The following is a 57671-nucleotide window of genomic DNA, read 5'->3' as shown; positions in this document are numbered from 1 at the left end:
TAATTTAAACTACTTTCCAAGTCATCTCTTCGTTTGCCTTGATAGGTACAACAACATCATTACCAAAAACTAATGTTTCAGGTACTGTCCAAGATTGTTTTTCTAAAGTAACAGTATCTGTGTTACGTGGTAATTCATAAAAATCAGGACCATTAAAGCTAGCAAAACCTTCTAATTTATCTAATGCGTTTTCTGCTTCAAAGACTTCTGCATATAATTCTAATGCTGCGAAGGCAGTATATGAGCCAGCACAACCACAAGCTGATTCTTTTGCACCAATTGAATGAGGTGCAGAGTCAGTCCCTAAAAAGAATTTTTTACTTCCGCTTGTTACCGCTTTTACTAATGCTGCTTGGTGAGTATTTCGTTTTAGAATTGGTAAGCAATAAAAGTGAGGTTTAATACCACCTACTAGCATGTGATTACGGTTAAACATTAGGTGATGGGCTGTAATGGTTGCACCCACGTTATCACTTGCTTTATTTACAAAATCTACTGCATTTGCAGTAGTTATATGCTCAAGTACGATTTTAAGGTTTGGGTAATCAGCCACAATCGGTGCTAGTACTTCTTTCAAGAAAACTTCTTCACGGTCAAAGATATCGACATCATGTGAGGTCACTTCACCATGTACTAGTAATGGCATATTCACTTCTTGCATTGCTTGTAATGCCGCTTTGATATTATCTGCGTTTGTTACACCTGAATCTGAATTGGTCGTTGCACCAGCAGGGTAAAGTTTTGCTGCATAAACGTGGCCAGATGCCTTGGCTTTTTTGATCTCTTCCGCACTTGTATTATCAGTTAAGTAGATAACCATTAATGGCGTAAATGTGGCTGTTGGCTTTTCTGCCAAAATACGTTCACGGTATGCTAATGCGCTTTCAGTTGTCATGACTGGAGGCACTAAATTCGGCATTACAATAGCTCTACCCATATAACGGCTGGTATCACGTACGGTATCTTTCAATACTTCGCCATCGCGTAAATGTACATGCCAATCGTCTGGACGGGTAATCGTTAGTTTGCTGCTCATAAAGTGCTCCGCATAATAAAGGGGGGAAAAGAATTGCAACGATTTTAGAAGTATCAAAAGGGTAAGTAAAGGTCTAGTTAAGGTTGTTGCGGATATAGAGGGAATGTAGATAAAGTCGTGCCGTAAAAGACGAAGTGTAAGCGGGAATATTTTATAAAATGTTATGTAAAGGAAAGAGTTTGTCTGAAGTTAATTAACAAAATATTTTTAGCCCACCGCTTTTTATTGTGTTGACTTTGATTTGGGGCGCATGGCGAATTAAGCGACAGCCTAGTGTCATGAGCGGAGGAGCTCTGCGATTCCTGTTTGTAGCTTGCAGAGTTTTTGATGTTATGATTTTGATTTGGGGGCGCATGCTTCAGCTTGCAGGATTTTTGGTGTTGAGGTTTGTCATCTACGGCTTTCTAACATAAATTCAACACATAACCCCCTGCAGGCTAAAGCCAGCGCCCCGAAGTCAAAGGCTCACAGTCAATATACAAAAACAGCAGGCTAAAATTAGCTCCGCTAAACAATTTTCAACAATAAATTGATTTCTCTGCTTTGACTTAAGGCTTTCTGTGATTCCTGTTATTAGCTTGCAGGTTTTGGTTTTATTTGGGGCGCATGGCGAATTAGGCGGCAGCCTAGTGTCATGAGCGGAGTAGCTCTGCGATTCCTGTTTGTAGCTTGCAGAGTTTTTGATGTTATGATTTTTATTTGGGGCGCATGGCGAATTAAGCGACAGCCTAGTGTCATGAGCGGAGGAGCTCTGCGAGTCCTGTTTTCAGCTTGCAGGATTTTTGGTGTTGAGGTTTGTCATCTACGGCTTTCTAACATAAATTCAACACATAACCCCCTGCAGGCTAAAGTTAGTTTCCCATAGTCAAAGGATCTAAAGCCAACACACAAAAACTGCAGGCTGAAGTTAGTTTCCCGAAGTCAAAGGATCAAAGTCAATACACAAAAACGGCAGGCTAAAGTTAGTTTCCCGAAGTCAAAGGATCAAAGTCAATACACAAAAACTGCAGGCTAAAGTTAGTTTCCCGTAGTCAAAGGATCTAAAGCCAACACACAAAAAATGCAGGCTGAAGCCAGCGCCCCGAAGTCAAAAGATCAAAATCAAGACATAAGTCTCTGCAGGCCAAAGTCAGTGGTCCGAAGTCAAAAGATCAACATTAAGACATAACTGATTGCAGGTTAAAGCCAATGGCCTAAAGTCAAAGGCTCAACACCGGGACATAACTCTTTGTTAAAGTGTGATTACTTTAAGGTTGCGTAATGTTGGCGAATAGCTAATGCGATATTTGCTTTTATTTCTGGTGTGATGTGAACACTTTTTTGCTTAGGTAGAGTATCAACTAATGCTTGAACTAATGGTTGTTGTGCTTCATCGGACAGCGCTATCCAACTTGCTAACAAGTCTCGGTTTATATAAGCAGGTAAAGAACCTAGTGTGCCTACATCGTTTTGATTATGTATTAATAAGCCTGCAGTAGTCCCTTTGTCTAAGGTTAATACCTGGTAAAAATACAACGTATGGTAATCAAGTTGTTGTTGTAATTCACTATCAGAAGGGGGTGCTAAACGACTAAATTTCTCTGTTAGCAATGCGATATAACAATCAATCACTTCAGTGGCAAAATCAATAGAAAAGGCTTTTGGGGTTTGTTCGTTCCCAGTAAACCCTTCTAAATAAAAGTGGCTCACACCACGATGTTTATTTAAGGCAGGAATATAAAAATATTGATCGCCTTGCTCTACACCGCTATCAAACCACTCGCCACTGACTTTTTTCAACATATCATTAAACAAAACATTATCGTTTGTGTCTTCAACTGCTGGGTTTAAATCTGCCATTAAGCGCCAGAATTGCTTGCCGTTTTTAAGTTCTGTCCAACTAACATGAATATGTATTGAAGGAGCTAACGGATGTTGAGGGTGGATAATTGTTGATAATGCAGTAGCAGATAGAAAAGCTTTGTCAGGTCTATCTTCATATTGTACTTGCGATACATTCACTGACGCTCGATTAAATATGGTATTAGTGCTGGCTTCAAATCGCTTACCACCACCATGAGAGCCGTTATCGCGTAGCCACTCTACACTTTTAAAGCTTGTTCCAGTGGATAGTTTTTCTAATTTTTCTACAAAATAAAATTGTATTTTACTGAGTTGAGTTAATGCAAATTGAGCTTCATCTGAGGTGGCGAATACGCGCATTGAAAATCCTGTATTGATATAGTGTTAGCTATGTAAATATCTAGCTTTATAAATGTAATACCGATTACATTAAATAAGTGGTCTAAATTTAGCGCAGGAAAAATGGCTTAGTTTAAGGCGTAAATTGAGCTAAATGGTTGTTCCCTTTACGAAATTTACAACGAAAAAATAAGTTATTTTAACCAGTAAAATAGATCAGTTAATTAGTGTGATTGGTATAATCAGTCTATTTAACCAAACATCTTAATTTATAGCGCCAATAAGGGAAAGCGAATAGTGACGATCACCCCAGTTAATTGATGATTATTGTCAATAGATAGCGTGGCTTGATGGTAATCACAAATCATCTTCGCAATGTATAAACCTAAGCCTAAATGTGTATCATGCTGTTGCGATGAAGGTCTGATAGACACCATTGATTGGAATAAGTCTTGTTGTTGATCTGTTGCTAATAACGGACCTGTATTTTCAATGGTTAACACCGCAGAGCTGTCTTTTTTAGTTAAGCGGACACTTATTGCTTTACCATCAGAGGAAAATTCAACGGCGTTATGGACGATTTTATCCAGTAATTGCACTAAAAAGTCAGGATCGGCATTAACCAATAAACTATCTTCACCTAAATCCTCAATGAAGTTTGATTGTTTATAAATCATGTCATAACCCTGTAAACAGCTATTAATCAGCATTTTTAGACCGATAGTTTGTTTTTCACCTTGTTCTAAACTTTGTTCAATCCGGCTCGCTTCACTCATACTGGTCAGTATTTTATTAAGTCGGATGATTCCCTGTTGAGAGCGCTGTATGTACTTTTTTTGTTCATCGTTTGCAGGTAATAACGCTAAATTCTCAAGAGAAGATCTGACGACAGCAACGGGTGTGCGTAATTCATGAGATAGGCGTGCTGACAATTGCTCAACATAATGATGGTATTGGCCTAATCGTTTTACCATATCTGCCATGCTACGTGATAAATCTCCAATTTCATCACTGTGTTGACTTGCGTTGAATTCTCCATTTAAACGCCCATTGTTATCGAGGATATGTTCGCTTTGATCGCGTAATAGCCGAATGCGTTTTACCACGGTAGAAATAAACAAAAATAGTAAAATACCGGCAATGAAAATGATAGCAATCAACACATTAAACATTTTCTCTAAAGCTTGATTTCGTAACGTTAAAATCCCGTGATTTGTTTCTTCAGCAAGTACAACACCAACAACTTTACCGTTAATGAAGATCGGATGTGCCGCACTCAAAATCGATACTTTTTGATCTGCGTTCAATCGCCATTGTGTCGCTGCTTTACCCGTGAGGGCTTCATCAATTAATGCATAATCGAGTTGCGTGGCATTTTTTGCTGCATCTACAAAACTGTTGTCGGGTTTGTCTAAGAGTAAATCATAGAGTGGCGATAATATTAATGATTCTATCGTTGACCAAAAGCTGTAAGGGGCGTTTATTTCTTCACTTTTATTGGAAATAAAGCCGTTGCCATCAGAACTATTGTTTTTTTCATTCCCATTATTTTTTTCAGTCTCATTATTGCCATCAGAGTAGTAGTCACTAGGCCAGGTGCCTGTCGCTTGGTGAATATCACCGGTCTTTGCTATCACGCGTTGCTGCCTATCAACCACCCACAATCGAGAACGGGTATGGCTCATGGCTAATAATATATTCTCAATTTCAGGAGAAGGGATTAACACGCTGCCGAGTTTATTGATGTCTAATAGATTAGAAGTGCTGATGCTGTTATCAATATTACCGCTGTTGAGAGTTGAACTCGTATTTAATTGAAATCCTAACTTATCGCCTAGTAATGACAAAGGGAGACGTAGTTCGATGTTATAGCCTTGTGGAGTCGACTTCCAAATACCTTGGATAGATTTTTCGCGCGTTACGTTTGTCGCATAAATACTGTGTTGAGGATATCGATAACCATTGAACCAGCCGTCTTCAGCGACGGAAATAATATAACGTTGTAACTCACCTTGAGGGGAACTCATGGCAATAATGAGGTGATCATTGTCCGTTATGCTTGAACTAGCACTTTCACGCTTAACGGGTTGGGGGTCAAACACTTCAAAATAGGCATATAAATAACCGCCTTGTTTACCTAGCCATTGATTGAAACGAACATCATCCTGATTATGTTGAGTAGCCTCGCTAGTGGTATTTGAGTAAGTAGCATTTGAATAAGTGTTGTTAAGCGTCTTAATAGCAGCCCAATCCTTTATATTACCATCAAGTAAAATAGGATCTTTTAAATCGTAAACATAAAGATCATGACCTTTCTTAAAATCAGCTATTGGTGTGTCATCTTCATTAAATAAACTAGGGCGTTCATGCAAGGCAGTTGCTACTGCGCTGGTTGTGCCGAGTAAGGTTTGTTGTTGGCCTAAACGTAAGAAGTTTTCCATTTCAATAACAAATTGATAGGCAAACCAAGGCAGCAATAACAATAAGCTACTGAGTGTTAATAACTTACTACGCAACCCCCACTTAAACCTCATTACGCTTGTGCCTCTGGGGAGATATCCCAACGATAGCCCATGCCATAAATCGCGGTTATTTCATCAAACGCGGAGTCTATGTGTATAAATTTTTTGCGGATACGTTTGATATGAGAAGTGATGGTATTGTCATCGACCACCATATTGGCGTCGGTCATTAATTGTTGACGACTTCTGACGACACCTGACTTATTGGCCAACGCATGAATGATCCAAAACTCAGTAATAGTCACTTCAAGCAGTTGGTTATTCCAGCTAATCTGCATTTTGTCATTATCAATGGTTAAAGCACCACGTGTTAAAACAGAAGACTCTGTAGTTTGGACTGATTGACTTAATTCTGTGCGTCTAAATAGGGCACTAATTCGCACCATTAAATGTTCTAAACCAATTTCTTTACTTAAATAGTCGTCTGCACCTAAACGCAATCCTGAAATACTATCAAAATCATTATCACGAGCGGTTAGAAATATAATAGGAATCGTTGCCGATAATTGACGTAATTGCTGACACAATAAAAAACCTCCATCGTATTCATGGCCTAAACCAACATCAATAATGGCTAAATCAGGTAAACGGATTGTGAATGCCTGCATTGCTTGCTCTCTACCTTCGTAACCCTCTACTTGATAACCATAACGCGTCATAAGATCGGTATAGTTTTCTCGGATACTTTGGTCATCTTCAATAATTGCAATACGTTTCATGTTCGCTTTCATTCCTATTTATTGGTTCATTTACTTATTTTAGTGATTCATTGTGGCGCTGGTGGAGCGTAAAAACAATCAAATAAACCCTTTGCCATTATTTGAACATAATTGATCATTAGTTTGCCTTTTTTACTCCCTAATTTTGCCATTTAGGTTTGTTGTAATACTGACATCTAAACAGCAGCCGAAGTTGCATTATTAATCTCAAAAGGGGTAAACATTATGAATACTCAATTACCAAAAAAATCATCTCATCTTAAAAACACGCTCGTTGGTGTTATTGCGCTTTCTGCTTTAACGGGAGGGTTGTTGTTATTAGAAGATTACCGTTCTAATAAAGAAGCAATGAAATTTTCTGAACACTTGAGTCGCTACACGGTACCAGTAAAAGCAAATAATAATGGTCTTGATGGTGAACGCAATAATGCCGCTTTTTTTAAACGTACTCAAGACGACAGCCTATTAACAACAGACATTAGTGAACAAGCTGCGATTGCAGAGCAGAATTTATTATCGGAACGTGAAAATTCTATGCATAGCGCTGTAGGACTTAGCACAGCAGAACTTAACTCTTCAAAATTTAGTTCATCGAAACTTAGATCATCGAAAGAAGCACAAATTGATAATAAAGGTTTAAAAGGTTTAGAAAAGAATAAAAATGACGTCACTGATGTGTATTTCGCTCTCTCTTCTTCAGTGATTGCACCTGAATATAAGCTGGAGTTGGTATCAGTCGCAGAGCACATTAAGTCTCAAGTAGAGACTAAACAGTGGCAAGTCGTAGGGAATACAGATAAATCGGGTAGTGCAACTTATAATCTAAAACTTGCAAAAGAGCGTGCAAAAAAAGTAGCTGATTTTCTAGTTAATCAAGGTGTTGCAGAAAATCAACTGACTCTAATCACTTTAGGTGAATACGAAGCAATGCAATTAGCTAACAGCACTTACAATTATGGGTTAAGAAAAGTGCGTGTCATGGAATACAAGCCAGAAACGCAGGAACTGGCAATCACGGTGCAAAAGCGTAATGAGAAAATAGAACAAAGACGTATAGCATTAATTGAGCGAAGAAAAGATGAACAAAAAAAGCAAGAGCAACAAACAACTTTGTTTGCTAAACAGCAAGAAAAGGCAGTAGGTCAGAAACAGAAAAACACACCAATTAATATGTACGTTAACGATCCTGAGACCGTGCAAGTTAATACCGATTTATTGTTAGATGAAATTAACTTAGGTTTTGATCAACAAGGTAATTCAGACGCTAACTTAAATCATTCTAAATTAAGCCAGTCTAACTTAGGTCAGTCTAACTTAAGCCAATCTAAACTGAATAAAACCTCTTCAAAGATAGCAGATGAAACGACAGTACCTGAGTCGAATGAACAGTTAAAATCAAACAATGATGAACTCAATTCAGATGAACAAGTGAATAATAAAAAAGAGGGGAATGAGATTCTATTAGAAAGTGTTCAAGTGTCATCAATTAGTAACTTATCACTATTAACGTCTACTTCAAATTACTCACTTTAAGGGAATCAATATGATTAAATCAACTAATTCAACTAATTCTACAATGGTAATTAAGCGCTTATTTAATCTTAACGAGTTGGTCAATGCGACAGTGATATCGAGTACAAGTTTATTCTTTTTAATTTATTTTTTGATGTAAATGAATTGAAGAATAAGACTAAATGTATTTTCAAATCAATTATTAACCGTTATTTTCAATTGACGACTAAGTGATGTCCTTATGTGGTAAATGAGGTATTGCTTGGTCGTTTTTCAATCTAAGTCATTAAGTAATACATTTGAAATGCAGGAAATTAATACAAATTGTTTAATTTTTGCGTAATTAATGTATTGTAGAAAAGCTTACTTTTTATTTATTAGCTAGATTTATTCGCATTAATAGGAAATGAAACGGTTCATTTTAATATTAATGAGTACTAATACTTAGCATGGAATTAATATTGAATTGTAGTGAATGATATAACCTTTAGTTTTTTTAAATAGTTAAAAACAAAAGTAAATAGTTTTTTTTTGTACAAAATAGTGTGCTATAAATATATCGAACAAGGTAAAAGAGCTCAAAGTATCTCATCAAATAAACGGAATATAGATGAATAAAAAAATATTGGTGTTTACCGATTTAGATGGAACATTATTGGACCATTATACTTATCAAACTGATGACGCAACAGACATGATAATGAGGTTAAAGCAGAATAATATTGCGATAATACCTAACAGCAGTAAAACACTTCCTGAAATTCAATTAATTCGTCAGCAACTCAACTTAAACTCTCCTTTTATTATTGAAAATGGCGCGGCCATCTACATCCCTGTTAATTACTTTCCAACACAACCTGCAGATACCCAACTAGAAAATGGATTTTGGGTTAAATCATTTTGTCCAAATAAAGATCATTGGCTAGCACTGTTAAAAAATAACGCAGATTCATTCAAAGAGGCTTTCCAAGGTTTCTCTGGCATGACAGTAGAACAACTAGCAGAACTCACCGGTTTAAGCCTTGAAAATGCAGCATTGTCTAAGCAGCGCCAATATGGAGAACCTTTAAATTGGTTGGGAAGTGAAGAACAACAAGAAAAATTCACTCATCTCATGGTTAAGTTAGGTGCAAACGTTTTGCAAGGAGGTCGTTTCTTACACATCAGCGGCCACTGTGATAAAGGCCAGGCACAAGCTTGGTTAACTGAGCAGTATAAGCATAACCAAATGTCCATCGATTTAGAGTCATTGCCTAATCAAATTGTGACCATCGCACTAGGCGATGGCAAAAATGATATCGCTATGCTTGAACAAGCAACAATAGCGGTACAAGTTCGTTCACCTGTCCATGACTTCCCTGAGTTAACAAGGAATGAACATGTTTTTCAAAGCAGCCTATATGGTCCTGCTGGGTGGGCGGAATGTTTAAACAAAATTTTATCATCGAAATTAATTTATTGAATTAAGGAACTGACAAATGGCTGATTTTTATCAAAATGGCATTGTGACTACAATGCATAATTTAAGACAACGCAGTAATGAAAACCTTGAAGAAGAGCTAAAGTCATTTTCAAAAACGCGTCCGATGGGCTTAATATTACCTTCTCTTTTCTCTGAGCTAGAAGGTGATGCCTTCCCAGATATTGTTGACCACCTTAGCGAAGTGCCTTACCTAAGTGAAATCGTCATCGGGTTAGACCGAGCAAGTGAAGAGCAATACCGACATGCCCTTAAATTTTTCAAAAAACTACCTCAACATCACCGTGTATTATGGAATGAAGGCCCTCGATTAAAAGCACTTGATGCTAAATTACAAGCATTAGGCGTAGCACCGAAAGAGCTCGGTAAAGGGCGTAATGTTTGGTATTGCATGGGCTATACCTTAGCTTCTGGTAAAACGGAATCAGTGGCATTACATGATTGCGATATCGTCACTTATGACCGTGCATTATTAGCGCGTTTAATTTATCCTGTTGCTAACCCTGGGTTCAACTACGAATTCTGTAAAGGTTTTTACTCTCGTGTTGCTGATGGCAAAATCAATGGTCGTGTATCGCGCTTATTGGTTACTCCGTTGGTTAAAGCGTTGAAAAAGACTATTGGTCACAACGAGTACTTAGACTTTATTGATAGCTTTCTTTACCCATTAGCGGGCGAATTCTCATTCCGAAAAGATGTATTAACCGATTTACGTATTCCAAGCGATTGGGGATTAGAAATTGGCGTACTGTCTGAAATGCATCGTAACTATGCGAGTAACCGTACTTGTCAGGTAGATATTTCAGACGCTTACGACCATAAACACCAAGATCTATCGTTAGATAATGTCGATGGTGGTTTATCGAAAATGTCAGTTGATATTACTAAGGCATTCATCCGTAAATTAGCCACACAAGGTGAAACATTCAGTACTGAAAGCATCCGTACGTTAAAAGCAACTTATTACCGTATCGCGCTTGATTATTTAGAAATGTATCGTGGTGATGCGATGATGAATGGTTTGAACCTTGATATCCACAATGAAGAAAAAGCCATTGAAATGTTTGCTGAAAACGTGATGACAGCAGGGCAGATATTCTTAGATAAACCAATGGATACGCCATTTATTCCTTCTTGGAGCCGTGTGATCAGTGCGATGCCAGATGTGTTAGAACAATTGAAAGAAGCGGTTGAATTAGATCATCAAGAGTTTAGTGAATAATAAGAACACTTGAATGTAAGTATTCATCTATTCGACTATTTGATCATTTATTTTAATAAGTAGGTCAAGTTAGTTAAATTAGTTGGCGAGTTAAGAAGCTCTAAATAATGAATTGTAAATAAAAAACCATTGTCAATTTGTTCTACAAAAAGTGAACAATTGGCAATTAATAAGGGGAATGTTATGGCAGAACAGAATGCCGAAGAAAATGAGTTGCTTGTGTTAAAAAACAAATTAATACAACAACTTACTTTTATTTACAAAGACGTCGATCAACCCGTTGATTATGATGAACTTAGCGATCAATTAATAACGTTGATGCGATTAGACGAAAACTGCCATACACCTGTCGCTTATCAAAACCATTGGTCACAAAAAGACGTTATCATGATCACCTATGGTGACAGTTTACTAAAAGCCGATGAAAAGCCACTAGAGACGTTAAAACACTTTCTAGACAATCACATCGGTAACAGTGTTAACAGCGTTCATATTCTCCCATTCTTCCCTTATAGCTCAGACGATGGCTTCTCAGTGATCGACTACTCAAGCGTTAATGACTCACTAGGTGGTTGGAAAGAAATACAAAGCATAGCCAAAGATCGTCGGTTAATGTCTGATCTAGTGATTAACCATTGTTCTAGTCGAAGTGCGTGGTTTGATAACTTCATTAAAGGCGAAGGCATTGGCTATGACTTCTTCTATACCGCATCACCAGATGATGATTTGTCAGAGGTGGTTAGACCAAGAACCTCTGACCTATTAAGAGAAACAGATACTGGTAAAGGCACACAACATGTTTGGTGTACTTTTAGCCATGACCAAGTCGACTTTGACTTTAGAAACCCTGAAGTATTAAAAAGCTTTGTTTCAATCATTCGTTTGTATCTCGACATGGGTGTAAAAATACTGCGTTTTGATGCCGTTGCTTTCTTATGGAAAAAGCTAAATAGCAGTTCTATCAATCTACCAGAAACCCATGAAGTCGTGCGTTTACTGAGAACACTGTTAGAGCATGCGGTGAGTGATGCGGTTATTATCACTGAAACCAATATTCCCAATACACAAAACCTTACTTATTTTGGTAATGCTAATGAAGCACATGCCATCTATAACTTCTCTCTACCTCCTTTATTAATTAACAGTTTAGTGACTGGTAATTGCTTGTACCTTAAACGTTGGTTAATGAGTATGCCGCCCTCGCAAAATGGGACCTTCTACTTTAACTTTATTGCCTCGCATGATGGGATTGGGTTAAGACCAGCAGAAGGGCTGTTAAATGATTATGAGCTAAGTAGCTTAGTAGAAACCATGCAGGAGTTCGGCGGTAAAGTGTCTTGGCGCACCACTGAAACAGGTGAACCTAAAGCCTATGAAATCAATATCGCGTTATATGATGCGTTACAGGGCACAACCAAAGGTAGAGATAGCTTAGGGCTACAACGCTTTATCTGTGCACATGCCATTATGTTTGGATTAGAAGGTATTCCAGGTGTTTATATTCATAGTTTGTTAGGCACACAAAATGATTATGAAAAAGTAGAAAATACACAACAAAATCGTTCTATTAATCGTCATCGTTGGGATTACCAAGAGCTACAGGGGAAATTATCTGACAGTGAGAATCATCATGCGGTTGTGTTAAGTTCGCTTAAAGGTTTACTTGACCTACGTATCAAACAACCGGCTTTTCATCCTAATGCCACTCAGTTTACCTTACATCTAGGGTTACAAATGTTTGGTTTCTGGAGACAGAGCCAAGATAGAAAGCAAAGTATCTTTTGTATTAGCAATATTACCGATCACGAAATGGAATTAGCGATTCATGATTTAAATTTAATCATGACAGATAATTGGTATGAATTGATTTCAGGTGCTGAGCTAGACATGCAACAAGAAATGATCACATTAGCGCCTTATCAAACCGTTTGGATAAGTAACGTATTTCATAAGTAATCTTTTATAAGAAATTACTTAATAAAAATGACTTCATAAAAAAGCCACTATTAGATATCAACTAATAGTGGCTTTTTTTACTGATGGTTTATCAATAGTATTATATTGCTTAACCATTTTAGTCTTCTTGACTTAATAGCGCGGGCTCACCAGTTTTTTCTAGTGTTGACGATGAATAAACTTCGTCACTTTCCATACTTTGTTTAACCAATTCAGCTTGAATACTTCTTAACTTATCTTGTACCTTAGTTAAATTATCAGGCCCTAATCTCAATAGTAATTTTTGAGCGTCATTTAATGATTCTAAAGCAGGGTTATTAAATAAATACATAACAGAAGGGGACTTCAACGTAATTGGCCCATTAATAACCGGTACACTCAACGCCATGTCGATTGCATCATTCAATACATCGTCAAATTTAGTCCCTTCACGTGCAACTTCAGCATAAGATTCATCAACTAATGGCTTAAATGTATTGTACGCCTGTACCAGTTGTTGACTATCCAGTGAAGCAATGTAATTACTGTAATCGTCGTATCGTTTATATCCGTATATTGAGACATAAATTTTGCCATCGCTTCTTTTTACTTTAAAAGGTTCTTTAGGTGGAAACAAAGGGCTAAAGCTTGTAATTAAATCTCCACGGCTAAAATTATCAATAAAAACGACCGTACTGCGTATTAAACCGCTTTGTAATAAATTGTCCGTTATTAATGCTGTTTCACTAAACTCATCAATAGCAGATAAAACAAGATCGTCTGACTCATCTAATAAAGGTAAAGGGTTTTCCTCTTCTACTTCTTCAACCACTTCCGTTGGTTGTGCAGCAGATAAAAGCGTGGTGACTTCAGATGGTTCAATAACATCAACCGCTTCCTCAATAACGTCCTCTTCAATAATAGGTTTCTCTGCGACTACTGGCTCATTCAGGAAATCAAAATTAAAATCATTGGAGACACCCAAACGTTCCATTAATCGATGATGTTCATTAGGGTAAGTAAAATAAAAAATGCTATAGCCAAACATAGAAACACAAATTGCTATAAGAATGATATTAAGCCATGAATAAGGTTTTTCTTTAGGTAAGTCAGGATAAGCCATAGACAAATTACTCCTTTATAAAAATAGATAACTTGCTGATCTCTTATATTAAATCAACAATGAATTCACTATATCTGAATTGTAGAACAAATTGTGTACATATTTTGTTTAATATAATAAATATCATTTTATTGAACATAGAAATGCGTATTAAAAACAACAAAGAAGAACAAATAATAACGAGATATGAATTAATATTAATCAATGCGACTAATTATTCAGCAAGCAAAAAAATATATGTAAATAAAGTTTGACGATGTCCACTCAACTCAGTAATATCTCGCCTCGTTGACAGGCATTAAGTGTTTCAACGTTTCGGTAGTTAACAAGCTTTACGGTTATCTTCCTTGGTTTTAGAATATTTTTAAATTATTCTTTAATAACCTAAAATACTCGGTGATTAGCGCAGCTTGGTAGCGCATCTGGTTTGGGACCAGAGGGTCAGAGGTTCGAATCCTCTATCACCGACCACATTTTGAAAACAATGAGTAATCGTTGTAAGATATAAGTCCAGCTTTTGCGCCCTTAGCTCAGCCGGATAGAGCAACGGCCTTCTAAGCCGTAGGCCACAGGTTCGAATCCTGTAGGGCGTACCATTTTTAAAAGTGCAGTGGCGGATGTAGCTCAGTTGGTAGAGCCCCGGATTGTGATTCCGGTTGTCGCGGGTTCAAACCCCGTCATTCGCCCCATTTTTTAAAGATGATAATAGTTAAAAAGAGTAAATGTTTAAGTAGTTGCGGAAGTGGCGGAATTGGTAGACGCGCTAGATTTAGGTTCTAGTATCGTAAGATGTGAGAGTTCAAGTCTCTCTTTCCGCACCATTTAAACAATAATATCAATTAGTTAATTACAATCCCTGACTAATTAGATATTAACAATTTCGGTGATTAGCGCAGCTTGGTAGCGCATCTCCAGTGTTTTGGAAAAGAGTTGGACCAGAGGGTTTGACCCACAATTACAAAATACGTATAAAAATACTCGGTGATTAGCGCAGCTTGGTAGCGCATCTGGTTTGGGACCAGAGGGTCAGAGGTTCGAATCCTCTATCACCGACCACATTAAGAAAACCGCTTCATGTTTAGATACAGAAGCGGTTTTTTTTCGTCTAGATTTTGTTAATAGTTAAAGATAGCTCAGACACTAAGCTGTCGCTTATTCGCTCCATCTATCTCCGACCACATTAAGAAAACCGCTTTATGTTTAAATACAGAAAAGTTTTTTTGGTTAAAAATATTAAAAAAACTTAATTTGACAGTGGCCATTCCCTCTAAATGTATGACTATCTAATTAAACAGCTAAGAATTTATTGCCTACTTTTAGTCTCTAGTCACTTAAGCTGCTTCATAATTCTACTTTGTCAGTAGTACGACGATATCATGTTTGAATTCTTTGGAATAAGATCTTCATGGGGTTAATAAGTATGAGTATTTTTAGTTTAACTCTTTTGCATATTTTGACTTATAACGATATAGTTGGGTGATTAAAGTCACCTTATTTTGTTGATATGAATTTTTTGGTGATTATAGTGAACAATTTTGAGGTTTGTATGAAGTCTTTATCTAAAATTTCAGAAATTATTTTATCTGAAAGAAAGCAGCGAAAATGGAGCCAACAGTTATTAGCTGATTATGCAGGGCTTAATAGAACAACAATTGGTAAAATTGAGCGTGGAGATTACGATGATGTTGGATTAAGAAAGGTTGAGCGGATCCTAAACTTATTCAATAAATCGTTAATGGTCACAGACACAGGTTTACCTACTTTGGACCAATTGAAAGAGACTAATAATGGCTAATATTGATGTCTATATGCGTAACAATAGAGTAGGGAGGTTATAGGAAAAATGTAGTACATCGCTATTCATATAATTTAAAATGAAAAAACTGCATTATCCCTTACTATGCCTATTCGATTCAAAACCTACACATACGATGGGTTATATCCCTATTATTATTGTTGTTAATGTTAACCCTCCAAATAAAATAATGGCATTTCTAATGACATGCGCTTTGTAAATAACTAACAATGTAATGTCATCATATTCTGAGAATTATTTTGATTAATACTCATTTTTAATATTATTTCTTTAAATACAATGATTAAAAGAAATTAAAGTAAACCATAAGTCTTTAATTTGTCATAAAAAACTTGAAATTATTCTTTCTTAAATTAATAATGATATTAATTATCAGTATTATTATCATTTGAGGGTTTATGAAATTTAAACGTAGTTTATTATCAGTTTATGTTGTGGCATTACTTACAGGGTGTGGATCTGATGATTCAGATTCTACTATTATTAACGATGGTATTGCGCCAGAGGTCTCTACCTCTTCACTTGAAGACAACCGAAGTGTAAATTCGTCCACTTTTACCATTAACGGCAGTGTGTCAGACACCGATGAAGTCACTTCTGTCATACTAAAAGTAAACGATCAAGCACTGCCCGTTACTTTCAATGGAGCAGACTTTGACGCTGTTTTTACTTTATCGCCAGGGTTAAATAATTACGAGCTGATAGCAGAAGATGAGTTAGGCAATACAACATCAATTACTAAACAAGTTTATTACGGTAAACAAGTTTCAGCTGGTGGTGCACATTCAGGCGCTATAGTAGACGGACAAATTTGGACTTGGGGAAGGAACAACATTGGTCAAACAGGTGTTGGTTATACGAGTACTCTTAGCGATGAAAACCATCCAACGACACCACAATTATTAGCTGTTTATGATGATGGAGAGTTAGTTACTTTTACTTCATTAGCGTTTAATCAAAATGCATCTATTGCGCTTGATAGCGAAGGTAATGTTTGGGCGTGGGGTGATGGAGACGGTGGTCAATTAGGCTTAGGCGATAACGATGACATTATTTCAGAAGATGACTTCTATACACCTCAAAAAATAAGTTCTTTAAAAGATATTATTTCAATTGCTCGTGGCTATGATCACTCTGTCGCTCTCGATAAAGATGGCAACGTATATACTTTTGGCGAAAACGATAAAGGACAGTTAGGCAATACCTCAAATGAAGACTCAGATTATCCTATACTGGTGACACTAAGTGATATTATCATGATCGCTGCAGGCTCTGACAGCACCTATACAATTGATGTAAATGGTATTTTGTGGGGATGGGGTGAAAATAACGATGGTCAATTAGGCCAAGGAGAGACCAACACTGACGATATAACGAGTCCAATTCAAGTACCTCTACCTGAGGCAATCACTTCAGTTGCAGCAGGCAAAGCACATGTACTGGCACTGGGTGTAAGTGGTAAAGTTTATGGTTGGGGGTTAAACGCAAGTAACCAAGTTGGTAATACAGAAGAAGACACATGGGCTGATGATATCTACGTGCCAACAGAGTTACCATGGGTGACAGAAGCATTCGCTATCTGGGCTAATGGTAACCAAAGCTTTGTAGAGAAAGCAGATGGTTTAATTTATCCATGGGGTTTTAATGGGTTAGGGACACTTGGTTTAGAATCAGATGAAGACCCAATAGCGCCAACCATCGCCATCACAGATCTTGATGGTATCTTAGATATTGGTGCTGGTGCATTGCATACCATTGCATTGCGTAATGATAATGGACTGTTTAGCTGGGGTTGGAGTTTTGAAGGATCATTAGGCATTAACGATCCCATTAACTTTTGGGGTTATTCACTTCCACAAAAAATCGAGCTTAGCGAATAATGAACAAGAAAACTTATTTGTTATTGAGCCTTATGCTGGCAGGTTGTGGTGGCGGAGGTAGTGATAATAGCGCTTCCGAAACAGGGGCTGATACAGTATTTGATCTAGGGCCGGCTGGTGGTGTTGCTACCGTAGAATACAGCGAGAATAATAACTTCTTACAATTCATTCCTGATTTAGATATTTCTGACTATCATGGTGCATCACAAGGGAGAGAACTATTTATCGCAACATGGTCTCCAGCACCAGGAGATCGCGATTTATTAGACGGGTATGGACCACTTGCCATTACAGACTCATGTTCAAATTGCCATGAAGCATCAGCAAGAGCCGAATCACTAAAAAGTGATGGCAGTACTGGCAACGGCATATTATTCAGATTAAGAGACGAAGACGGCAATGAAGACCCATTATTAGGGCCTCAACTTCAAACCTTTTCTGAAGATAACATACCAGAAGGGACTGTTACTTGGTCTGAAGGAAGCAACAAAGAAGTACTATTTCACCTTAATAATAACCAATATTCACTTGCTGACGGTGTCGCTTTAGCACCTCGACTGTCACCTCAACTAGTGGGAATGGGATTGTTAGATCTAGTGTCTGAATCAACTATTCTTGAATACGAAGATATCAATGATAGTGATATGGACGGCATCTCAGGTAGAGCCAATCAACAGAGTGAATGTATCGGTCGTTTTGGTTGGAAAGCCATTCACTGTACGCTTAAAGGACAAGTAGCAGGTGCTTTTCAGCAAGATATGGGGCTCACAACAACACTTAATGCCTTAGAACCTTGTACAGAAAGTCAAAGTGTCTGTGCGCTTTATCCTTCTGGTGGAAAGCCTGAAGTATCAGATAATTCACTTGAAGCCATTAACGATTTCCTGACTATTTTAGCCGTACCCGAAAGGCGTATTGATGATGAGTCAGAGTTCATGGCAGGAAAGGCCTTATTTGAATCGACTGGTTGTGATGCCTGTCATCGAGAAACGCTACAAACAGGAGATATTGAACGTTTTCCTATTTTGAGTAACCAAGTATTTTACCCGTATACTGATTTGTTACTTCACGATATGGGAGAAGATCTCAGTGATGGTGCTAAAGAAGCGGGCGCTGAACCGACTGAATGGCGCACACCTCCATTATGGGGACTCGGCTTGATAGAAGGCGATGGTAAAAGTAGATTCTTACATGATGGACGAGCCTCCGATCTAGACACTGCCATACTCTGGCATGGCGGAGAAGCACAAGCATCCAAAGAAGCATTTGTTGAACTAACAGAAGAACAACGAAATACTTTGCTCGCCTTTTTAAGATCAATTTAACACGCTCTTTATTTACTATTCTCATCAGTTTGAGGAAACTTACTCTATTAAATCAGTTTCCTCAAACTTCATTATATTCGTTTATCCACGCCACGTATCAAAGACTAAATAGAGAGAGTGTGTGAAAGTTAAGGCAATTTTACTAAGCTATTAACGGCTAAGGAAAAACAATAGATATATAAAATAAGAATATAAACTCAAAAACATCAACTTTTCACTTTTAATAAATAACTACTAAGTGTTAATATCATAAATATTAAGTACTTATCGCTTCTATTTAATACATTTCTACCCCTACAATGACACATTGTCTTTCATCTATTTTTTATACCTTAAATAAGGATGGGTATGACGGCTAATTTTTACAATAAAAATGCCAGTAAACTAGCTGAAATGTATCTGTCAAAAACCTTTGAGCAAGTACACGAAAGCTGGCTTAGTTACCTGACGCCTATTTTGAATAAAAAAGAGGCTCGTATTTTAGATATAGGGGCTGGAGCAGGGAGAGATAGTCAATATTTTGCACAGCAAGGTGCTGCTAATAATATCTCTGTCACTGCGATTGAGCCCGCATTAATGTTAGCTGAACTCGGTAAAAAACATACCCAAGGTTTGAACATTAACTGGTTGCAAGATTCACTTCCCGAGCTCACTGCTGTCACACGTAAAGAAATCAGTTTCGACCTCATTCTATTAAGTGCCGTTTGGATGCATATACCAGATGCGCAGCGCACTCGTTCATTACGAAAGCTCGCTAACTTATTAAAGCCCGGTGGGTTATTAGTTATTTCATTACGTCATGGTGAAAGTGGCGATGAACGAAATATGTATGAGGTTTCTAGCGATGCTTTAGTACAAATGTCTACAAAGCTCGGCCTATCTCCATTATTAATCACAGATAAAAAGCCTGATGTGATCGGCAGAGCAGATGTCTCATGGCAAACGGTTGTACTCAAACTACCTGATGATGGTAGCGGAGCATTTCCATTTATTCGTCATGTTGCATTGAACGACGGCAAGTCTGCAACACATAAACTCGCATTAATGCGCGTGTTATTACGTATAGCTGACGGACACCCCGGTGCTGTTATTCGACGTGAAGATAATCGCGTCATATTACCAATGGGCTTAGTGGCATTGTATTGGGCACATCAATATAAAGATTTAATCGATAAACATCATCTGTTTCAAACACCTAACAAAAATAACAACATGGGTTTCATGAAGGAAGATGGTTGGCATAAATTAACACATTTATCATCATCAGATTACCGTATTGGGAACTTGTTCCAAGGCGATCAAGCAATAGCAATGCATAAAATGCTATCTGCAAGCGTCGCTAACATCAAAAACATGCCTTGTAAGTTCATCACTTTTCCTAATAGTGCAGAAAGTGTATTTGAAGTGAGCAGTAAATCAGTGCGCGCTAAAGACAGTTTATTCTTAGACTTAACTACCTTAAAACATTGGGGCGAATTTTCATTACCTGAATACCTATGGATTGCTTTTAGCCGTTATGCCTGTTGGATTGAACCTGTATTAGTTTCCGAATGGACTAAAACCATGGCGGGCTATCAAGGCAATCGACAATATCAAGCACCAGAGCAACAACATAAATTAGTGAACGCATTGAATTGGCTAGAAGCAAAACGAAGTACCACCGAAGTCCGAAACCGTTTTGAAACGCTTAAAAAGCAGAACAATAGCCAACATAACTGTGTTTGGACAAATAAAACCTTAAATAAAAAATACGCGATTGATCATTGCATGCCATTTGCACGTTGGCCTAATAACGACCTATGGAATTTATTACCTAGTGATGTCACTGCGAACGGACAAAAAAGCGATCGTTTACCGACAGAACATAAGATGAAAAATGCGAAAACACGTATTACAGATTGGTGGCAAGATGCTTGGTTAGCAGAGGACTCAATTGATATTAGTAGCCAGATGAATAAAAAACGATTTTTTGCGGAAGCTAATATTGCTCTACCAGATTTGGAATTAAGTAATGATTCAGTCGATGATCTTTTTGACGCTTTATTACTACAAAGAGGGCGATTGAAGGAAATGCAGCAGTTGAGGGAATGGTGATTGGTTTAATTTATATTAAAACAACTAATTTCACTGGAAGTCAAAAATAAAATTCGTATATTAAGGCGTTAGATAAGAACTAGTTCCCACGCTCTGCTTGGTAATGCATAACACTTGATTGCACACAAACTTGATAACTCTGAATTCGTATACAGAGTATAGGAACTTGCAGTTTGGTCATTTTTACGTATGAGATTTAGAAATAATATTACTTGGAAAATTATTAACATGATCCTCAAAGACATCACTTTAAAAAATACAATTTCACCAACTGCTAAAGCAGGACAAGATCAGGAAACTAATGTTGCTTTTTATTTAAGAAGGGCATTTAAAGATCATCCTAGCGTTTTTGTTATTAATGATTTTAAGTTTACGCACAATGATGAAACTGCTCAAATAGATCACTTAATTGTTTATCCTTTTGGTTTTGTTTTAGTGGAGTCTAAAAGTATTACTGGTGAAGTGAAGGTTAATAGCTTCGGAGAATGGGCTCGTAGTTTTAATGGAAAATGGAGTGGTATGGCATCTCCAATCAAACAGGTTGAATTACAACAAAGGTTGCTTCGAGAAATATTGTTTGAAAATAGTCATAAAATATTAACTAAAGTCTTAGGGCTTCAACAATATTTTGGCTTTAGGCGTTGGGATAATATTTGTGTTGTTTCAAGCAATGCAATCATTGAGAGAGAAACTATGCCTAAAGAAGTTTCTCAAAAATTGGTAAAGAGCGAGTTCTTAGTTGAGAAGTTAAATAAGATAATGAAGTTAAAGAACTCAATTGTTCGTTTATTAAATTTTACAGATATGCGTCCTGATTTTAGTAATTCTGAGTTAGTATCTATTACAGATTTTTTGATGTCTCAGGCTCAAATACAGCCAAAAGAGCGTATAGAAAAGGTTCTTGTGGCTGAAGAAAAAATTCCTAATTATAGTGTATCTACTGCAAAAGTTACATCTCGTTTAAAATGTAAAAGGTGTGGTGAAACATCGGATTATTCCGCATTAAGTGGTCGCTATGGTTATTATATAAAATGCAGAAAATGTGAAACAAATACTGCTATGAAAATGCCATGTGGTCATTGCCAAAGCACAAACGCAAAAGTATCAAAATCAGGAGAAACTTATTTTCTGGATTGTGGTGATTGTGAAAGCTCAGAGCGCTTACTATGAGTTCTTGTCTTGGTCGTGATGGAACATTAAGCATTTTTATAGAAGAAAATATATGATCGACCCAGTTTCAATTTTTATTGCTTCATACCTTTCTGTAGTAAGTTCAAACGTACATGAAAAGGTTTTAGATATATACGGAACCGAACTTAAAACTGAGTTTGTTCAATACGAAAATATGAATATTTCATTTCAGCATCAAATGTGGAATATAAAAAATAAGACGATATGTACTTCTTATAATCAAGGAGATCCAAATTACTCTAAGTGTACAATCAAAGCGAAAGCTTTCTTTACTGATATGTGTAAAGAACTGACTAAGAGAAATCATTCAAATTGGAAAATGAAAAAGTTAAAAAAAATGTACTGTAATGCCTCTATTAATTACCAACCTTTCGCTGCTAGTATATCTAACCCTAAGGTTACAACAGAAGAACGTGACAGAGAGAAAAAGTGCAATGTATTGATATTAAAAACAATGGGGAATAAGAATAAAGATCTCATTGCAGAAAAAAAATTAGCGTGTAAGTAAAAGAAATAATTTTATCTATCACACGCATCTCAATTTTTTCGAAGAATATTTTGATGAAAAATACCGAGCTACAAAAAAGGTTTTAAATGGATTTAACGATACAAATTTTTAACGCATTATCTCTGTACTGGTTTATTCTGCCACTTTTCATTTTGCCTGTTGTATTAAAGTCGGCTTGGTTTAAAGGCATGTAAGGCAAATTTTTAGTTAACTTCTTACTAACCAAATTCTTACCAAAAGAGCAATATACGTTAATCAAAAATATTACTTTACCGACTGATGATGGCACAACACAAATTGACCATATTGTGGTGTCTGAGTTTGGCTTGTTTTTGATTGAAACTAAAAATATGAAAGGCTGTATTTTTGGTAGTGCCAAACAAAAGCAGTGGACGCAAAAGATTTTCAAATACACTGGGAAATTTCAAAACCCATTGCATCAGAACTATAAACACACACAAACGTTAGCAAGTTGTTTAACTATTCCTAATGAATTCATTTATTCAGTGGTTGTTTATGAATGTCAGTTGATTCAAAGTTAATCACGATGAGATCTATTATTTTTCTTTGTGTTATTAAGTCTGTGACAAGTTCCAGCCTAACTCAATTTAAATCGATGCGAATACTTTAGCAAATAGTAGAGTAAGGCTCATTCATCATATTTTAACTATACCTTCGGAACACCCATGACATTATCCTTATTTGACGATGAACCACCAATTGACCTGATTAATAGTGATGGTGTGGTTACCTGTTGGCAACAATTATTGCCAGAAGGTGAGGCGACTTCATTATTTGATGAATTGTTAGCTGCATGTATTTGGCGACAGGAGTCGATAACAGTCTACGAACAACGTCATTTACAACCGCGTTTAACCGCTTGGTTTGGAGATTATGGTGTCAGTGCTGACGGTGGTTATCAGAAGTTATACCAAACAGTAGAATTCACCCCACGTTTGTTAGCGTTGAAAACTACAATAGAAACTATGACGGGGTATCGTTTTAATTGTGTATTAGCAAACTTGTATCGAGATGGGCAAGATTCGGTTGGCTACCATGCTGATAATGAAAGGATATTAGGGATAAACCCTGTGATAGCATCATACAGTTTGGGAGAAACTCGTCGCTTTATATTAAAACATAATCAAGACAAGCTACAAAAAGTGACTTGCGAGCTTCAACATAATAGTTTGTTGTTAATGCATGGCGTATTACAGCATCATTGGCAACACTGTATTACTAAAACTCAACGCAGTATTGCACCTAGAATTAATCTCACCTTTAGGCTGATTAAACCACTTTAAAATACGGCTGTAATGTATATGCAGCCTTTATCAAGCTTATGTTCTGCCTTAAGCATTGTAGGTTATGTCTTCTCTTCGATATAAAAAGTGCTATCAGATAATGGCGCTTAAGCCGCTATTTGATAACACTCTTTGCTCGAGTGTTTTACTTTACGGTTAAATGAACCTTTGCCTTTTTTCGCTTTAACGACTCTCATGCAAAAAATCTTGCTTGTCACTAATGCAGCCATTGCTGAATGGTTGATGGTGCCACGCGCTAGGTCAGTTTGTTTTGGTGTTGAATTTAAGGTTGGTGATTGTGCTTTAACCTTTTTGTTGTGCTTCGCCATTTGTTGCCTTCTCCTTTGAAGAGCAGTGAAAGAATACGTTTTACGCTGAGTGGTATAAATTGCAATAGTAAATTAAAAAATATTAACTATTTGCTTCAGTTATTTATTGTCGCTATTTACCTCCTCTATTTATTCATTGCCACTATTTACTTCGATCGTTTATTGTTTTGTTTTTTCTTTTGTCATTAAAGCGACCGATATCGCGAGTGTGATAACGGTCGCTTTAAGTTAATGTCCCGCTATAGCTTGCACTGCTGGTTTTATATAAAGTCCAAGCACTTCGAATTGAATATACCAAACGGCCACGGAAGCAAAATAACCAATGACGATTGTCCATGAGTATTTCATGTGGGCACTAAATGTATAAATACCTTTTAGCTTGCCCATTACGCCAACACCCGCAGCAGAACCGAAAGAGATCATACTACCGCCGACACCTGCGGTTAATGTTACTAACATCCATTGTGCTAATGGAATATCCGGTGATGATTTTAAGACGGCTGACATCACAGGTACGTTATCAACAATCGCTGATAAGAAACCGACACCCATGTTGACGTACATTGGGTCAAATAGGGTATAAAGTTTAGCGGCGTGGTTTAAGAAACCTGCAAAGTGAAGTGCGCCAACCGCTGCTAAGATACCGAAGAAGAATAACAAGGTGTCATTTTCAACTTTTGAAACAGACTTATAAATTTGAATATCATTTTTATGATATTTTTTAAGTGTGTATGCGTAAAGTTGTAATAATGAAAGGCCAAATAACATGCCCCACATTGGCGGTAAATGCATGAGTTGTTTACCTAATACAGCTGATGCAATAGTGAAAACGCCAAGACCAATGATCACTTTACCGCCTTTGTGAATCTTAACGGGTTCCGCTCCTTCGATTTTTTCAGGTGAGCCGTCTGGTACAAATCGAGACAGTAAGAACGCTGTAATGCCCCAACCAATAACAGCTGATGGAAAGAGGAACAAGAAGTCAATGAATGTACCTTTACCTGCTGACCACGCCATTAACGTTGTGATATCTCCAAATGGCGACCAAGCACCACCCGCGTTAGCAGCGACAACAATGTTGATAGCAGCTGGGATAAGGAATGCTTTGTTGGTTTTTTCTATGGTGATTAAGACGGTGGAAAGGATAAGGGCGGTTGTTAAGTTATCTGCGACGGGTGAGATAAAGAAAGCAAGACCGCCAGTTACCCAAAACAGTTTTTTATAGTTAAAACCAGATTTGAGGAGTTTTTCTTTTAATGCATCAAATACGTTTCTTTCAATCAGCGCTTCAATAAAGGTCATGGCAACGAACAAGAAGAAGAATATCTCTGCAATCTCTAATATAAGATGTGCGATTTCAGTATCGAATGCTCTGAAATCCAATCCGTTTACTGCGTAATATCCACCGAGTAACATAAACATAAAGGTACCGGTGAACAGGGCGGGTTTGGCTTTGTTGATATGGTATTTTTCTTCCGCGGCTATAAAGTAATAACCGACAACGAATATGGTTAATAATAGCCAACCAAATGGTCTAACGGCTAAGTCAACGGCATGTATTATACCTTGTGCGCCTTCTATTTTTGTGGTCATTTTATCCCCTTTAAAATTGTATAAGCACTGATCGATTTTTCATTGTTGTTTTAAGCGTTATTTAACGCGTTGTTATGGTGTTTTTGAGAAAAATCGTGCTGGCGTTAATCATCTGAATATTAAAAAGTTTAATCGATTTTTTGTTTAAAACCTTATCTTCGGTCAATATATTGTCTATTTGTATGATTATTTAAATAATCTGCTTATTTACATCGATTTACAACGTGTACAGTGGAAATCCGGTAGAAATAAAAAATGTGAATACATTAAGAAGGCGTTATTTAAGCAATTCGTTATTTAAGCAATTCGTTATTTAAGCAATTCGTTATTTAAGCAATTAGAGTGCCTTAAAAGATGGGTTTAAGACTACATTTTTGTGGTTATCTTTTTATTTATTAAAGCGCATCCTTTTATTTATGGAGGCTTAACGACATAAGTTATTTAATTATTATTCTTAAGTAATTTTAAGTTGTTGTTAATATTGATTATTTATCTTAAAAATATTTAATGCTTTCGGCTTTTTAGTCAATTGTTTTGATTTTATATTTCTAATAAAAGAGTGAGAAAAGAGTTTATGAAATGTGATCTACACTATATATTATTGACAACTAACACTCTTACCTAAGGCCGTTCATGGACTCGATACTTATTATCCTTGCTATTTCATTAGCCATCGCAAGTATTATTAATATTGTGCTTACTAAATTCGCTATTTCACACATCGTGGGTTACATCATCACGGGTACAATCATCAGTAATATTTTCGATTTTAATGGCCATGCGGATCTCTCTTCTCTCGATTTGATAGGGGAGTTTGGTATTGTTTTCTTGATGTTTACTATTGGTTTGGAAATGTCTTTTTCTAAACTGAAAAAACTGCGAAAAATAATTTTTGTGAATGGCTTTGTGCAAGTGGTTGCCAGTTCTGTGATCATCTTTTTAATTGCGTTCTACTTGATTCACTTAGATACGACTTCTGCGATAATTATTGCTTTGGCTTTTAGTTTGTCGTCTACCGCTATAGTGGTGACGTACCTTAAAAAATCTAAAGATATCGTGACGCCCTATGGTGAAAAGTCGGTAGCGATTTTAATCTTCCAAGATTTAGCGGTTATCCCGATCTTATTGTTGATTGGTTTTTTAGCAAAAGAAGGGTTGTCGGTTGGCGATGTCTTATTAAAAACTGCGCTTTACGCCTGTCTAGTGATTGCATTTATGTTCACGTTAGGTAAAAAAATCATTGAATGGTTATTACATTTTTCAAGCAGAGCACGTATGGAGGAGATGTTCCTTGGCTCTGTTTTGACCATCGTTTTAGGTGCGTCGTTATTGGCTCATGAAATGGGATTCACTTATTCTTTAGGTGCCTTTATTGCCGGTATGATCATTGCCGAAAGTCACTTCCATGTAAAAGTTGAGTCGGATATTGCTTCTTATAAAGACCTATTATTAGGGGCCTTTTTCTTTTCTATTGGTACAAAAATAGATGTGTTGTATTTCTTAATGCATCTGCATTTAGTCGCTGGTGTTTTAGTGTCTGCGATGTTGATTAAAGCGATTGTGATTTACTTTTTGATAAGACAAGAATCGAATAAAAGTGATTCGATAAAATCTGCATTAGCACTTTGTCAGGTTGGGGAGTTCTCTTTTGCAATCTTTGCTTTAGCAACCAGTCAAAACCTATTATCAGAGGAGCTAGGCGGTTTCCTTATTTTGGTGACTGTGCTGTCGATGATTATCACTCCTTTTATGGTTAACAATATTTATAAATTGGCTTCTTTGTTTGTTAAAGAGTTCTTTGAGGCGGATAAAATTACGCCTGTTACGGTAGACCATCATACGGTTATTTGTGGCTTCGATACCTTAGGACGAATCGTTGCTAAAGAGTTACAAGGTAAAAATAAAAACTTCTTAATTATCTCGGATAACTTGCAACATGTGTTGATTGCGAGAAAAAGAGGTTATCACGCTTACTTCGGTCATTTAGACAAGCAACCTGTATTGGAGTCACTCAAGATAGAGTTATCGTCTAGTATTATTTTAACGGTGAATTCGATTAGAAATATTAAGATCATTTGTGAGTCTGTATTGAAATATCATCCTCAAGCAAACTTGGTGGTTAAGATTAATACCTTGGATGAGAAAGAGCAGTTAGCCGATCTTGCTATTCACTCGTTTGTACACGCACAGCATGAAACGGCGATGCTATTAGTGCAACATAGTCAGGTGACTAAAGCACTTGCTGAATCGACCGCTGATGTTATTACTGTTCAATAAGGTTTTATTGTGTGGGCGTTTGTCAGGTTGGCCGTTAATGCTTGGTTGATGAACGCTTAGCTTGATTATTAATATTTCGGGTAATTGGCATCCAATTCAATATTTCACTAAACAATGTTTTGAATTGGGGCCAAATGCTTTAGTTTACAGATGTTTTTTGTGTTGATTGTTATGTATGTCTTTGTACTTTACTAGCTAAGGTTAAAGGGTTAACGTTATAGATTTAAAATAATAAACCCAACACCAAAACCCCTGCAGGCTAAAGCCAGCGCCCCGAGGTCAAAACAATAAATCTAATATCAACTTTCTTACAGGCTTAATCTAGCGAGCAGAGGTCAAATGATATTTGTCTCTTGGTATCAAGTTCAACGTGTCACGAGACAATGCTTTGAATTGGGGGCGCATGCTTTAGCTTGCAGATGTTTTTTGTGTTGATTTTTATGTATGTCTTTGTACTTTAATAGCTAAGGTTAAAGGTCATAGATCTAAAAGAACAAACCCAACACCAGAACCTCTGCAGGCTAAAGCCAGCGCCCCGAAGTCAAAACAATAAATCTAATATCAACTTCCTTGCTGGCTTAATCTAGCGAGCTGAGGTCAAATGATATTTGTCTCTTGGTATCAAGTTCAACATGTCACGAAACAATGTTTTGAATTGGGGGCGCATGCTTTAGCTTGCAGATGTTTTGTGTTGATTTTTATGTATGTCTTTGTACTTTAATAGCTAAGGTTAAAGGTCATAGATCTAAAATAACAAACCCAACACCAGAACCCCTGCAGGCTAAAGCCAGCGCCCCGAGGTCAAAACAATAAATCTAATATCAACTTTCTTGCTGGCTTAATCTAGCGAGCTGAGGTCAAATGAGAAAGGTAGAGGTTTAAAAGAATAAACCAAACACCAGGACCCCTGCAGGCTGAAGCCAGCGCCCCTAGGTCAATACAGGAAATCTAATCTCAACTTTGTTACCGGTTTAATCCAGCGGCCCGAGGTCAGACCGAACTCTAAGGTTCTTTATAACTTGGTATCAAGAAAAAAGGACAGACCAATAACATGGGCTGTCCTTTTAATTAGCAATGATTGTGGCAAGTAAGCGATCTTTAACAAATTTTCTCTAACATAAGTCTTAGAAAATCGATCTTATAAGAAGATTAGTCTGAGCACTTTAATTTGTTTTTGCTAGATTACGCAATACATAATGTAATATTCCACCATTTTGGTAATAACTAAACTCGTTCGGCGTATCAATTCTAATTTTGACTTCAAAAGATTGTTTTTTATTATCTTTATCAACCACTGATACAATCACCGTTTTTTGGCCTGCACTTACTGCTGGAATACTAAATTGCTCTTCACCCGTCAGATTCAATGAATCAGCGCTATCGTCAGGCATAAACTGCAGTGGTAATATCCCCATTCCGACTAAATTAGAGCGATGAATTCTCTCGTAACTCTGTGCAATGACAGCTTTAACACCTAATAGTGCAGGCCCTTTAGCTGCCCAGTCACGAGAACTGCCCGTTCCGTATTCTTTACCTGCTAATACAATTGAAGCAATGTTTTGTTTTTTATATTGCATAGCGGCATCGAACACACTCATTTCTTCACCCGATGGCATCATTCGTGTCCAACAACCTTCAGTGCCAGGTGCCAGTAAGTTACGTAAACGAACGTTAGCGAAAGTACCTCGCATCATCACTTCATGATTGCCTCGTCTAGAGCCATAAGAGTTAAAGTCTTTAGGAGAAACACCTTCATTCTGTAAGTACTCAGCAGCTGGGCTATCTAGTGCAATAGAGCCTGCAGGTGATATATGGTCAGTCGTGACACTGTCACCGAGTTTTAATAAACAACGTGCATTGTTGATATCGTTAATTTCTGGAATCTGCGCACTGATACCATCAAAAAACGGTGGTAGTTTGACGTAAGTAGAATCTGGCCAATCATATTTTTGGCTTTGAATGACGTCTAATGCTTGCCAATCTTTATTGCCACTATAAACATCTGAGTAGCGTTTGGTAAACATAGCGCTGTCGATGGACTTTTCAATGAATTGTTTAATTTCTTGATTATTTGGCCAGATATCTTTTAAGTAAACGGGATTACCTGAAGCGTCATTACCTAAAGATTCTGTGGCAATGTCTATTTTCATATTACCTGCCAATGCATAAGCAACAACAAGAGGCGGTGACGCTAAGTAGTTGGCTTGTACTTCTGGATGTATACGTCCTTCAAAGTTACGATTACCTGATAATACCGATGTGACCGATAAATCTCCTTGATGGATTGCTTGGCTGATTTCTTTTGGTAAAGGACCAGAGTTACCAATACAGGTGGTACAACCGTATCCGACTAATTGAAAACCAAGGGCATCTAAGTCTTCGTTTAATCCAGATTTAAGTAAATAATCAGTAACGACTTGTGAACCGGGTGCAAAACTGGTTTTAACCCAAGGTTTAACGTCTAACCCGCGTTGTCTTGCATTTCTCGCCAATAACCCTGCGGCGATTAACACTGATGGGTTCGATGTATTAGTACAACTGGTAATGGCGGCAATCACCACTGAACCATGTTTGAGTACAAAGTCTTTACCGTCGTATTGGCAAGGGACACCGGAATCTCCATTATCCGCGGGTAATAACGTCGAAGATTGGCCTCCTTCACTTTCAAAACTATTTTTATCTTGACTATAATTTATCTGTTTAACGTTACTTTGCAAATCTAACCAGTCTCGGTAAGCTTTGCCTGCTGTATCTAATGAGATTCTATCTTGTGGTCGTTTTGGTCCTGCGATAGAAGGCACTACATTTTCTAGCTGCAATGATAATCGACTATGATAGACCGCATTCTGTTGCGACTCTGTTCCCCACATATCCATTGCTTTTAAATAGATTTTAATACGGTCGATATGTTTTTCATCGCGTCCTGTTAATTGTAAGTAGTCAATGGTTTGATGATCAATAGGGAAAATACCACAAGTTGCACCATACTCAGGGGCCATATTAGCAATGGTTGCTCTATCTGCTAAAGTGAGTTCATTAACGCCTGCGCCAAAGAATTCTACAAACTTCCCAACGACACCTGCTGCACGTAATTGTTCTGTCACGGTCAAGACTAAATCGGTCGCGGTTGTACCCGCGGGTAACTGGCCTTTTAATTCGAAACCTACAATTTCAGGTAATAACATGGTGACTGGTTGGCCTAACATCGCGGCTTCTGCTTCTATGCCGCCAACTCCCCAACCTAATACACCTAATCCATTTATCATGGTGGTATGTGAATCAGTCCCGACTAAAGTATCTGGATATAATAAGTTATCTTGCTCAGGTTTGTTAAAGACAACTCTTGCTAAGTATTCCAAGTTTACTTGATGGACGATACCGCGTCCTGGTGGTACGACTTTAAAGTTATCAAAGCTTTGTTGTCCCCAACGTAGGAATTGATAACGTTCATTATTACGTTGAAACTCAATGGCTGTATTTTGTTGCATGGCATCTGCCTGTCCAAAGACATCTACCATGACAGAGTGGTCAATAACCAGTTCGACTGGATTTAAAGGGTTTATTTTATCAGCTTGCCCACCCATTTTAACGATAGCATCACGCATTGCTGCTAAATCAACCACGGCAGGGACGCCTGTGAAATCTTGTAAAATAACGCGAGAGGGGACAAAGGCGATTTCGGTATCTTGCCAATTATCTACATCCCATTTTGCGAGGGTATCGATATCTTGTTGTTGGACGAAATCACTATCGGCATGACGTAATAAATTTTCTAATAGGATTTTTGCGGCGAAGGGTAAACGAGAAAGGTCATATTTATCTGCTAACCCCTCAAAACTGTAGTAGTGGCAAGTTTCGCCATTAATTTCAATTTGTTGTAAGCATTGTGTCGACTTGTTCATTAGAAGTTCTCCATTAATAAATTGATGAATAACGCTAAGTTCAGTCAGTCTACATTAACATATTAGGCTAGAAATTTAAGGGGAAGTCATAAAACTATCTAATTAATTTAAAGGGTAAAAACCAAAATGGTAATGAGAAAGTACGAAATGTACTTTGGAAACTAACGCCACAAGTTAATGCTATAAGCGATGTCATTAACCATATAAAGATTTAAAGTAAATAAGTGTAGAGGGGGAAATATTAAGTGGCTATTAATAATGGTGTTCGTTGCATTTTAATAATACAAATGAATCCCTTTGTATTTTGCATTTACTTTTACAACTACTTTCTTGGGAACAAATGACGATGGAAAAATAGATTAGTTTTAGAACGTATTCTATTTGAAAATATAAACGGTATTTTTAACAAAAAATAGGATGGGTCCGAATAACCTATTTTAGTTAAAAACCGACGAACTAATTTATGATTTATCGCTCTAGGTGCCTAATATATAGGCGTTAGGTTTTTTAATTAAACTTTCAGTAGATCTAACTTCTTGCGAATTTTATGCTCAAACTGAGATCTAGTTTAGACTTTCTGACAATGTTCAATACTTACTAGAAAAACTTAATGTAGGCTTATAAGCAAGAAATAAAGAGCACCATCTGCAGATTTAGTCGATATAAACAATGATTTTATACAGCTTGAAATTGCATTTGTTACATCATTAAATAATATAAATAAGGGTTCCAATGAAACACGGAAAATTAAGTTTATTTTTAAGTACTTCTATTGCTGTTGCATTATCGGGTTGTGCTACTACAGCAGATGCGCCAACAGGTCCAATTAACTTAGCAGGTACTCAAGCGGCACTAACCGTTGTTGCTACAGAATCTAGTGTTCATGACGGAAATGGCCCAGATCGTTTAATCGATGGTGACATTTCAACACGTTGGTCAGCAAGTGGTGATAATGCTTACGCTACTTTAGATTACGGTCAAGTTGCTGAATTTGATGCAGTGCGTATCGCTTTCTCTAAAGGTCATCAACGTTCTAGTAATTTTGATATCTTAGTGAGTGAAGATGGCAAAACATGGACAACTGTTCTTGAAGGTATGGCGTCATCAGGTAAAGTTACATCAATTGAACGTTTCCCATTTACTGCCGTTAAAGCGCGTTATATTAAATACGTCGGTCACGGTAACACTAAAAACATGTGGAACAGTGTTACTGAGTTTTATGCAGTAAATTGTGCCGTTAATACTTGTCTTCCAAATGAATTTATTACTGATGATGTTATTGCAGCCAATGCAGCAGAAAACAAAATCTTAGATAAAGCAGCAAAAGCTAAAAAAGCAAAAGAAAAAGCTAAAATGAAAGCATTGCGTTTAGGGGACTTCGGTACGCATGTTCCTTTGAAATGTGATTCAGCAGTTTCTGATTGTAGTAAAAAAACATGGTGGGATGTGCCACTAAAATCACCAACAATTCCAGCGGTACCATTAGCAGGTAATAAACCAGGTGAGAACTTTGACTTAACAACATGGTATTTATCACAACCATTTGACCACGATAAAAATGGCAAGCCTGATAATGTTGATGAATGGTACTTAAACCAAGGTTACGAACAACCTGAGTTATTTTATACGGGTGATGATGGCGGTTTAGTGATTAAAACATTCATTAAAGGAACTCGTACCTCTAAAAATACTAAATACACACGTACTGAAATGCGTGAAATGTTACGCCGAGGAGATAAGTCTATCTCTACTAAAGGTGTTAACAAAAACAACTGGGTATTTGGTAGTGCGCCAGAAGCTGATCTTGAAGCCGCTGGTGGTGTAGACGGTACGTTAGATGTAACAATGAAAGTAGATAGTACAACTTCTACAGGTGAGTTAGGTCAAGTAGGTCGTTTCATTATTGGTCAAATCCATGATCAAGATGATGAGCCAATCCGCCTTTATTACCGTAAATTACCAAACAGAGACACAGGTTCAGTTTACTTTGCACATGAAAATACACTTGAAGGTTCAGATAACTACTTTAGTTTAGTAGGCGATTTAAGTGGTGAAGTTGATGATGGTATTGCGTTAGGTGAAGTATTCTCATACCAAATTAAAGTTGAAGGCAACACAATGACTGTTACAGTAAAACGTGATGGAAAAGATGATGCAGTTCAAGTTGTTGATATGAGTAAAAGCGGTTATGACCAAGGTGGTCGTTACATGTACTTTAAAGTAGGTGCATACAACCAAAACAACACAGGTGACCCAGAAGATTTTGTACAAGCTACTTTCTACAAAATTAAAACATCACATGATGAATACAAAAAATAATAGTTAGTTAATTTTTTAACCTCATTTAAGCCAGCATCTTGCTGGCTTTTTTCATTTCTAGCCTCGTCACCTTGTTTGATATCCACTATACTCATCTGCTTTAACTTTATTTTTATATAATTTCTCTATTATTTAGTCACGAGCCGCTCAACCCAATATCGTTTTACTATTGAGCCTTTTGATTTTCATACTCTCTTGTTTTGTATTTGGAATTTAGCTTATGGCGAAAGGAAAATTTGTTAGCGGTAATATTTTTAATCATATTATTGTTATGTCATCAACGAATGCGATCGGATTAACGGCGTTGTTTATTGTTGATTTAGCTGATCTCTTCTTCATTAGTTTGCTGGGTGAAACAGAACTCGCTGCTGCGGTTGGTTATGCAGGTACAATTGCCTTCTTTACAACGTCTATCAGCATTGGTTTATCTATTTCGATGACTGCTTTAGTATCAAGGGCGATAGGTCAACAAGATAGAGAAAAAGCCCGGCGTTTAGTGATTAACATTTTAGTCTCAGGTTTTATCGTCGGCGTTATTATTGCGGGGTTAACTTGGTATTTTGCACCTGAATTGGTTAGCTTAATTGGTGCTCAAGGTGAAACGCACGATTTAGCAGTAAGTTATTTACGTATTCTATTGCCTTCTTTACCTGTGTTGTGTGTAGCGATGAGTGCCGGTGCTGCTTTACGTTCTGTTGGTGATGCCAAACTTGCGATGTATTCAACATTAGCAGGCGGTGGTGTGAATGCGGTATTAGATCCACTGTTTATATTTGCTTTTGGCTTAGGCTTACATGGTGCTGCTATTGCTTCTGTTATTTCTCGGTTTGCAGTTGCTTGGGTGGCGTTATACGGTGTTACACATATTCATAAATTAATGGGGAAATTTGATTATAGTAAGTGGCTGGCGGATCAAAAAGAAATATTTAACGTGGCTATTCCTGCGATGAGCACCAATATCGCGACCCCTTTAGGTAATGCTTATGTCACCATGATGATTGCCTCATTCGGAGATAGTTATGTTGCTGGTTGGGCTGTTATAGGACGTTTATTACCGGTTGCTTTTGGTATGATCTTCGCTATTTCTGGTGCGGTGGGCCCTATTATTGGACAAAATTTTGGTGCGTTATTATATGACCGTGTGCGTCTTACTAATAAACGAGCACTGCAATTCACCGCCGCTTATGTAGTGGTGATAGCGGCAATTATCGGTCTATCTAAAAATTATATTATTAGTGCTTTTGGGGCACAGGGTGATGCCGCAGAAATGATCGACTTTTACTGCACTTGGTTATGTATTGTCTTTATATTTAACGGTGTGATGTTCATTGCTAACGGCACCTTTAATAATTTAGGATACCCGAGTACTTCTACCGTCATGAATATAGGTAAAGCAACGATTGGTACCATTCCATTTGTTTATTTTGGCGGTGAATGGTTTGGTGCTTTAGGGGTGGTTGCTGGCCAAGCAGTAGGGGCAGTATTATTCGGCCTGATTTCATGGTTCTGGGCACAACGCATCCTGAATAAATTAGGGATGAATGAACAAATTAATAACAATACTGAAGAGGATCTAAACCTGACCTCTGCTTTACCGCTAACACCGTTCTGTTCTAGCCGTATTTACATGTGTGCAGATAGCGAAGAAAGCTTAACTGAGCAGCAATATAATACAGATAATAATGAAGCCGACCTTAGCAATAAAAGTGATAATAAAAATAAATAAACAGGGCGTTATTTTAAGCATACCAACATTAGTATCTACAAGCTAAAGGGAGCTCTCAGTACTTTTTAGCTTATGGATACATTACTTTTAGCTATACAACACTGTGTATTGCTAAAGGAGTAGGGTGTAGAAATAGCCTCAATATTTTGATTAACGCTTCACTATACTTATTTCACTATATTCATTTCATAAATAACGTTTATTGCAAATTGCTTATGATTACCCATTCAATATAAATAAAAGAATACAGATAATAGCGCTCAGTACGGCAGATAGACCTTTCCAAAATAATAATGGGTCTCGTTCTAATAAAGGCGGGCGAATATTATTTAAAAATGCTTTACTAGGGTTTCGTAAATCATATAAAAACTCAGATAATTCATGATAGCGATCTTGTGGGTTAGGATTAAGTGCTTTCCAAAGTGTATCGTCTATCCAGGCTGGTATTTCACGGTCATCATCAAGAACAGAACGATATTGTAGGCGCTTTTGTGCTGATTTGGTTTTAGCGCGAGCAACTTCAGCTCCAAAGGGAAGCTTTCCTGTTAGCATCTGATAAGCAATCACACCTAATGAGAAGATGTCTGCATTGCTTGCCGCCAGCTCACCTAGAAAGTATTCAGGTGCAGTATATTGAGCTGTCCCTAAGTTATCTTGATGCATTAATGGTGAATTTATTTCCATTAGGCCAGCCACTTTAGTTGAACCAAAATCAATTATTTTTACTAAACCATTGTTGTCGATCATAATATTTTCTGGTCGTAAGTCTTGGTGGATCATTTCTTGTCGGTGGAAAGCTAATAGACCTTTCGCTATCTGTTCAATAATGACTCTGACACTTTCTAAATCGGGTTTTGGATTATCAATCATCCATTGCGTGAGCGTTTGACCTTCAATAAATTCGCTAGCGACGTAAATAAAATGACGTTCACGTATTTGTAAACAAGGCTTTAATACATGTGCATTGTCGATGCGACGCGCTATCCACTCTTCCATTAAAAAGCGTTCTAAATAAGCGGGGTCAGAAGATAAATCCGTTGAAGGTGTTTTGATTACCACTTTTTGTTGGCTTTGGTTATCAATGGCTAAGTAGATATGGCTGCGGCTACTATCGTGCAATGTATCTATAATTTCGTAGCCATCAAAGTGCATACGCGCGTGTAAAGTAGGGGGGAATGGCAGTTCAGTGAGTTGTGCATAAACCTCATCGGAAGTTTGACTTGGTAGATTAACAATATCAATTATTTGAAGGGTTAGATTATCGTCACTTCCTTGCTTTAGTGCATTGTCTGCAATTATTTCACAAGCTTTCGTTAAATCTTGTTTATAGCTATTAATTGTTTCAATCATAAACGCTTCATTATTGTACTCATATATTCCATCTGTCGCCAGAATGAAAACATCGCCAATTGCTAGGTTTACGATATTATAATCCATCTCAACATAAGCACTTATTCCCATTGCTCTGGATAGATAATGTTGATCTTTAGACACCCAATGACGATGATCTTCCGTTAATAACTGCAGTTTATTATCACGCAGTAAGTAGATACGTGAATCGCCAATATGAAAAAGGTGGGCTGTCGTTGACTTGATAATAAGCGCACTAAAAGTACAAACGTATCCTTTGTCTTTATTAAAGCGGTGATGGCTCTTTTGGCTTTGTGAGTATAACCAGGCGTTGTTGGCGACTAAAACTTGTTGTGCAGACTTTTTCACCGACCAGGTTTCTGAAGTACAAAAATAGTCTTCGAGAAACGACTTAACACTTACTTCACTGGCTACTTGGCTAACGTCACTGCTACTGATGCCGTCAGAAATTGCAATGGCGATACCTTTACTGGTTAAAATAGGTTCTTGTGGAATGTAAATACCATAAGCGTCTTGATTGACTGGCTTTAATCCCTTATCTGAATATTCCCCAACTGAAATCTGTAATTGTGTCGACATTTTTCATTCCTTTGAAAAGCTTTATTGAAAATTTAAGACTTTTTTAATTTTAATATTTTTCAATTTTAACGAGTGTTAAATTAACGACAAAAAGCTATATTTTATATTAACAAGTATGGCTACACTAAACTAAGAGGTTTCATTAAATTGAATTAATGACTTATTTTTAAGTTTTAGATGTTGAGTTTTTTAATGCCGCTGAAATTCTGAACACTGTCGCCAATAATAATATTATTCCAATAATAAAAAAGTGAAATAGTTTGTCGCGTAATGAAATGAGCCTTTTAGATTCAACAATATTGGCTATTTTTGTTACAAATTCAAAAGAGGTTAAATAAGACATAACTTTCCTTTTTTATTAAATTAAACAACTTCTTTCCTGTGAATGATTACGATGACTGCAACAATTATTCCAATATAAATATTATTCTTATCTTATTGATATTATTTAACTTAATTTTATATCTTTATATTTTATTAAAAAACCATCTGAAAATCGCACCCTAAAAGGGCATAAAAACAGTCTTTTATATGACATTTTTAATTTATCTTCTTTTGAAGAAATCTAGGTTGTTTACAATAAGAGTATGATTAAAAGCAAATTGTTAATCATTACTTTCATTTAGAGTTGAAGGAAGTAAATAACATTTTGATAATATAGGTAATTTTTACAATTATATTTAATGTCAAATATATATAATTTATAAGTTGGATTTATATCCAATATGACAAAGGCCACATGTTGGCCTCTATTGATTGTTAATTAATTAGTATAGACTGAATTTACTGCTCTTTATATGTGTATAAAACAAACTAAGATGATGATTATTAATACAACTTAATCCGTCTTAGCCTTTTTAAATATTCTTTAATAAGTAAATTTAAGAGGTGGGTAAAGAAATAATAAAGTCCAAATCTGAGCATTCGGTTGTTAACACGATATAAATATATGGAAATAAATACATAATGAAGAGTCTTAAAAACAAAATATTTTTGTTATTTGTTTCTATATTATTAATGGTTCAGGGAATTGCATTTTGGACGTTATACCACGCCAATAAAAATCAAGAAGATGCTGAAATTAAAAACCGTTTAACCATGGGAATAACTATTTTTACTGAGTTATTTGATCGACGTTTAGCCTATTTGTCAGCTTTTACTCATATTGCAGCAAATGATCATGGTGTAAAAAAAGTATTTGATAACGAAGATATTCGACATTTATTACTTTCTTTGAATAATAATAGACAACGTATTAATACCGATCTTGCAATGGCGATTTCTGTTGATGGTGTTATTACTGGTCAATTACAGCGACATTTTATACATTCAACACCTTCACCTGAAATAATCGAATCTGCTAATAGAAGTACTATTCAAGCAGGGCATGAATTAGGTCTTCAATTTCGTTATCCAAGCTGGCTAACCTCTAGTCAACAATCTCAGATATATATTATCGATAATGTGCTTTATCAGATCAGTATCTCACCGATTAAATCGGGCTCCAAAAATGTTGGCTGGTTGGCTTTTGGTTTTGAAGTTAATCAGGCATTAGCAAATGAATTTAAAAGTATTACTCATTTACAAACTGATTTCATTTTAAAAGAACAGGGTGAATTTACGCTCACGGCTTCTTCAAAACAAAATGTTAAAATGAGTAATAAAGAAAAACTAGTATTAGCTAAGCTAGTTAATCAAAATATTACCCCTGAGCAATATATTGCAACGTATACCACTATCTCTCAGTTTAATAAGAGAGAGTTAGGGGTTTATATGTATAGTTTACGTGAGAATATTGTCTCCTTACTAGAAGAGCAATGGTTACAGATTTTGTTGTTGGCAGCATTAACACTTTTTGCTTCATTATCTGGTGCTTATTTAATTGCTGCTTCTATCAGTAAACCAATTAACAGGTTAGTCGCTCATGCAAAAAAGATTGCGGCAGGCCATTTCGAACAAAAGATTACGTTCACAGAGAAGAATGAAATAGGGCAGCTTGCTAATGAATTTAATCATATGCAACTCGCTCTTGCACAGCGTGAAGAAGCGATTATTCGTCTTGCTAATCACGATCTTCTAACCGATTTACCTAATAGACATAGACTCAATGAAGTGTTGTCTGAATTGAAAAATGAGCACTTTATGATGGTGCATTTAAACTTAAGCCGTTTGAAAGATGTTAATGCAACATTGGGTTACGATGTAGGTGATCTTGTGATTCAAACTCTCGCTATTCGTTTACAGGCTATATCTCAACAGCAGCATGTTCAATTATTAGTACATTTAGGCGCTGATGAATTTATATTAATTTTGGATACAATGGAAATTAATGGGGTTAGTGCTCAAGTTAATAAAGCGTTAGAAGATGTGTTTTGCTTTCAAGGTATTAGTCTTCAACTACAAGTGAGAATGGGTATTGCTTTCTATCCAGAACATACTTCAGATGTCACTCGATTAGTGCAAATGGCAGATACTGCCTTACATCATACGCGAAACAACGGCAGTCTAATTCAAGTCTATCAGCCTAATTTAGACATTAATTCAGTTGAACGATTAAATTTGATTAACGATTTAAGACAAGCGATTCCTTGCAACCAATTTGAACTTCATTTCCAGCCTAAGTTATGTTTATATTCATTAAAAGTAATGCATGTAGAAGCATTAGTGCGTTGGACACATCCAACACTTGGTATGATTCCACCAGATAATTTTATACCCATTGCAGAGAAAACAGGGCAGATAGAAGGGCTAACTCGTTGGGTATTTGTCGCGGCATTGATGCAATGTACTGAATGGAATAAATTAGGTCTTGATATTAATATTTCTGTTAATATTTCTGCTGAGAATTTAAAAGAACCTGATTTTTATGAATTTGTTTGTAAAATGATGACAATTCAAAACATTAAACCACAACAAATCACACTCGAAGTAACAGAAAGTTCTGTTGTAGATGACCCTAAATCTGCTATAAAATTATTAGGTAAATTTAAAGACTACGGTTTTAGAATTTCCATTGATGATTATGGAACAGGCTACTCTTCATTAGCACAACTTAAGCAACTACCGGTCCATGAGTTAAAAATAGATAAATCATTTATTCAACGCCTTGAACATGATATTGATGATCAAATTATTGTTCGATCTACTATTGATTTAGCACATAACATGGGGCTTAAAGTCGTTGCAGAAGGTATTGAGGATGAGTTCTCATTATTATGGTTAGCTCAATACAATTGTGAATTAGCACAAGGGTATTTCATCAGCCGACCTAAGCCTGCTAGTGAGTTAACGCCTTGGCTTCTAAACCCACCTAAATTTACTAAATCAATATAATGAAAATTAAGGTATAGGTCATAGAGTATAACGCTGAACGTTAGCCATGAAGCCTGGCATTATATGGCTCTTTTGTGCAAGCTGACTGATGTTACTGTTTATTGCTATGACCATTGGCATGACTATAGCTATCATAATAAACAACCGCTTTATTTTTTCGGGTGAAAGGGTTTATTTTTCATTAACATCTTAAGTTAAGCACCAGCTTAATTTATGATTTTATTCTAACTGAGTTGAGCTTTTTACTCTTAACATAAGTGCGCGTGAAACTTAACGTTCATACTTCATACTTCATACTTCATACTTCATACTTTATACTTTATGTTGTTCTTATTATTTATTAACTCAATTAATACCAATTATATTAAATAAGTGATCTAAATCTGCGCAGAAAAATGATTTATTTCAAGATGTAAGTTGAGGCCTTTCGAAGATTCACTCTGTTAATCATCTGTCGAAGATTTAACTAAATGAGGTTAATGCTTTAATGGTGGTTCCCTTTATGAAGCAAAGAATGGGATACCTGAATCTGCTAGATGTTTTATCGTTGTTAGTAGATGTTCGTTTGAGCGAGAGGTAGGTTGATAAGCTATGTTTAGTCGGTTTAGTGATTTCATACTGCCATCACCATACAACTATATAACCAGAGAGCTGCAATATCGACACTCTCTGGTTATTTTGTTACTTAACGAATAAATGACGATAAGTTAATTGTTTGATCATAAGACTTTGTAAACAACGGTGATGTAATTTCAAAGTGTAATGGTAACTCAGGGCTCAACAATAATGCGAAGACATTACTGAACATATCACTTGGTTTAATAGTTAATGGTAATTGAAGGTTACTTTTACCTTTCGTTATTTTTTGGCTACTTAATGCGCCTTTAAATAACTCACTACCTTTCGAAGACACAGAGTAATTAACATCATCTAACGGCAAACTGAAATCATTTTGATTATCAACATCCACACTTAATATAATATCTAATTGGCTAAAGCTTGCGTTTACAACCTTAAGATCGGCAATTGAAACTTCTGGGATATAGATGGTTGCAGAACGTTCAAAAGGAATCGCTATACCTAATGAATTTACATTACCTTTAATCTGATAATCTAGTTTTCTTTCTTTAAATAAAAGCTGCTGTAAAGATGTTAATGTTTCTTTTGTTAAAGCAAGTGACAGACTAACATCTTTGTTTCCATTTGCAGGTAATGTACCAATGGCATCAGTTTCACCATCTAACATCTTTTCATCGTTTAATGAAAGTTCATAAGTCACGCTATTTATCGGTAACGAAAATGCATTACCGTTTACAATATTAAATGTCGGGTTAAGCTCAATACGGTCCATCGACACTTCACCAATCGCAAATGACTTATAGTTAACATCCGGTTGTTTTACGTAATCTTTTATTACGCTACAAGCTGTCAACATAGTTACTGTTGTTACGATCATAAGTTTTTTGAACATAATTTTTCCTGTGATAAAAATAATTTATTTTAATGAGTTTAAGTTTTATATTGATCTTAACTGGATTATATCAGATTGTTTATATTGATTAATGCGATAAAAATAAATGTTTAATAATATAAGAATGATCGATGCGCTATATGGTGTTATATAGCGAAGATGACTATGTAAAAGGTGACTTTCTACAAGTTAAGTAAGAGCCATCACAACTATAGTTAACCTCAATTCTGATTAATGAAAGTGGAATTATATTTAAAACCATAAAGTTATATTTTTTATTATAGATAGCGGTTAGTTTTACGTAGTTCAAGGCGAATTATTGATAGATAATTTAACGTAGAAATCTGCGGACATAGCGGTGTTGTATCGCTTTGCTTATCCAGAGATGAGGTCAGTTATTAACATGATGATTAAATGAATATTATCTTCGCTGTTTTATGGTTTAGGTAATTATTTTAATTACATGAGATAAATGGCCACGGTTAGCGTAACCATTTTTGTATGTAATTAGATTTTAATTAGCAGTTAGTTAGAGAATTTTTTTGTAAATTCAGTAATACGTTTTGCATTAACACCTCTGTCACCACGTCCAATACGAGAGACACTTCTAATATCAATACGACTACCGCTTTCTTCGGGTGATACTCTGATAACAACGTCATCTGCAAAATTAAAAAATGCAGTTCTTGCTGTTGCTTCGAGAGTATATAGATCTGCGTTTTTAGCGACAATCTGCCAACCCATTGAATTTGCAATTGTTACCGCTTTATCATAGGCCTGTCCAGCAGAGAGGTTAGAGATAAGTGGTTTAATATTAGGAAACGCTTTTAATTGTTGTTGAGCAATTTCTTCGCCACCATACACTAAGGTATTTTTTGAACCTGGACGTTGATCAGTTAAAAAGATGAACTGCGGTGGTGTTTGAGTATCAGTCGTAATATCGTGAATAGGCGGATAACGTGTTGGTTCATTTATAATATTCGCTATCGCTGGACCTAAGATCATTAACCCTAATACCAACGCTATTAATGACTTTACCGCTGATTTAAATTGCTTACCATATAGAGTGAATACTAATGAAATGGTTGCCGAAACAATGACGATATAACCTAATATATTGTTATAGCTTCTACTTGCACCAAAACCGACAATGGGCTCCCATAAGCCAATTGAAGATCCAAATACCATTAATGCCGCGATTAACAGACAAATGACTGCTGCGAATAACACCGTATTACTTAAGTCTATTCTTTTCATAAATCTCTCTTCTTGATTTATTTCATTGGTTTTAAAGTTGATATTTACTCATATCATTTTATTTTTATTGCTTTACTTTACATCAACTTACTTTTATTAGGTCAGGTACATTAAGTTATGCTCCATTAAGTTACTCCCAAACATTGATGATTTTTTCTAATAACGTATTTAATTGTGTTTTTTCATTTTCGCTTAATATTGACATTCTTTTTTGTTCATCAGTATGTAATTCGACAATAACTTTATCAATTAAGCGCTTACCGGTTTCTGTTAATTGAACGAGTCTTCCGCGTTTATCGTTAGGGTTATCAATACGTATGATCAAACCAGCCTCGGTGAGACGATTTAATACTTTAGTTAACCCGCCTGAACTGAACAACATAGCAGTAGATAACTCTGTGGGTGTTAAGCAATGCGGCTGGGCTTCTTTCCTTAGTGTTTCTAGTACAGAAAATTCAGCCGGCTGTATAGTGTAATGACTTAATACTTGTTCAAGATTACGGTGTAAATAAGTGCTAATTCTATGAATACGTAATATTTCAGGTGATAAACCTTCATTTGAATCGGGCCAATTATTTTTGGTTTTAATTAATATTTCACTAACAGGTGTTCGTTTGATCATAAGGTTACCTCTTTTACTTATTCAATATACCTTGCTAGAAAGGTAAAATACACTTATTATTAGCTTTCTAGAAAGCAAAATAGAATCAATAAGCAAACAGTTTAATCGATAAATGCAAAGTGAGTTAAGAGGTTTTATGAACAAATATATATCAGCACCATTATTATTTTTATTAGCGGGTATTTCTGCATTAACTCCATTTGCTACAGATGGATACTTATCTGCGATTCCAGTGATGGCAAAAGATTTAAATACAGATATCTCGATGGTATCCATTACGGTTAGCCTTTATATTTTCGGTTTAGCAATAGGGCAGTTAATGGGTGGGCCATTATCAGATCGCTTTGGTCGTAAATCGATTATTGTACTGGGACTTGTCATATTCAGTATTGCTAGTTTTTTTATTCCGTACGCGACTTCTTTAGAAATGCTATGGGTGGTTCGAATTATTCAAGCCATCGGTGGTGGTGTTGCTGTGGTTGGAGTGCCTGCTATTATCCGTGATAATACAGTTGGCAAAGATTCAGCTCGGTTGTTTTCATTAATTATGCTGATCACTATGTTGGCACCTTCTATTGCACCTTCTGTGGGAACTCTTATTTTAAAAGCATTAAATTGGGAGTGGATTTTTACTTCATTATCCGTAGTGGGAGTCATTGTTACAATCGCGGTTGTGATTATTATGCCAAAAGACGTTAAAGCGACTAATAACATTAAAGGCGGTGGTTATTTAAGTGTCTTTAAAGAAAAAAGGGCATTAGGCTATTTAGTGGCACAAGGCTTTTGTTTCTCTGTGTTAATGACATTTTTAACCAATGCACCTTTTGCTTACATAGAACATTTTCAAGTGAGCGAAACTTTCTTTTCAGGCTTATTAATTTTAAATGTATTGGGTGTATCGATTGTGAATAGAATTAATCATCATTTATTACATCGTTATGAGCCAAATCAATTATTAACATTATTCTTAAGCGTGCAGTTAATTGGTATTGCTGTTTTAGTTATTGCGACTGTCTTTTTTCCTGATAATTTATGGTTTACTGTGGCAGGTTTTGTACTTACGACTGCAACAATTGGCGGCGTTATACCTAACGCTAGTGCCTGTTTTATGCATTACTTTGGGAAGAATGCTGGCATTGCGGCTGCAACGTTAGGAGCGACACAATACATATTAGGTGCTGTTGTTAGTGCTGTTGCGGCAATATTAAGCCATGATTCATTGTGGCCAATTGTATTAATTATGATGACCGTAACGCTAATTGCGCTTCTTGGAGCGACTTATCGCTCTCAACCACAATTAGCTTCTGATTTAGAAGAGCAAGTGTAAAGACAGTATTAGAAAAGAAGTTAAGTACTTATTGACGTGGGCTTATACTTTGTTGAGGATAACCCCTCTATGTAAATAGAGGGGGATTTTTAAATAAACGCAATGATTAGAGAAACATTAATTACTTTTTATCTCGACAGCTAATTACTTTTTTAAATCAATCTGACTGCTATTTATCTATTTATCTATTTACCTATTCAATTATTAAACTATTTACCTACTAACTTTTTCAATAAACTGCTAATAATCGACATAAAACTGACTGTTTCAGCATCTGCTGAACTAGCAGCACTTTCTGCTTTAATTTCTTTTTTGTTCTCTGGGATTGCACGTATCATATCCGTTAAACTTTCTTCATCGAAAATGAACCCATCATTTTCGCCTTCTTGGGATTCATATTTATCGATTAACAAATCAAGTAGATTAACGATAGTACTAGGTTTGTTGTGTGAACCTATATTATCAAAGACGGCGCCATCACCTAATTCAACAATTCTACGGCGAGGACGGAATTGACTTTTACGTTCACTTAATTCTTTCCACGTTAGTTTATTAACGGTAGTTTCAATTTTATGATCATTCTTCCAATAAAGCGCATCACGACCAATGATTAAACCTCTATGGAACTGAGTAAAAGAGGTTCGCATTGCTGCCAATACATATTCATCATCGGGAATGTCTAGTACCGCACGTGCATAATGCTCGATTTCACGTGGTACAAGAGGGTTCATGTTAAAGTTATTTTCCCCATGGTAATACGTTAGGATCTTAATTACCTCATCCAGCATATTCATTTGTAACTCCTTGATAAAATTAAGGTGCTTATCTTACTCGATTTATCGTTTTTAAACAGGATAAAAGCGCTATGCTCATCTCGTTTTAAGTTATTGAATAAAGGTTTATAAGAAGATGCTTGAATACTGGTTTACTTTCACTGCTATTTGAATAAACCATTGTTCATATAGCGATTAAAATAACGGCTTATTTAAAGCATCTTTGTTGATTAACAATGCTGCCTGTTTTTGTTAGCTATCATAGTATAGAATCCACTTTGTAATTTTTATTTATTAACTATTTAAAAACCATCAATTCAACATTCGTGACTACTTCTTATCTCTTTCTAAAATGACATAAAAAATGACTCAAACAACTATAGCAACGCATAACGGTAACTTTCATGCTGATGATGTTTTTAGCATCGCAGCTCTTAAAAATATTTTTCCTTCTATTAATCTGATACGTACACGTGATTTAGAAGTGATTAATAAAGCGGATCTTGTGATCGATGTTGGTGGAATATATGACGCTGATGCAGGACGTTTTGATCATCATCAACGTGGCGGTGCTGGTCAGCGTGAAAATGGTATTCCGTATTCATCATTCGGCCTTATTTGGCAGAAATATGGTGTTGAGATCTGTGAAGGAAACGAAGACCTCGCTAAATCTATTGATTCAGGTTTAGTGTCTACCATCGATGCGATTGATTGCGGTCATGTTGAAGGTGTTGCTCAAGGTATTAGCTTGAGTCAAACTATTTCAATGTTTAACCCTACTTGGCAAGAAGACAGTCATTTTGATACTTGTTTTGATGAAGCCGTTGAATTTGCATCACGTGTATTAGCTCGATTTATTGCTTCTGCGAGTGGTGGTATTAGTGCGAAAACAATCGTGGCAGCCGCGATTGATAATGCAGAAGACGCAAGAGTGATTGTGTTAGAAAAATACATTCCTTGGAAAAGAACGGTACACGCTTTATCTAAAGAAGCGCTGTATATGGTTTATCCTTCATCAACAGGGCAATGGAGAATTCAAACGGTTCCTGTTGAGCCTGGATCATTTGAAGATAGAAAGTCATTACCTGCTCCTTGGGCTGGACTGTCTGATGAAGCACTTAAAGATGTGACTGGCATTGATGACGCAATGTTTTGTCATAACGGCTTATTTATTGCTGGCTGTGAGTCTTTTGAAAGTACGATGAAAATGGCTTCAATGGCATTAGAAGCATAATATTTTAATGTAAGAGGTGGAATTTTTTCATCTCTTACTGATCTTTTAAACCCTAACCTTAACTTCAACTTTAACCCTATAACTACTGTCCCAACTTCACTTCTTATTATGCCTTTTGATATTCTATCTTTAGTTTCATGCAATGCTTATAACGCTCACACTTCTATTGTCTTTCTCTTCTGGCTTAGTTGATTAACCAAAAAACATTTGCAAATGATAATCAATTGCATTAGTGTTTTGTTAATAATTCATTGAACTGGATAAAACATGAAACATTATCGGAAAAGAGCATAGGGTGGTTAAGTTTGTTTGAACAATTGTCTTTAAATTTACCTCATGAAATATGCAAAGAATTTCGCACCGCATTAACACTGGGTTACTGGAAGAACGGTTTACAGTTAAGTGACAAACAACGAAAAATTTGTGAACAAGCCTTGTTTTACAGTGAAAATAATAAATCATCTATTATGCATTAATCGTTAAGTTACTTATTTTAATGCATTAATAGACAGCTATTAATCATAAAGGAGTCTGTTAGATGGACGCACTTCATAGAAAGATTAGATACGCAGAAGAAGTAGATAATCCATTACTCTTCTCACATTTTCTCAGCACTGACTTTAATGCTGATATCGACAATGATGGTGAGCATGAGCAGTGTCTAGTCACTAAAACTGAACAACGAGCCTGTTTATTAGCACAATTTGAGTTGTTATTGGTTACATTATCAGATCAAAGTATTCCCATGCATTGGCGCCTTCAATGCTTAGACCATATTAATAAACCTTTATTTACATTACAGCGATTAGTGGATGATGAAGACAGTGCAGAACAGGTTAAAGGTTTGTTTACTGAGCTTAAAATGATTAATCAGTCTTTATTGCATAGTCTATAGATTTTTAAATTAAAAATAACCATCTGTGATACTTAGGCTGATTCAGTTTGTCTTTAATGAACCATTTTGAATTTAATGAACCATTTTTAGTCTTATAAAAGAAATAAAAGAAATAAAAGAAATAAAAGAAATAAAAGAAATAAAACGATATTATCGAAACATCGCCATAAGAGACCATTAAAATGAAAAATACGCGTATTGAACATGATAGTATGGGTGAGCTAGAAGTCGCATCAGAAGCGCTTTATGGCGCTCAAACACAACGTGCAATTAACAACTTTCCAATCAGTGGTAATCAATTACCCAAGTCATTTATAACATCCTTATTATTAATTAAAGCTGCCGCAGCAAAAACCAATGTCACATTAGGCCAAATACCTCCAAAAATGGGGGATGCTATCGAACAAGCCGTAAAACAGCTGCTCAATGATCCTCAATTAATGACACATTTTCCGGTTGATATTTATCAAACAGGCTCAGGTACGAGCACTAACATGAATGCAAATGAAGTGTTGGCAACCATTGCTAGTGGCATCTACCGAGAAAAAGTAGGAGCGAATGACCATATCAATTGCAGTCAAAGCAGTAATGATGTGATACCGACGACTATCCATGTGAGTGCTTCATTAGCATTACATGAACATTTAATCCCTTCATTACAGCGATTAGCTAGCACCACTCGTATCAAAGCAGAGACTGTCCATCATCATATTAAAACTGGGCGAACTCATTTAATGGATGCAATGCCAATTCGCTTAAGTCAAAGTCTCAATGGTTGGGCTTCACAAATAGAACTTAACATAGTACATTTGAAAGGATTACAAACGAGCATTCAAAGTTTAGCTCAGGGTGGAACTGCAGTGGGAACGGGTATTAATGCGGATCCACAATTTGCTGCACTTTTTAATCAAAACTTATCAACCATGACTGGTGTTCATTTTACGCCTGCAGATAACTTTTTTACTCATATCGGTACTCAAGATATTGCCGTTTCATTGTCAGGACAATTAAAAGCAACCGCTGTGTCCATCATTAAAATATCCAATGATTTACGTTGGATGAATTCTGGCCCATTAGCAGGCCTGGGTGAAATAGAATTAGAAGCACTTCAACCGGGTTCATCTATCATGCCTGGTAAAGTTAACCCTGTCATCGCAGAAGCTGCGGCAATGGTCGGAGCACAAGTGATAGGTAATGACGCTGCGATTACTGTTGCGGGTCAGTCAGGTAACTTTGAATTAAATGTGATGTTGCCATTAGTGGCTAATAATTTACTGTCTAGTATTGAATTATTGGCTAATGTCAGTGTTTTATTGGCAGACAAAGCGATTAAAACGTTTACTGTTAATGAACAAAAATTAAAAGAAGCATTAACCAGAAATCCTATTTTAGTGACTGCTTTAAACCCTGTTATTGGTTATGAAAAAGCGGCTAAGATTGCAAAAATTGCTTATGCAGAAGGGCGTCCAATCATAGAGGTTGCAGATGAACACACCGATTTATCAAAAGAAGAGTTGATGGTGTTGTTAGATCCAACTAAATTAACCAAAGGTGGGATAGGCGGATAATAGAGCCTGTCCTGAAATCTGTGTAATTGCCTATCATTAACTTAATTCCATTGGTATAAGCTGCTTTTAAACGGTTTTACATTGTTTGAAAGTCGCTTATTACTCGTTATGATTTACAGGGTCTATTTTCTACTTATTAATATTGAAGCTAAGTAACCATTATCGAGTTTATTTATTTAAGCTTTTAGTATTTAGTCTTAATAAAAGTACTACCTGCTTTAGATTACCTAGCCAATAAACATCTATAAACGATTCTTGGTCAACAAATTCTATAAACGACTAAAATATCATTTACTTTCACTCTTCTTTTTATCTCTAAAATCTATACTTCGGATCTTATACATCAAATCTTATGGAGCATATTGTATGTCGTTATAGTGTGCGACTGCCTACTTACTAAACGCTTAATATGAACCTATCTATTATTTGCTCGTCCAAACCAGGTACAGAGCTGATTAATACTCTTCATTGTTTAATAAAAACTAATTAAGATCTTATTAAATGCTTTTTACGTATATTAACGTCAACTTACATTTTATGTTTTATTAGAGGATACAATGAACAATACGATTGCTACATTTATGAGAAATTTCTTCTCAAAAGTACTTACTATTATCTTTTTTGGGCTAGCGGCTGCGATTATTTTCTCTTTATTTCAACATATTATAGATGGCATTATTAACCAAGTTGACCTTACTGAGCTTTTATTAAAAGGGATTAACACTGGGATTATCGCATTGGCCGTTTTTGAATTAGCGTTAATTATTCATAAAGAATATTCTGAACCTGAGGACGACAATAAAAAAGATGCAATAGAAACATTACGTGGAACATTACCTCGTTTTATTGGCACTGTGTGCGTCGCTTTAGCATTGGAAGGGTTGATCATGGTGATTAAATACAGCCAGTTAGATTTAGCTGGCAACCTTTATTATCCAGTGGCAATTATAATAAGTACTGCATTACTATTAACGTCATTAGGTGTTTTCTTATTCTTAACTGAAAAACGTAAATAGTTCTGTTAAAAATACTGGAATTAAAAGAACAATCATTGATTAATATGTATTGATGAATAAGTCGTTAATTAGCAGTAAGAGTAAGTACTCAATGTAAAAGCTTTGTTTATATTATCGACATCGACATCGACATCGACATCGACATTAAGTTTAAGTTTAAGTCGATAATTAACAAAGCTTTTTTATGATTTCTGTTTAACAAAATAGCCGTTAAGTTTTAATCGGCTACTTAGTCATTCATTACCTCTCTATTAACCTGATTACTACTTCAATAACCATTCGTTTTATACCTGTTTAAGGCATGATTCTGAACTGTTAAGATTTAAAACGATTAACTAAACTATCTAAACGTGATGCCATTGATTTTAATAAATCAGTTGAAGATTCAATACTCTTAGAGGCTTCAGCACTTTCTTCCGTACGGTCACTAATATTAACCACATGAATATTAATTTCATTAATAACGGCAGATTGCTCTTCTGTTGCCGTTGCTATTTGCGTATTTAAATCTGATATATGTTGGACGTTTTGAACAATATCATTCAATGCTGTATTCGTTTTTTGTGCTGCATCAAGCCCCAAAATCGCTTGTTTACGACTTTTATGTACCGAATCAACCGCCATTTTTGAACCATCTTGAAGTTCAGTAATCATTTTATGAATTTCATCTGTTGAATCATGGGTTTTCTTCGCAAGATTTCTTACTTCATCAGCAACAACTGCAAAACCTCGACCATATTCACCTGCTCGTGCCGCTTCAATCGCCGCATTAAGTGCGAGTAGATTCGTTTGATCAGAAATGCCACGTATAACATCAAGCACGCTACTGATTGAATCACTACGTTTCGCTAATATCTCAATATTAGATGAAACATGTTCCATATCTTCCGCCATGTGGCTGATTGTTTGCGTTGATTCATTAACAACTATTTGTGCTTGCGATGTCATGTTCGTTGCTTCATTGGTTGTTTGTGCTGCCACGGCTGCATTATTCGCAATTTCAGCAATAGTGCTACCCATTTCATTGATCGCAACCGACACTTGGTGTGCTTCATCACGTTGTTTATCAAGTGAAAGCTTTGATATGTTCGCATCTTGATACACACTTTCAGATGCTTCTTTAATATTTGAAGACGTCTTCTTAACATCTTGAACGACAGTGCGAATATTGCCTACAAATGCATTAAATCCCTTGGCTAACTCCGCAATTTCATAAGCACCATTTTCATCAACTTTACTCGTGAGATCTCCTTCGCCTTCACCTAATACTCGGAAATTACTTGCCATTTTTTTAAGCGGTAATACGAGTTGATCGGCAAGTACGATACTGAGACCAACAAAGATGACAAGAATCACAATGAAGATGATCATCATATTATTACGCGATTGATTAAGCTGCGCATATAGTTCTGATTTAGGGACTTCAGCAATGATATACCAATCTAAACTTTCAATATAACTCGTTGATATCACATAATCACCAACTTGCTGGAATGCAAAAGGTTGTTGTGAAAACAATGCTTGTTTATCTAATTCAGGATAAATATCACTTACATTTTTAGATTCTGCAAAGTCACGATCTTTGTGTACTTTCACTAGGCCATCTTGATTAGCTAGATAAACAAATCCTGTTTCTTCTATTTTAAATTGGCGTAATAAATTTGCAATGTCAGTAAATGTTCTTGATACACCTGAAGATCCGCGACCATTGATTTGTTGGTAATTCACGAAAACATTAATAGTGCCATCACTTTCAGTATAAGTACTCGCTGATTCTGCTAAACCACTATTTTTGAATTTGTAATACCATGCATCATGATCATCATTTTTTAACGCACGAAGAAACCCATCTTGATTCCAATATTTAGCAGAATCTCGTTCAATGTACGATGCATTACTTAACGCATTATTTTTTGCTATACCACTTAAATATTCAGTGAGTAAACGATCTGTTTCATCTGAATCATTATTATCAATTAATCTATAAATAAAAGGGTTATTAGCAATGGCTTTTGTGATTGCTTTCATCTCTGCTATTTCACCATCTACGGTCTGCGATACTCGTTGAACTAAGTTCGGTAATTCTGAATTTTCTAATCGACTTAGCAATAGCTCACGCGATTTCATTTGTGAGACAACAGAAATCACACTTGTAGAGACAAAAACAGCCAGTAAGATGCTAAGAATTAATCGGTTTTTTATAGAAAGTGAACGCATAACAGCCTTAATAAAACAAAATAAATTAAGAGTCTTTGCACTTATAGATATAAGTACTTAGATCATCGCTATTTAAATCATAGCTAATTAGAAAAAGGAATATGTTGCTGGTTATGTAAGGAAATGACTCGTTAAATAACCATAAGTAGGTAGTGTATCATTTAGGTAGTTGTTAACAATTAATTTAGAATGAATTAATAATATATTTTAATTCTTAAACTTATTAAGAGGAAGTTACTTACTTTTATAATTGATCTTTCCCTTAATTCATTGTGTTTTTATTCATTTTAGCTGCCGTTAAAGTCAAAAATAGCGCTTATAGCTCATTATTTTAGTCAAGCAGTAAAAAATATTTTAGTAAGAAATACTTTAATAATTTATTAAGTCACTCGATTTCCCTATCTACATCATGTTGCCAAGGTTTTTTTATTTATCATTACTTTTTATTAACTCATTGTATTAAATGAATTATTTTTGATACATAAATTTATTGAACAATTCATTTTACAAATCATTTATTCTAAACTACCTTTTTAGGGGTATTTAGTTGAATTTTAAAAATCTTTATATGTAAAAAATATATCATTTATTTGTTTGCATGTTATAGCTAGAAAAAGGCAAAATAAGGGAAACCTTATCACGCAAAACCACCGGCCTATCGACAGTTAAATGTCCATGGCAGCGGAGTTACCGAGGCGATACCTATTATCTTCCTCCACTTTACATCTATGCAATATAGCAGAAACAAGTGATAATTTAGTGGAGGAAAAAATGAACAAAAAATCTATTGGTGTAAAAAGAAAAGTACTTATTATCACTTCATCTGTCTTAATAAGTAACCCTGTATTTGCAGAAACCTTACAAGTAAACTGGTTAGACAGTTCTTCAAATGAAGACGGTTTTATGATTGAAAAACGTCTTTTAGCAAATGAAATATTTGAAACTATTTCAACACTTTCTGCCAATACGAGTACCTATACTGATTCTGACGTTATCATCGATGAAACATATTGTTATCGTATTGTTGCGTATAATCAAGCTGGAGAAAGCCCATCTGAAGAATCTTGTTTAGCTGTTATTGGTGAAGATGAAGTGGAAGCCATTACTCCTAAAACAGGAAGTAAACCATCTACTCCAGAATATACATATATCTCTATTTCACATCAGTTTATTAGTAAACCAAGCACTATCGAACTTGGAGATAAAAAACTGTATTCATTCAAAAGTGATGAAACTTATAATGAATCTTATAGTGACAGTAGCATCGAGAATGCTGAGTTTTATGCTGAAAGTGGAAGCGTCAAAGAATATAGTCGTGATTACTTTAGTTTTCAACAAGATAGTAATGAGTTAGTTAATGGTTATGCTCGCATGGGGTTTAACAGTGGCAACAAACTATCATTCGATATGGAATCTAACGGGGCTACACAAACGGCTACTTTATATATGCAAGCTGGTGTGTGGAGTAATGAAGCCTCGTCTGTTGTAATTACTGCAGGGGATAAAGAGGAATATATTACATTGCCAAGAGGTTATTCGTGGCAGTATATTTCTGTTGATATTACATTTGACGGAAACACACCTGTTACAATCACCACTGATATTAATCAAGGTGGTTATAGTGGATTAATGTTCGCGGGTATTGTATTTAATGATGCACTTGTTGAAGAAGCAGAAGAGGTCATTCAATATGCATCACTACTTTCTGTTGATACAGGTGTTGGAACTTCAATCGATGTTACTGATATAGAGTTTATGACGCACAGTATGCAAAAAGGTAATGATGACTTTTCAGATGCCAGCGTAATAAATTTATCTTTTTATGGCGATAGCAAAACCTATAGCAATACTTATAACTTTATCAACCAAAATGGTAATAGCTACGCTGGATATAAATTTATACGTTGGAACGAAGATAATGGTATGACTGTCCAACTGCAAAGTGGTGATTCTCAAACTAATATTGCATCACTATACTTCTCCGCAGGAGCTTGGACATCTGAAACTTCTACAATAGAGGTTATCATCAATGATCAAAGTGAATTGATAGAACTGTCTTCTGGTTATTCTTGGAAAAGAATGAAAGTAGATATTGAGTTTGAAGGTGAATTAAATGTTGAAGTACGCCCTGTTGGTACTTTGAGTGGATATAGTGCATTACAATTTGCTGGTTTAACACTTTATTAAAATTATTTATTAATAAACTACTTTAATAAAAATAACTTTAAAACCGAATCTTTATGATTCGGTTTTTTTATATGCTTCATTTGTATTTGGGTATTCAATACTGCAACGTATACTTTTATTTTAAATATATTTTTGATTTATATTTCACTTTATTTTGTGTGATAATAATGACTTAACAATCAGATTAGTTATACGACGTTATTTTTTCTATCTCTTTAAATAAGGTTAAATATGGATATTTTAGTTATTCTTATCGCTTTTTTTGTTCTTTTTATCTTTACAGCGATACCCATAAAAATTAGTGCCAATATTTTAAACATTGAAGGCGCTACAATAGGTGTTTGTATCATCGCCGTTATACTTTCAATTATAGCAAGTATATTAGCGACATTATTTATTGGTGAGGGTGTATTTCCTAGTGTTATCGCCTTCATTATTACTGGCATTTTCTTTTCTTGGCTGTTCAAAACTAATACAGTGACAGGCTTTGTACTTGCTGGGATAAGTATTGGAGTACAACTCATCCTTACCTTCTTTATTGCAGGTTTAGGTTATGCGCTAATTTAATTGGCTCAAACGAAAGTAAGTTATTTAGTCAGTTATTATTAATAATTAATGGGCAGGGAGGTTGTATTGGTTAACCTAAACTCTCTACTCGTTTTATAAAATCAATTTTTTATTTTCTAGTCAAATTAAACACTGATTATTTTTGATATAAGTATGTTTATCTATCTATTTCATTCATTTATTAAATCTATAAATATTATAAGAAAACTATGTGGTTTGAATATTTTGTGTATTATTCCTAAATATTAAATAATTAGGACTATCCATCATGACGAAGCAAGTTCCCCGATTTCTAGATTTAGCCCTCACTTCAAAAGTCGTAAAACCCGCCTTGAAAGTCGCCTTATTCGTAGGAACACTACTGGCTCTAATAAATCATGGGAGTGCTATGTTACTAATGGACTTAGACATTAGTCGGCTCTTTCAGATTGTCTTGACCTACTTTGTTCCTTATGGAGTATCAACTTATTCAGCTGTTAAAGCCATACAAAGTATTGAAAAAGTAAAATAACACATATTTAATAAACTGATTAACCGCTTTTATTTTTATAAAATACGTTTGTATTTTTGTTTAGTTTTAATGGAATCTCCTTATGAAGATTATTTACCTTTTTATTTTTTTATTTTTTAATACGTTTAATGTAATGGCACAAGAAGAAGCCATGGACCATTCTCACCTGCCTATTAACGTTCCTGATAATATCGCGACGCCAGCTTTGAGTTTGCATCTCGTAAAAGATGCAATGTCTGGTTATAACCTAACATTACAATTACAACGCTATACCCTTATACCGCCACCAGAGGGTGTTTCATCGATGATGGAATTAATGAAAGCCAGTATCAATAAAAAATCTGGTTTTGTTGAAGGGCATGCTCATCTTTATGTTAATGGTATTAAAATTCAACGGATTTATGGTAAACATATTCATATAAATCAATCGTTATTTAAAAATGGTATTAATACCGTTTCAGTTACCTTAAATAATCACGGTCACATGTATTGGGTTGCGCACAATAAAAAAGTGTTATCCACTTTATATGTTGATATAGATAAAACCCCTTTTATTACCTACAAGTTTGAAAGTTTCCCTGTTAAATGACTTTTCTGTTTGAAATATTAAAAAGAGTCTAGTTAACCTCAATTCTGCTTAAGGAATTGAACTAAATGCCCACCTAGCGATCAGATCTTTCGACCAAGAACGATTTGAAAGCAACATAAGGTGGGCAGATGGATAACTTAGTGGAATTATTTTGTGATGT

The 57671-nt window shown here is 35.9% G+C and carries 40 protein-coding genes, 5 tRNA genes, 1 pseudogene and 1 riboswitch; of the genes and pseudogenes, 31 read left to right on the top strand and 15 right to left on the bottom strand.

The genetic code is table 11. The features are described from left to right. Positions 1–4: 4 nt before the first annotated feature. The 4 genes from pyrC to pdsR all read right to left on the bottom strand — a co-directional run bounded on the left by pyrC (position 5) and on the right by pdsR (position 6458). Positions 5–1036, bottom strand: a complete 1032-nt coding sequence (gene pyrC, locus SP041_RS15510) for a dihydroorotase (protein WP_025565751.1) — start codon at positions 1034–1036, stop codon at positions 5–7. A 1242-nt stretch (positions 1037–2278) separates the two neighbouring features. Beyond that, entirely contained in the window at positions 2279–3238 is a 960-nt protein-coding gene (locus SP041_RS15505) for a coproporphyrinogen III oxidase (RefSeq protein WP_025565952.1), read from the bottom strand. A 248-nt stretch (positions 3239–3486) separates the two neighbouring features. After that, the gene (gene pdsS / locus SP041_RS15500; protein ID WP_025566181.1) at positions 3487–5751 is read right to left on the bottom strand and encodes a proteobacterial dedicated sortase system histidine kinase; all 2265 of its coding nucleotides are present in this window, start codon (positions 5749–5751) and stop codon (positions 3487–3489) included. Next, positions 5751–6458, bottom strand: coding sequence for a proteobacterial dedicated sortase system response regulator (pdsR, locus tag SP041_RS15495; protein WP_025566180.1), 708 nt, complete (start codon positions 6456–6458; stop codon positions 5751–5753). The genes pdsS and pdsR overlap by 1 nt, the downstream gene beginning before the upstream one ends. A gap of 225 nt (positions 6459–6683) precedes the next feature. Here pdsR and SP041_RS15490 point away from each other — a divergent pair, with 225 nt between their 5' ends. The 4 genes from SP041_RS15490 (at position 6684) to SP041_RS15475 (ending at position 12628) form a co-directional block, all read left to right on the top strand. Then, the gene (locus tag SP041_RS15490; RefSeq protein WP_025566179.1) at positions 6684–7991 is read left to right on the top strand and encodes an OmpA family protein; all 1308 of its coding nucleotides are present in this window, start codon (positions 6684–6686) and stop codon (positions 7989–7991) included. Between the two features lie 589 nt (positions 7992–8580). Further along, positions 8581–9432, top strand: coding sequence for an HAD-IIB family hydrolase (locus tag SP041_RS15485; RefSeq protein ID WP_025566178.1), 852 nt, complete (start codon positions 8581–8583; stop codon positions 9430–9432). A gap of 16 nt (positions 9433–9448) precedes the next feature. Next, positions 9449–10672 carry a glycosyl transferase gene (locus tag SP041_RS15480; RefSeq protein WP_025566177.1) on the top strand — a complete coding sequence of 408 codons (1224 nt, stop codon included), beginning with the start codon at positions 9449–9451 and terminating at the stop codon, positions 10670–10672. A 183-nt stretch (positions 10673–10855) separates the two neighbouring features. Further along, the gene (locus tag SP041_RS15475; RefSeq protein ID WP_025566176.1) at positions 10856–12628 is read left to right on the top strand and encodes a sugar phosphorylase; all 1773 of its coding nucleotides are present in this window, start codon (positions 10856–10858) and stop codon (positions 12626–12628) included. Between the two features lie 118 nt (positions 12629–12746). Here the strand turns inward: SP041_RS15475 and SP041_RS15470 are convergent, their stop codons facing one another. Beyond that, positions 12747–13730, bottom strand: coding sequence for a DUF3014 domain-containing protein (locus SP041_RS15470; protein WP_025566175.1), 984 nt, complete (start codon positions 13728–13730; stop codon positions 12747–12749). A gap of 394 nt (positions 13731–14124) precedes the next feature. On the opposite strand from SP041_RS15470, the gene SP041_RS15465 reads away from it, so the two are divergent. The 13 genes and pseudogenes from SP041_RS15465 to SP041_RS15405 all read left to right on the top strand — a co-directional run bounded on the left by SP041_RS15465 (position 14125) and on the right by SP041_RS15405 (position 23848). After that, positions 14125–14201, top strand: a tRNA-Pro gene (locus tag SP041_RS15465). 48 nt (positions 14202–14249) lie between these two features. Next, positions 14250–14326 (top strand) — tRNA-Arg (locus SP041_RS15460). 17 nt (positions 14327–14343) lie between these two features. After that, positions 14344–14419 (top strand) — tRNA-His (locus SP041_RS15455). A gap of 47 nt (positions 14420–14466) precedes the next feature. Further along, positions 14467–14551, top strand: a tRNA-Leu gene (locus SP041_RS15450). A gap of 158 nt (positions 14552–14709) precedes the next feature. After that, positions 14710–14786 (top strand) — tRNA-Pro (locus SP041_RS15445). 469 nt (positions 14787–15255) lie between these two features. After that, a complete protein-coding gene (locus SP041_RS15440) occupies positions 15256–15525 on the top strand; it encodes a helix-turn-helix transcriptional regulator (RefSeq protein ID WP_205961210.1) in 270 nt (89 codons plus the stop codon). A gap of 419 nt (positions 15526–15944) precedes the next feature. Continuing rightward, the gene (locus SP041_RS15435) at positions 15945–17426 is read left to right on the top strand and encodes an RCC1 domain-containing protein (protein ID WP_025564360.1); all 1482 of its coding nucleotides are present in this window, start codon (positions 15945–15947) and stop codon (positions 17424–17426) included. Continuing rightward, positions 17426–18751: a di-heme oxidoredictase family protein gene (locus tag SP041_RS15430; RefSeq protein ID WP_025564362.1), complete on the top strand. Its 1326-nt coding sequence runs from the start codon at positions 17426–17428 to the stop codon at positions 18749–18751. The genes SP041_RS15435 and SP041_RS15430 overlap by 1 nt, the downstream gene beginning before the upstream one ends. 348 nt (positions 18752–19099) lie before the next feature. Further along, positions 19100–20845 (top strand): class I SAM-dependent methyltransferase, encoded by a 1746-nt coding sequence (locus SP041_RS15425; protein WP_025564364.1) that lies wholly within the window; start codon positions 19100–19102, stop codon positions 20843–20845. 228 nt (positions 20846–21073) lie between these two features. After that, positions 21074–22015, top strand: a complete 942-nt coding sequence (locus SP041_RS15420) for a nuclease-related domain-containing protein (protein WP_025564366.1) — start codon at positions 21074–21076, stop codon at positions 22013–22015. 52 nt (positions 22016–22067) lie between these two features. After that, complete coding sequence (locus SP041_RS15415; RefSeq protein ID WP_025564368.1) at positions 22068–22544, top strand: hypothetical protein; 477 nt, start codon at positions 22068–22070, stop codon at positions 22542–22544. 215 nt (positions 22545–22759) lie between these two features. Beyond that, a pseudogene (locus SP041_RS21225) lies at positions 22760–23086 on the top strand (nuclease-related domain-containing protein); the annotation flags it as partial. Positions 23087–23230: 144 nt separating this feature from the next. Further along, complete coding sequence (locus tag SP041_RS15405) at positions 23231–23848, top strand: alpha-ketoglutarate-dependent dioxygenase AlkB (RefSeq protein WP_025564371.1); 618 nt, start codon at positions 23231–23233, stop codon at positions 23846–23848. 107 nt (positions 23849–23955) lie between these two features. Here SP041_RS15405 and arfA read toward each other — a convergent pair whose 3' ends face one another. Further along, complete coding sequence (gene arfA / locus SP041_RS15400) at positions 23956–24177, bottom strand: alternative ribosome rescue factor ArfA (protein ID WP_025564373.1); 222 nt, start codon at positions 24175–24177, stop codon at positions 23956–23958. 228 nt (positions 24178–24405) lie between these two features. Beyond that, the gene (gene nhaD, locus SP041_RS15395) at positions 24406–25770 is read right to left on the bottom strand and encodes a sodium:proton antiporter NhaD (RefSeq protein WP_025564375.1); all 1365 of its coding nucleotides are present in this window, start codon (positions 25768–25770) and stop codon (positions 24406–24408) included. A 633-nt stretch (positions 25771–26403) separates the two neighbouring features. On the opposite strand from nhaD, the gene SP041_RS15390 reads away from it, so the two are divergent. Next, positions 26404–28047 (top strand): cation:proton antiporter, encoded by a 1644-nt coding sequence (locus SP041_RS15390; RefSeq protein WP_025564377.1) that lies wholly within the window; start codon positions 26404–26406, stop codon positions 28045–28047. A 1163-nt stretch (positions 28048–29210) separates the two neighbouring features. On the opposite strand, the gene acnA is transcribed toward SP041_RS15390, so the two are convergent. Beyond that, on the bottom strand, positions 29211–31949 hold the full coding sequence (gene acnA / locus SP041_RS15385; protein ID WP_025564378.1) for an aconitate hydratase AcnA: 2739 nt from the start codon (positions 31947–31949) through the stop codon (positions 29211–29213). A gap of 732 nt (positions 31950–32681) precedes the next feature. Between acnA and SP041_RS15380 the strand changes: the two genes are divergently transcribed. Further along, positions 32682–34268, top strand: a complete 1587-nt coding sequence (locus tag SP041_RS15380; RefSeq protein WP_025564379.1) for a polysaccharide lyase family 7 protein — start codon at positions 32682–32684, stop codon at positions 34266–34268. A 220-nt stretch (positions 34269–34488) separates the two neighbouring features. Continuing rightward, the gene (locus tag SP041_RS15375; RefSeq protein ID WP_025564381.1) at positions 34489–35994 is read left to right on the top strand and encodes an MATE family efflux transporter; all 1506 of its coding nucleotides are present in this window, start codon (positions 34489–34491) and stop codon (positions 35992–35994) included. Between the two features lie 219 nt (positions 35995–36213). Here SP041_RS15375 and SP041_RS15370 read toward each other — a convergent pair whose 3' ends face one another. Both SP041_RS15370 and SP041_RS20890 read right to left on the bottom strand, forming a co-directional pair. Then, a complete protein-coding gene (locus SP041_RS15370) occupies positions 36214–37944 on the bottom strand; it encodes a bifunctional protein-serine/threonine kinase/phosphatase (RefSeq protein ID WP_025564383.1) in 1731 nt (576 codons plus the stop codon). Between the two features lie 166 nt (positions 37945–38110). Further along, complete coding sequence (locus tag SP041_RS20890) at positions 38111–38287, bottom strand: hypothetical protein (protein WP_170968562.1); 177 nt, start codon at positions 38285–38287, stop codon at positions 38111–38113. 623 nt (positions 38288–38910) lie between these two features. Between SP041_RS20890 and SP041_RS15365 the strand changes: the two genes are divergently transcribed. Continuing rightward, positions 38911–41277, top strand: a complete 2367-nt coding sequence (locus SP041_RS15365) for an EAL domain-containing protein (RefSeq protein ID WP_025564385.1) — start codon at positions 38911–38913, stop codon at positions 41275–41277. Positions 41278–41962: 685 nt separating this feature from the next. On the opposite strand, the gene SP041_RS15360 is transcribed toward SP041_RS15365, so the two are convergent. The 3 genes from SP041_RS15360 to SP041_RS15350 form a co-directional block, all read right to left on the bottom strand. Then, positions 41963–42748: an LEA type 2 family protein gene (locus SP041_RS15360; RefSeq protein WP_025564387.1), complete on the bottom strand. Its 786-nt coding sequence runs from the start codon at positions 42746–42748 to the stop codon at positions 41963–41965. A 525-nt stretch (positions 42749–43273) separates the two neighbouring features. Next, positions 43274–44005 (bottom strand): DUF1499 domain-containing protein, encoded by a 732-nt coding sequence (locus SP041_RS15355; protein WP_025564389.1) that lies wholly within the window; start codon positions 44003–44005, stop codon positions 43274–43276. 130 nt (positions 44006–44135) lie between these two features. After that, positions 44136–44627 carry a MarR family transcriptional regulator gene (locus tag SP041_RS15350; RefSeq protein ID WP_025564390.1) on the bottom strand — a complete coding sequence of 164 codons (492 nt, stop codon included), beginning with the start codon at positions 44625–44627 and terminating at the stop codon, positions 44136–44138. Between the two features lie 136 nt (positions 44628–44763). Here SP041_RS15350 and SP041_RS15345 point away from each other — a divergent pair, with 136 nt between their 5' ends. Beyond that, positions 44764–45954, top strand: coding sequence for a multidrug effflux MFS transporter (locus SP041_RS15345; RefSeq protein ID WP_025564392.1), 1191 nt, complete (start codon positions 44764–44766; stop codon positions 45952–45954). A 209-nt stretch (positions 45955–46163) separates the two neighbouring features. Here SP041_RS15345 and SP041_RS15340 read toward each other — a convergent pair whose 3' ends face one another. Further along, on the bottom strand, positions 46164–46748 hold the full coding sequence (locus SP041_RS15340) for a hypothetical protein (protein ID WP_025564394.1): 585 nt from the start codon (positions 46746–46748) through the stop codon (positions 46164–46166). Between the two features lie 343 nt (positions 46749–47091). On the opposite strand from SP041_RS15340, the gene SP041_RS15335 reads away from it, so the two are divergent. The 5 genes from SP041_RS15335 to SP041_RS15315 all read left to right on the top strand — a co-directional run bounded on the left by SP041_RS15335 (position 47092) and on the right by SP041_RS15315 (position 51440). Then, positions 47092–47961, top strand: a complete 870-nt coding sequence (locus tag SP041_RS15335) for an MYG1 family protein (RefSeq protein WP_137297916.1) — start codon at positions 47092–47094, stop codon at positions 47959–47961. 305 nt (positions 47962–48266) lie between these two features. Next, entirely contained in the window at positions 48267–48437 is a 171-nt protein-coding gene (locus tag SP041_RS15330; protein ID WP_137297915.1) for a DUF1315 family protein, read from the top strand. 62 nt (positions 48438–48499) lie between these two features. After that, on the top strand, positions 48500–48856 hold the full coding sequence (locus tag SP041_RS15325) for a hypothetical protein (RefSeq protein WP_137297914.1): 357 nt from the start codon (positions 48500–48502) through the stop codon (positions 48854–48856). Positions 48857–49038: 182 nt separating this feature from the next. Next, the gene (locus tag SP041_RS15320; RefSeq protein WP_137297913.1) at positions 49039–50424 is read left to right on the top strand and encodes a class II fumarate hydratase; all 1386 of its coding nucleotides are present in this window, start codon (positions 49039–49041) and stop codon (positions 50422–50424) included. Between the two features lie 557 nt (positions 50425–50981). Further along, entirely contained in the window at positions 50982–51440 is a 459-nt protein-coding gene (locus SP041_RS15315; protein WP_137297912.1) for a hypothetical protein, read from the top strand. A gap of 315 nt (positions 51441–51755) precedes the next feature. Here SP041_RS15315 and SP041_RS15310 read toward each other — a convergent pair whose 3' ends face one another. After that, entirely contained in the window at positions 51756–53657 is a 1902-nt protein-coding gene (locus SP041_RS15310; protein ID WP_137297911.1) for a methyl-accepting chemotaxis protein, read from the bottom strand. Between the two features lie 606 nt (positions 53658–54263). Beyond that, positions 54264–54352: riboswitch (cyclic di-GMP riboswitch) on the top strand. A gap of 76 nt (positions 54353–54428) precedes the next feature. Here SP041_RS15310 and SP041_RS15305 point away from each other — a divergent pair. The 4 genes from SP041_RS15305 (at position 54429) to SP041_RS15290 (ending at position 57511) form a co-directional block, all read left to right on the top strand. Further along, positions 54429–55844 (top strand): fibronectin type III domain-containing protein, encoded by a 1416-nt coding sequence (locus tag SP041_RS15305; RefSeq protein WP_137297910.1) that lies wholly within the window; start codon positions 54429–54431, stop codon positions 55842–55844. Between the two features lie 231 nt (positions 55845–56075). After that, positions 56076–56411, top strand: a complete 336-nt coding sequence (locus tag SP041_RS15300) for a hypothetical protein (RefSeq protein ID WP_137297909.1) — start codon at positions 56076–56078, stop codon at positions 56409–56411. Positions 56412–56679: 268 nt separating this feature from the next. After that, positions 56680–56922: a nitrate/nitrite transporter NrtS gene (nrtS, locus tag SP041_RS15295; RefSeq protein ID WP_137297908.1), complete on the top strand. Its 243-nt coding sequence runs from the start codon at positions 56680–56682 to the stop codon at positions 56920–56922. Positions 56923–57004: 82 nt separating this feature from the next. After that, a complete protein-coding gene (locus tag SP041_RS15290) occupies positions 57005–57511 on the top strand; it encodes a hypothetical protein (protein WP_137297907.1) in 507 nt (168 codons plus the stop codon). Positions 57512–57671: the final 160 nt, after the last annotated feature.

It is taken from the genome of Psychromonas sp. SP041 (genome assembly GCF_000470315.2).
In the GTDB taxonomy this organism is placed as follows: Bacteria; Pseudomonadota; Gammaproteobacteria; order Enterobacterales; family Psychromonadaceae; genus Psychromonas.
Note: the sequence above shows the minus strand (reverse complement) of the source record. Positions and strands in the feature narration are given on the sequence as shown.

Bases quoted from the DNA above. Each gene is read 5' to 3' on its own strand.
- pyrC (WP_025565751.1), bottom strand. From the start codon at position 1,036: ATGAGCAGCAAACTAACGATTACCCGTCCAGACGATTGGCATGTACAT.
- SP041_RS15505 (WP_025565952.1), bottom strand. From the start codon at position 3,238: ATGCGCGTATTCGCCACCTCAGATGAAGCTCAATTTGCATTAACTCAA.
- pdsS (WP_025566181.1), bottom strand. From the start codon at position 5,751: ATGAGGTTTAAGTGGGGGTTGCGTAGTAAGTTATTAACACTCAGTAGC.
- pdsR (WP_025566180.1), bottom strand. From the start codon at position 6,458: ATGAAACGTATTGCAATTATTGAAGATGACCAAAGTATCCGAGAAAAC.
- SP041_RS15490 (WP_025566179.1), top strand. From the start codon at position 6,684: ATGAATACTCAATTACCAAAAAAATCATCTCATCTTAAAAACACGCTC.
- SP041_RS15485 (WP_025566178.1), top strand. From the start codon at position 8,581: ATGAATAAAAAAATATTGGTGTTTACCGATTTAGATGGAACATTATTG.
- SP041_RS15480 (WP_025566177.1), top strand. From the start codon at position 9,449: ATGGCTGATTTTTATCAAAATGGCATTGTGACTACAATGCATAATTTA.
- SP041_RS15475 (WP_025566176.1), top strand. From the start codon at position 10,856: ATGGCAGAACAGAATGCCGAAGAAAATGAGTTGCTTGTGTTAAAAAAC.
- SP041_RS15470 (WP_025566175.1), bottom strand. From the start codon at position 13,730: ATGGCTTATCCTGACTTACCTAAAGAAAAACCTTATTCATGGCTTAAT.
- SP041_RS15435 (WP_025564360.1), top strand. From the start codon at position 15,945: ATGAAATTTAAACGTAGTTTATTATCAGTTTATGTTGTGGCATTACTT.
- SP041_RS15430 (WP_025564362.1), top strand. From the start codon at position 17,426: ATGAACAAGAAAACTTATTTGTTATTGAGCCTTATGCTGGCAGGTTGT.
- SP041_RS15425 (WP_025564364.1), top strand. From the start codon at position 19,100: ATGACGGCTAATTTTTACAATAAAAATGCCAGTAAACTAGCTGAAATG.
- SP041_RS15420 (WP_025564366.1), top strand. From the start codon at position 21,074: ATGATCCTCAAAGACATCACTTTAAAAAATACAATTTCACCAACTGCT.
- SP041_RS15415 (WP_025564368.1), top strand. From the start codon at position 22,068: ATGATCGACCCAGTTTCAATTTTTATTGCTTCATACCTTTCTGTAGTA.
- SP041_RS15405 (WP_025564371.1), top strand. From the start codon at position 23,231: ATGACATTATCCTTATTTGACGATGAACCACCAATTGACCTGATTAAT.
- arfA (WP_025564373.1), bottom strand. From the start codon at position 24,177: ATGGCGAAGCACAACAAAAAGGTTAAAGCACAATCACCAACCTTAAAT.
- nhaD (WP_025564375.1), bottom strand. From the start codon at position 25,770: ATGACCACAAAAATAGAAGGCGCACAAGGTATAATACATGCCGTTGAC.
- SP041_RS15390 (WP_025564377.1), top strand. From the start codon at position 26,404: ATGGACTCGATACTTATTATCCTTGCTATTTCATTAGCCATCGCAAGT.
- acnA (WP_025564378.1), bottom strand. From the start codon at position 31,949: ATGAACAAGTCGACACAATGCTTACAACAAATTGAAATTAATGGCGAA.
- SP041_RS15380 (WP_025564379.1), top strand. From the start codon at position 32,682: ATGAAACACGGAAAATTAAGTTTATTTTTAAGTACTTCTATTGCTGTT.
- SP041_RS15375 (WP_025564381.1), top strand. From the start codon at position 34,489: ATGGCGAAAGGAAAATTTGTTAGCGGTAATATTTTTAATCATATTATT.
- SP041_RS15370 (WP_025564383.1), bottom strand. From the start codon at position 37,944: ATGTCGACACAATTACAGATTTCAGTTGGGGAATATTCAGATAAGGGA.
- SP041_RS20890 (WP_170968562.1), bottom strand. From the start codon at position 38,287: ATGTCTTATTTAACCTCTTTTGAATTTGTAACAAAAATAGCCAATATT.
- SP041_RS15365 (WP_025564385.1), top strand. From the start codon at position 38,911: ATGAAGAGTCTTAAAAACAAAATATTTTTGTTATTTGTTTCTATATTA.
- SP041_RS15360 (WP_025564387.1), bottom strand. From the start codon at position 42,748: ATGTTCAAAAAACTTATGATCGTAACAACAGTAACTATGTTGACAGCT.
- SP041_RS15355 (WP_025564389.1), bottom strand. From the start codon at position 44,005: ATGAAAAGAATAGACTTAAGTAATACGGTGTTATTCGCAGCAGTCATT.
- SP041_RS15350 (WP_025564390.1), bottom strand. From the start codon at position 44,627: ATGATCAAACGAACACCTGTTAGTGAAATATTAATTAAAACCAAAAAT.
- SP041_RS15345 (WP_025564392.1), top strand. From the start codon at position 44,764: ATGAACAAATATATATCAGCACCATTATTATTTTTATTAGCGGGTATT.
- SP041_RS15340 (WP_025564394.1), bottom strand. From the start codon at position 46,748: ATGAATATGCTGGATGAGGTAATTAAGATCCTAACGTATTACCATGGG.
- SP041_RS15335 (WP_137297916.1), top strand. From the start codon at position 47,092: ATGACTCAAACAACTATAGCAACGCATAACGGTAACTTTCATGCTGAT.
- SP041_RS15325 (WP_137297914.1), top strand. From the start codon at position 48,500: ATGGACGCACTTCATAGAAAGATTAGATACGCAGAAGAAGTAGATAAT.
- SP041_RS15320 (WP_137297913.1), top strand. From the start codon at position 49,039: ATGAAAAATACGCGTATTGAACATGATAGTATGGGTGAGCTAGAAGTC.
- SP041_RS15315 (WP_137297912.1), top strand. From the start codon at position 50,982: ATGAACAATACGATTGCTACATTTATGAGAAATTTCTTCTCAAAAGTA.
- SP041_RS15310 (WP_137297911.1), bottom strand. From the start codon at position 53,657: ATGCGTTCACTTTCTATAAAAAACCGATTAATTCTTAGCATCTTACTG.
- SP041_RS15305 (WP_137297910.1), top strand. From the start codon at position 54,429: ATGAACAAAAAATCTATTGGTGTAAAAAGAAAAGTACTTATTATCACT.
- SP041_RS15300 (WP_137297909.1), top strand. From the start codon at position 56,076: ATGGATATTTTAGTTATTCTTATCGCTTTTTTTGTTCTTTTTATCTTT.
- nrtS (WP_137297908.1), top strand. From the start codon at position 56,680: ATGACGAAGCAAGTTCCCCGATTTCTAGATTTAGCCCTCACTTCAAAA.
- SP041_RS15290 (WP_137297907.1), top strand. From the start codon at position 57,005: ATGAAGATTATTTACCTTTTTATTTTTTTATTTTTTAATACGTTTAAT.